At 52.0% G+C, this 57,671-nt stretch carries 42 protein-coding genes (1 of these 42 running past the window's edge); 20 read left to right on the top strand and 22 right to left on the bottom strand.

The genetic code is table 11. The features are described 5' to 3' along the window. The 5 genes from B036_RS32325 to B036_RS30010 all read right to left on the bottom strand — a co-directional run. Nucleotides 1-724, bottom strand: partial view of a DUF481 domain-containing protein gene (locus B036_RS32325; protein ID WP_020570232.1) — the 5' portion only. 41 nt of this gene lie to the left of the window's left edge; the window shows 724 of its 765 coding nt (coding positions 1-724); it begins with the start codon at nt 722-724; the stop codon falls past the left edge of the window. Between the two features lie 176 nt (nt 725-900). After that, the gene (locus B036_RS30015; protein ID WP_020570231.1) at nt 901-1,494 is read right to left on the bottom strand and encodes a DUF6580 family putative transport protein; all 594 of its coding nucleotides are present in this window, start codon (nt 1,492-1,494) and stop codon (nt 901-903) included. Nucleotides 1,495-1,696: 202 nt separating this feature from the next. Continuing rightward, complete coding sequence (locus tag B036_RS0118530) at nt 1,697-3,004, bottom strand: APC family permease (RefSeq protein WP_020570230.1); 1,308 nt, start codon at nt 3,002-3,004, stop codon at nt 1,697-1,699. Between the two features lie 103 nt (nt 3,005-3,107). Further along, complete coding sequence (locus tag B036_RS0118525) at nt 3,108-3,854, bottom strand: phosphatase PAP2 family protein (RefSeq protein ID WP_020570229.1); 747 nt, start codon at nt 3,852-3,854, stop codon at nt 3,108-3,110. Between the two features lie 231 nt (nt 3,855-4,085). Continuing rightward, the gene (locus B036_RS30010; protein ID WP_020570228.1) at nt 4,086-5,030 is read right to left on the bottom strand and encodes a hypothetical protein; all 945 of its coding nucleotides are present in this window, start codon (nt 5,028-5,030) and stop codon (nt 4,086-4,088) included. 577 nt (nt 5,031-5,607) lie between these two features. Here B036_RS30010 and B036_RS0118515 point away from each other — a divergent pair. Further along, nucleotides 5,608-7,647: an OmpA family protein gene (locus B036_RS0118515; protein ID WP_020570227.1), complete on the top strand. Its 2,040-nt coding sequence runs from the start codon at nt 5,608-5,610 to the stop codon at nt 7,645-7,647. A 344-nt stretch (nt 7,648-7,991) separates the two neighbouring features. Here B036_RS0118515 and B036_RS0118510 read toward each other — a convergent pair whose 3' ends face one another. Then, entirely contained in the window at nt 7,992-8,768 is a 777-nt protein-coding gene (locus B036_RS0118510; RefSeq protein ID WP_020570226.1) for an ABC transporter ATP-binding protein, read from the bottom strand. Nucleotides 8,769-8,778: 10 nt separating this feature from the next. Then, nucleotides 8,779-9,525 (bottom strand): MlaE family ABC transporter permease, encoded by a 747-nt coding sequence (locus B036_RS0118505; protein WP_026232111.1) that lies wholly within the window; start codon nt 9,523-9,525, stop codon nt 8,779-8,781. 556 nt (nt 9,526-10,081) lie between these two features. Here B036_RS0118505 and B036_RS0118500 point away from each other — a divergent pair. From B036_RS0118500 to lptE, 4 genes are all read left to right on the top strand, one after another. Further along, complete coding sequence (locus B036_RS0118500; RefSeq protein ID WP_020570224.1) at nt 10,082-11,716, top strand: amidase family protein; 1,635 nt, start codon at nt 10,082-10,084, stop codon at nt 11,714-11,716. Between the two features lie 253 nt (nt 11,717-11,969). Next, nucleotides 11,970-12,524, top strand: a complete 555-nt coding sequence (locus B036_RS0118495; protein WP_020570223.1) for an NUDIX domain-containing protein — start codon at nt 11,970-11,972, stop codon at nt 12,522-12,524. Between the two features lie 314 nt (nt 12,525-12,838). After that, complete coding sequence (locus B036_RS0118490) at nt 12,839-13,531, top strand: Crp/Fnr family transcriptional regulator (protein WP_020570222.1); 693 nt, start codon at nt 12,839-12,841, stop codon at nt 13,529-13,531. A gap of 386 nt (nt 13,532-13,917) precedes the next feature. Then, entirely contained in the window at nt 13,918-14,442 is a 525-nt protein-coding gene (gene lptE / locus B036_RS0118485) for an LPS assembly lipoprotein LptE (protein WP_157472214.1), read from the top strand. 58 nt (nt 14,443-14,500) lie between these two features. On the opposite strand, the gene B036_RS0118480 is transcribed toward lptE, so the two are convergent. Next, nucleotides 14,501-15,403, bottom strand: coding sequence for a winged helix-turn-helix domain-containing protein (locus B036_RS0118480; RefSeq protein ID WP_169435079.1), 903 nt, complete (start codon nt 15,401-15,403; stop codon nt 14,501-14,503). A gap of 121 nt (nt 15,404-15,524) precedes the next feature. On the opposite strand from B036_RS0118480, the gene B036_RS0118475 reads away from it, so the two are divergent. Then, nucleotides 15,525-16,433: a WD40/YVTN/BNR-like repeat-containing protein gene (locus tag B036_RS0118475; RefSeq protein ID WP_020570219.1), complete on the top strand. Its 909-nt coding sequence runs from the start codon at nt 15,525-15,527 to the stop codon at nt 16,431-16,433. Nucleotides 16,434-16,531: 98 nt separating this feature from the next. Continuing rightward, complete coding sequence (locus B036_RS30005; RefSeq protein ID WP_020570218.1) at nt 16,532-17,395, top strand: DUF2911 domain-containing protein; 864 nt, start codon at nt 16,532-16,534, stop codon at nt 17,393-17,395. 168 nt (nt 17,396-17,563) lie between these two features. Here B036_RS30005 and B036_RS0118465 read toward each other — a convergent pair whose 3' ends face one another. Next, on the bottom strand, nt 17,564-20,263 hold the full coding sequence (locus tag B036_RS0118465; protein ID WP_020570217.1) for a valine--tRNA ligase: 2,700 nt from the start codon (nt 20,261-20,263) through the stop codon (nt 17,564-17,566). Between the two features lie 309 nt (nt 20,264-20,572). Between B036_RS0118465 and B036_RS0118455 the strand changes: the two genes are divergently transcribed. Then, complete coding sequence (locus B036_RS0118455; RefSeq protein ID WP_020570215.1) at nt 20,573-21,913, top strand: cytochrome-c peroxidase; 1,341 nt, start codon at nt 20,573-20,575, stop codon at nt 21,911-21,913. Between the two features lie 3 nt (nt 21,914-21,916). On the opposite strand, the gene B036_RS0118450 is transcribed toward B036_RS0118455, so the two are convergent. The 3 genes from B036_RS0118450 to B036_RS0118440 form a co-directional block, all read right to left on the bottom strand. Continuing rightward, nucleotides 21,917-22,156 (bottom strand): hypothetical protein, encoded by a 240-nt coding sequence (locus B036_RS0118450; protein WP_020570214.1) that lies wholly within the window; start codon nt 22,154-22,156, stop codon nt 21,917-21,919. Between the two features lie 390 nt (nt 22,157-22,546). After that, nucleotides 22,547-23,479 carry a UbiA family prenyltransferase gene (locus tag B036_RS0118445; protein WP_020570213.1) on the bottom strand — a complete coding sequence of 311 codons (933 nt, stop codon included), beginning with the start codon at nt 23,477-23,479 and terminating at the stop codon, nt 22,547-22,549. 328 nt (nt 23,480-23,807) lie between these two features. Then, entirely contained in the window at nt 23,808-24,965 is a 1,158-nt protein-coding gene (locus B036_RS0118440; RefSeq protein ID WP_020570212.1) for an acyl-CoA dehydrogenase family protein, read from the bottom strand. Between the two features lie 371 nt (nt 24,966-25,336). Between B036_RS0118440 and B036_RS33305 the strand changes: the two genes are divergently transcribed. Beyond that, on the top strand, nt 25,337-26,203 hold the full coding sequence (locus B036_RS33305; protein WP_020570211.1) for an OmpA family protein: 867 nt from the start codon (nt 25,337-25,339) through the stop codon (nt 26,201-26,203). Between the two features lie 26 nt (nt 26,204-26,229). Here the strand turns inward: B036_RS33305 and B036_RS29995 are convergent, their stop codons facing one another. From B036_RS29995 to B036_RS29990, 3 genes are all read right to left on the bottom strand, one after another. Next, on the bottom strand, nt 26,230-28,557 hold the full coding sequence (locus tag B036_RS29995) for a S9 family peptidase (RefSeq protein WP_020570210.1): 2,328 nt from the start codon (nt 28,555-28,557) through the stop codon (nt 26,230-26,232). Nucleotides 28,558-28,639: 82 nt separating this feature from the next. Next, nucleotides 28,640-28,984 carry a hypothetical protein gene (locus B036_RS0118425; protein ID WP_020570209.1) on the bottom strand — a complete coding sequence of 115 codons (345 nt, stop codon included), beginning with the start codon at nt 28,982-28,984 and terminating at the stop codon, nt 28,640-28,642. Nucleotides 28,985-29,062: 78 nt separating this feature from the next. Then, complete coding sequence (locus tag B036_RS29990; RefSeq protein WP_020570208.1) at nt 29,063-29,596, bottom strand: GNAT family N-acetyltransferase; 534 nt, start codon at nt 29,594-29,596, stop codon at nt 29,063-29,065. A gap of 345 nt (nt 29,597-29,941) precedes the next feature. Between B036_RS29990 and B036_RS0118415 the strand changes: the two genes are divergently transcribed. Together B036_RS0118415 and B036_RS0118410 are read left to right on the top strand one after the other, a co-directional pair. Beyond that, on the top strand, nt 29,942-30,451 hold the full coding sequence (locus B036_RS0118415) for an RNA polymerase sigma factor (RefSeq protein ID WP_020570207.1): 510 nt from the start codon (nt 29,942-29,944) through the stop codon (nt 30,449-30,451). Nucleotides 30,452-30,802: 351 nt separating this feature from the next. Next, nucleotides 30,803-32,458: a glutamine--tRNA ligase/YqeY domain fusion protein gene (locus B036_RS0118410; RefSeq protein ID WP_026232110.1), complete on the top strand. Its 1,656-nt coding sequence runs from the start codon at nt 30,803-30,805 to the stop codon at nt 32,456-32,458. A gap of 147 nt (nt 32,459-32,605) precedes the next feature. On the opposite strand, the gene B036_RS34320 is transcribed toward B036_RS0118410, so the two are convergent. From B036_RS34320 to B036_RS29980, 3 genes are all read right to left on the bottom strand, one after another. Then, nucleotides 32,606-33,025 carry a translation initiation factor gene (locus B036_RS34320; RefSeq protein WP_020570205.1) on the bottom strand — a complete coding sequence of 140 codons (420 nt, stop codon included), beginning with the start codon at nt 33,023-33,025 and terminating at the stop codon, nt 32,606-32,608. Nucleotides 33,026-33,086: 61 nt separating this feature from the next. Then, nucleotides 33,087-36,584 carry a reprolysin-like metallopeptidase gene (locus B036_RS0118400; protein ID WP_020570204.1) on the bottom strand — a complete coding sequence of 1,166 codons (3,498 nt, stop codon included), beginning with the start codon at nt 36,582-36,584 and terminating at the stop codon, nt 33,087-33,089. Between the two features lie 144 nt (nt 36,585-36,728). After that, the gene (locus B036_RS29980) at nt 36,729-37,151 is read right to left on the bottom strand and encodes a DUF983 domain-containing protein (protein ID WP_020570203.1); all 423 of its coding nucleotides are present in this window, start codon (nt 37,149-37,151) and stop codon (nt 36,729-36,731) included. Nucleotides 37,152-37,490: 339 nt separating this feature from the next. Here B036_RS29980 and B036_RS0118390 point away from each other — a divergent pair, with 339 nt between their 5' ends. The 5 genes from B036_RS0118390 (at nt 37,491) to B036_RS0118365 (ending at nt 48,200) form a co-directional block, all read left to right on the top strand. Beyond that, complete coding sequence (locus B036_RS0118390; RefSeq protein WP_020570202.1) at nt 37,491-38,357, top strand: sigma-70 family RNA polymerase sigma factor; 867 nt, start codon at nt 37,491-37,493, stop codon at nt 38,355-38,357. A 488-nt stretch (nt 38,358-38,845) separates the two neighbouring features. After that, nucleotides 38,846-40,408, top strand: coding sequence for a carbon-nitrogen hydrolase family protein (locus B036_RS0118380; protein ID WP_020570200.1), 1,563 nt, complete (start codon nt 38,846-38,848; stop codon nt 40,406-40,408). Between the two features lie 220 nt (nt 40,409-40,628). Then, on the top strand, nt 40,629-43,994 hold the full coding sequence (locus tag B036_RS29975; protein ID WP_169435078.1) for a VCBS repeat-containing protein: 3,366 nt from the start codon (nt 40,629-40,631) through the stop codon (nt 43,992-43,994). Continuing rightward, nucleotides 43,991-44,596, top strand: coding sequence for a hypothetical protein (locus B036_RS0118370; protein ID WP_026232108.1), 606 nt, complete (start codon nt 43,991-43,993; stop codon nt 44,594-44,596). The genes B036_RS29975 and B036_RS0118370 overlap by 4 nt, the downstream gene beginning before the upstream one ends. Before the next feature lie 163 nt (nt 44,597-44,759). Continuing rightward, entirely contained in the window at nt 44,760-48,200 is a 3,441-nt protein-coding gene (locus B036_RS0118365) for a VCBS repeat-containing protein (RefSeq protein WP_211217415.1), read from the top strand. Nucleotides 48,201-48,525: 325 nt separating this feature from the next. On the opposite strand, the gene B036_RS0118360 is transcribed toward B036_RS0118365, so the two are convergent. After that, the gene (locus B036_RS0118360; RefSeq protein WP_020570196.1) at nt 48,526-50,097 is read right to left on the bottom strand and encodes an alanine/glycine:cation symporter family protein; all 1,572 of its coding nucleotides are present in this window, start codon (nt 50,095-50,097) and stop codon (nt 48,526-48,528) included. A gap of 301 nt (nt 50,098-50,398) precedes the next feature. Here B036_RS0118360 and B036_RS0118355 point away from each other — a divergent pair, with 301 nt between their 5' ends. From B036_RS0118355 to B036_RS0118340, 4 genes are all read left to right on the top strand, one after another. Beyond that, entirely contained in the window at nt 50,399-50,965 is a 567-nt protein-coding gene (locus tag B036_RS0118355) for an RNA polymerase sigma-70 factor (protein WP_044103120.1), read from the top strand. Nucleotides 50,966-51,190: 225 nt separating this feature from the next. Beyond that, on the top strand, nt 51,191-51,952 hold the full coding sequence (locus tag B036_RS32315; RefSeq protein ID WP_052333976.1) for a FecR family protein: 762 nt from the start codon (nt 51,191-51,193) through the stop codon (nt 51,950-51,952). A 150-nt stretch (nt 51,953-52,102) separates the two neighbouring features. Beyond that, nucleotides 52,103-54,799 carry a TonB-dependent receptor gene (locus tag B036_RS0118345; RefSeq protein WP_026232105.1) on the top strand — a complete coding sequence of 899 codons (2,697 nt, stop codon included), beginning with the start codon at nt 52,103-52,105 and terminating at the stop codon, nt 54,797-54,799. Nucleotides 54,800-54,909: 110 nt separating this feature from the next. Continuing rightward, complete coding sequence (locus B036_RS0118340) at nt 54,910-55,845, top strand: DUF4249 domain-containing protein (RefSeq protein WP_020570192.1); 936 nt, start codon at nt 54,910-54,912, stop codon at nt 55,843-55,845. Between the two features lie 23 nt (nt 55,846-55,868). Here the strand turns inward: B036_RS0118340 and B036_RS0118335 are convergent, their stop codons facing one another. The 3 genes from B036_RS0118335 to B036_RS0118325 form a co-directional block, all read right to left on the bottom strand. Then, on the bottom strand, nt 55,869-56,255 hold the full coding sequence (locus B036_RS0118335; protein ID WP_020570191.1) for a Rid family detoxifying hydrolase: 387 nt from the start codon (nt 56,253-56,255) through the stop codon (nt 55,869-55,871). Nucleotides 56,256-56,618: 363 nt separating this feature from the next. Then, nucleotides 56,619-56,843 carry a 50S ribosomal protein L32 gene (rpmF, locus tag B036_RS0118330; RefSeq protein WP_026232103.1) on the bottom strand — a complete coding sequence of 75 codons (225 nt, stop codon included), beginning with the start codon at nt 56,841-56,843 and terminating at the stop codon, nt 56,619-56,621. Nucleotides 56,844-56,876: 33 nt separating this feature from the next. Beyond that, complete coding sequence (locus B036_RS0118325) at nt 56,877-57,434, bottom strand: YceD family protein (protein WP_020570189.1); 558 nt, start codon at nt 57,432-57,434, stop codon at nt 56,877-56,879. Nucleotides 57,435-57,671 lie beyond the last annotated feature (237 nt).

The raw sequence follows: 57,671 nt of genomic DNA, 5'->3' as shown, positions 1-57,671 counted from the left end.
TTGCCGGAATGTCTGGCAGGTCGCGCGCGACGCGCGCATCGTGCGTCAGGGAAAAATTGGTGGTAAACCGGAGTCGGTTGGTTACTGCGAGTGCGAGATTAGTGATGGTGGATACCCTGGCGAGGTTAAATTCAGGCAGCCGGGGTTGGTAATAGGTGGTGTTGGCCAACGACAGGTTGTTGGACAACTTGATGTTGAAGGTCAGGTAGCTGCTCATACGGTGATCCCGGTAAAAAATGTCGGAATTTGCGAGCTCATCGTACTCATACATGTACAGGATGCCGAGGTAGGCTCTGGAGCCCTTGTTTTTGTAGAGTCGGCGGCGAATGCCTGCCCCCGACAAAAAGCGAAGAGTCAGCCGTAGTTGCTCATTATACTGCACCTGGGCGAAAGTTTCCCAGCGCCATCGGTCCTTCGGTTCGTAGCCATAACGAATGTGTGCAAATCCCGAATTGAGGGCATTTTTACCACTTACCTGCACGAGCCGGTAGTCGCTCAGGAAGAGTACATTTCCCTTTTTGCCGAGGCGGTCGAGGCGCAGGCCACCACCTGCGGTAACAACGGTATTATTGTTTTTGGTGAGGCTGCCGTTTAGGTCTATCTGACCGAACCAGCCCAGACTGTCGAGGGCTTTTCGTTTGTCTTCTATGTTCACGATTTGGGCGCGGCCGCAGGTGCAAACGACGAATAAAAAGAGCAGGGTCAGTGAGGGGCGGAGTCGCATTTTTAAGTACTCAGGGTTCAGGGGGGCAGGACTCAGAATTTAGGATTCAGTCTCCAGAATTCAGGTTTCAGGGGCCAGTATTCAGGAGTCCGGGAACAGTACTCAGGATTTAGTGGTCAGGACTAAGCACCAGGGACAACTAATACAAAGGGGCAGGGGGCACTACCTCACCGGGTCTAGTGCGCATCGATGGTTTCAGCCTGCAATACATTGGTTGACTGGGGCATAAGAACGCCGGCCCAGCGTGCTGCGCCGAAGAGGAGGCCGCTGAATACTAAGTTGGCGAGCAGGCTATTGAGCAGAAACGGTAAACCGGCTGCGAAAGCGGCCAGTAGCCCAGCGCCGGTTTTGGGGTACAACATACCGCCGGCCCATGTGCCAAAGTTGGTCACGAGGAAGAAGACCAATGTGGCACCTACGGCGGCTCCGCCAACGCGCAGCCAGGAAAACTTAAGGTTACGCAGCAAGCCCATACCCAGCAGAACCATCAGGACGATAGCCCCTACCATCCAGTAAGAAACACCCCAATAGAAACCATCGAAATAAGCAGCGTACAGGGTATTGTTGAGTACGAGGTCACTCAGGTAGAAAGCCAGCACCGGGACGACGATGGCCAGCCAGCGCTTGGGCAGCGCAGCTGCCCCAAACAGTGCCATGGCACCCACGGGAACAAAATTAGAAGGGTGGGGGAGCAAGCGGCTTGCAGCTGCGATCAGGATCAGGCCAACAACCAGAAATAATGATTTGGGAGCAGTGGGGGAGATAGACATTTTGAGAATTTTAATTCTTGACCGCAAAGATAACCGTTCCCGGGGGAATGGATGTAGCGCACCATGTCATCAATTCAACGGCGCTTGTTTCACCCTGCTCCTTTATCCTCAAACTGCACCCTGCGTCCGCGCCACCAGATTCGTCTCCGGTTACAAGAACTGGCGCTCTTTCCAACGATTCTGCCGAATCACCACAGTCATCTTACCCGGATATCTTTGCCTTCGGAACCCGGACATCAAAATAGTACGCCGCTAATCCTGCCACTACATTCAGCAGGCCCAACAAACTTTCTGTTGGCTGTGTCTTCAGCAGATAGGCCAACGACCAGGCGCTGAAAGTCAGGAATATCACTTGCGGAACCGGGTACAAAGGAGAAGAGTAACCCGCGTCTTTGCGCGAACGTAACCGCAGTATGAGAAGCCCGGCTACCGCCAGGAAAGTGAAAAGCTGTAATACAAAACCACTGTACATCAATACCCGCTCGAAGCTGGAGGTGAAAACCAAAAAGAGGCTGATACCTCCCTGTAGCCAGGTTGCCCGGAGGGGGAGTCCATTTTTACTTAGCTCTCCAAAGGTGCGCCACAGCTGGTGGCTGTCTCCCATAGCTCTTACGACCCGGGGACCGATCCAGATCATGGCGGAAATACCGGTCAGCAGTAAAACTCCGATGAGCACGCTGACCAACTGGCCCGCTTGCTCGCCAAACATGGCTCCGGAAGCTATCTGCGCTACATCAATTTGGCCGGTAAGTGCGGCACTGCCGGCTTGCCGCAGAAAGCCATACTGAAGCAGTAGAAATAGCCCGCTGACCACCAGCGTACCCACCACGAGGGCACGCGGCAGGTTCTTGTTAGGCTCACGGATTTCTTCCACGATGTAGGCGGCGGCGTTCCAACCCGAGAAGGCATAGAACACACTGATCATGGCTACGGCTGCACCGGGAGACCAAACGGCTTCCATGGTATTGATAGACCAGTCAACCACCGCACCTTCGGGGGCGGGCAGTAAGGCCCCGGCTAAGCCTAGCGCCAGTACGACCATAAGTTTGATGGCCGTGAGCGTATTCTGCAGAGTACTTGATTGCTTGGTGCCGAAACTGTGCGCGAGCGACAACAGGACAATACTGGCAGCGGCAGTACAGAGCGGGTGCCAGCCCGTCCAGGCCGCCAGGTAATGGCCAACGGCCATTGCACTAAGGGCTACCGCAGCAGCAAAACCTACGGTAAGGCTGACCCATCCGCTAAGGAAGCCGAGTAAGGGGTGGAAAATCTCCGCCAAAAAGTGGGTTTCTCCGCCTGATCGGGGCAGGCGGGTACCCAGTTCTGCGTAGCTAACCGCACCACACCAGGCTACCAGTCCCCCGATGGCCCACAATAGTAAAAGGACAGGACCATTTGAGATCCATTCCAGCTGGAGCCCCAGCGTCGTAAAAGCACCCGTACCGATCATATTGGCCAATACAAGGGCCGCGGCACTGCGCCAACCTATCTTATTGGGTGTGGCTGACATATCAGGGTAAGAAACCGATTAACCGGTAGATTTCTGTTGCCAATGAGAGATGGTAACGTGACTTTAACGTTGCCAGCCAACGAGGTCCCGGGCACGTATTCGTTTATTCTCCTCCCGCGCGGTGCAGAGCGGGCACCGTTAATGCAATCGCGGTGCCGGCAGCAAAGCCAATCAGCACATCGGTAAAAAAGTGTTTCCCCGCCCGCATACGTCCGTAGGCTACTGTGGCGGGGATAAGGGCTGCAGCGGCATAGATGTAGGGCCGGGCTTTACTGTTGGGGTGGAGATCGTTGTATAGCTGTGCCGTAGTGAAGCTGAAGTAGGCTGCAGTGGCCACGTGGCCACTGTAAAAGGAGTAGCGACTTGACTTTCGCAGCTTGATGTCGAGCGGTGCATCGGGGTTATAGTTGTAGGGGCGGGGCCGCCTGGCGGTGGTCTTGGATAAGTTGATCAGGGCAGAATTGAGCATGGCTCCCTGAAAGACGATCATCGCCATATCGTCAAAGTTGTCGCGCCCAGTCTTGTCGAGCAGCAAGAAGAAGGGGCTGGCGAAGCTCGTTAGCAGCAATTTGTCCGTAAACTCATCAGATTCAAAGGATAGGTGGCGCAAAGAAAAACGGTCGATGGGCCATATCTTATTGACGTCCAGATTTTTCACCTCCAACTCAGTCATCGGAGTAACCTTTTTGTCCAGAAACATTGACCCGATGGTGATACTCCCTCCAAGGCCGATCATAATACCGTTGGTCGCTTTACTTGGGTTGTAAGGTTGCAGCCCCTGGGCGGGCAGCGCAGCAGAGAAACATAGCGCGAGCAGGAAGCAAAGGCAGAGGATAAAACGTGAAATCATGTATCGGGAGGTTATTGCTTGGTGTAACGGTGAGGCGGGATTGTGTGTTCAGTACTTCAAGAGGTAGAAATCAGTGGGGCGGGGTTCAAGATTAAGAAATTATACATCAATAATCCGCTACTACGGGACATTTTTGGTTTTCAACTTCGCCTCCCGCCCTCTCCGGTGCGTTTTGCCTAATGCTCAACGGAGAGGGGGCCAAAAATGTCCAGTAGTGTGTCACAATAATCATTACAGTCCGAGATCGGCCCGGAGGGGTTCGTCTTTTACACCGTTTTGGTTCCAGTACGGGGCACGCTTTTGGTGACTGAGGCGTGCCTTAGTGATCAGGCTTTTGCCGCGGCTGGGAGCAGTTTCATCCCAACCCCGAATAATGTAGGGCGAGGAAGCGTCGAAAACAACTTCCAGCTTTCGACCGAGACCGCCATAGTCAATGACGTAGGTTTTCAGGCCGGTCCCGGTGTAATCGTCTCCGGTGTAATCGTTTAGACTGATCGTAGCCCTGGCGGCCTGATAGGGCTGGTGAGTCATCAGCAGGAAATTGGTAGCAGGAATGACGCGGTAGTCACCGGTAGGCAGGTTTTCCCAGCCCGAACGGATACGGTTGAACACTTCATCTTCGAGGAAGTCTGCTGGCAGGCTGAGGTTGGTATCTCCTTCTTTTTCGAAGTAAGAGCGTAGTTGCTGGTCCCAGTTGCCGCCTCCGGCGTAATTGAGTTGGGTGAAGGTTTGCCCGCACCAGTCTTGCAGACTCGTCGTTACCTTCAGTGTATGTGGCTGCTCGTCCGTTTTGGTGGGGGTGAAAACGGAGGTCATTATTGAGTAGTCGTAAATACCGGTCACGAACCGGCGGATCATATTGGTCTTGATGATTGGCGTTGAATTCGGGTTGCTGTAATTGTCGTTCTTGACTTGTTTGTCGGTAAGAAAGTCTTCGGAGACAAATATCATACTGACCTGCCCCTGGCGTAAATCCCCATAACGTGCTTGTTCTAAGTCGTAGGTGTTGATTTCGGCTTTTCCTTCATACCAGTACTCATACAGTCCGCCTTTGAAGTGGCCAGGCACCGACTTTTTTTCTACAGCAGCGGAGGCTTTTTCGGAGGAGTCCTGGACCGCATTACAGGCGGTGAACAGGAGGAAACAAGAAAACGAAAAGAGGAGGAGCTTATGCATATTGGAGAGATTATTAGTACCCGGGAATACACTTAGTGTGGAGGTATTTCGGATAACTACCTTTAGGCGGCGGGTTTATAACGGATATTGTTGGGCTTAGTTTTGTGGGGCGGCGGCGGAAATTCGAATAGGGCACATGTACTTCCGTAGAAGTACGGGGTGGCGGTTTACAACCTTCAAAATCCACAGATGTACTTCCGTAGAAGTACGGGTTGGGTTTTGTCAGGACAATAGGAACCAAAATATTTGTAAACGCATCCTGGGCGCGGTCGCAGGTGCAAAGCAAGTAAGTGGAGCAATGAAAAGCCCCGATCATCTCTGCTCCTTCCCTCCTTTTTCTGCACCTGCGGCCGCGCCCGGAACACGCTCTTAGCCTCAAATTCTGGTCATAAAGCTATCGTTACCAGAGGTTCATGACCACTAACTACACACTTTTTCCAAAAAGTGCTACCTTAGCGGCGATAGTTTACTAATGCACTCATTTTATCTTGCGGCCCCGCCATCGGTGGGGCCCAAGCTTTTTTGAGAGTTCCTCGAGTAAACCCGATCTTGTGGTCATCTCCTTACCCATCACACCATGCTGAGAGCCACCACCACCCTGATTCTGCTGTTTTGCCTGCTGTCCGCCATAATGACGGCTCAAAAAGGAAGTGATTTCGCAGCCGCTAACGCCGCCTTCGATGACGGCGTGAAGGCGCTACTCGATGCCAAACCCAAAAAAGCAAGAAAATCTTTTCAGGAAGCCGTCCAATTAGATACTGGCTACGTTGCCGCACGGCGCTTTCTCGGCGTTTCGGAGGAGTTGCTGGGTAATTTTACGGGAGCAGCCAGAGCGTATCAGCAGGTCTTAAGGCAAGATTCTACCTTCTCTCGTCTCCTCTATTATCAACTTGGGCAGATGTACTACAAGATGTCCAGGCCGAGTCTTGCATTGTATTACTTCGAGAAGTTCGAAGCGTTGCAATCCCGGGACCGCAACGATTTTGGCCGCAACGGTGAAGAAGAAGCTGCGGAAGAACAAAAGGTCCTGAAAAAACTGGCGGGACAAATCAAAGCGGCCAAGATTACCCGAGACAGCACCCAGTTCATCAACGTGACGGAACTTTATAACTTAGGGTTCCCAATCAATACCCGTCAAAACGATTACTTTCCCTTTTTTAGCAATAACATGAACAGCGTGCTTTTTACCCGGCAGGGGGAGTTGGGCGATGAAGATCTGCTGGTTGGGAGAAGAAAGGACAGGGAGTCTGAGTTTGTCACCAGCCGCTTTGGGACGTTCAATACCACCCAGCCTGAAGGCACCTGCTCGTTGGTGCGGGATGGGGAGCGTATTTATTTCACCTTATGTAAGGAAGATAAGGACCAAACTGCCAAGGGTGGACGCCCCGTGCGCGAGTGTGACCTCTACGCCGGCTGGTTGATCAAAGGCCAAATCAGGGACGTAGAGCCCTTGCCCGATTACATCAGTACCCCTGGATACTGGGAAACCCAGGCAACGATTAGCTGCGACGAACAACAATTGTTTTTTGTCTCTAACCGTCCCGGTGGCTTCGGCGGGACAGACATCTACGTCTGTGACCGAGAGGAGGACGGCTCATGGGGAAAACCCCGGAACCTGGGAGAAGGCGTTAATACGCCCGAAGATGAAGAGGCTCCCTTTCTAAGTAATGATGGGCAGACCCTCTATTTCTCAAGTACGGGCCACTACAGTCTGGGGGACGAAGACATTTTCGCCAGCTGGTGGGACTCCAGCCAGCAACGTTTTACCAGTGCGCTGAACCTCGGCCCACCCGTCAACGGCCCGCATCGGGAGTTAGGTTTTCACCTCAGTTCCGACGGCAAAACCGGCTTTGTCGCCAGTGACCGGCCAGGCGGTTGGGGAAAGCTTGATATCTACGGCTTCAAATTGTCCGATCGCCTCAGCTCCAACCCAGTAACCTATGTGTCGGGCTTCATCACCGACAGCCTCACCGGCGAACCGATCATCAATCAGGCCGTCCCGGTTACGGGAGGAAATACCTATTACACGAATTACGAAGGTCGGTTCTTCATCTGCGCACCGGCGCACGCGGCGCTGCCGCTCACCGTTGACCACCCAGACTACCTGCCTTATTCCAGAGATTTTGCCATCCCGGATTGGGATAACCTCGCCCCTTACCGAATAGACCTGTTTATGGCTGCCGAAGCTAAGCCGCCACCGCCGCCGGTCATCGAACCGCCAGCTCCTGAACCTCAGGACACCATTGAACCGGATACTATTCAGCGACGGGCGCGAATAGTCAAGCGTAATTATACCGTTAGATTTAACTTCGAAGATGCAAGTCTGACGCCCAGGGCAATTCAAGGTCTGGAAATCTTTGTCAATGAAATCAAAGACAAAAACATCCAAAGCATCAGTGTTACCGGATTTACGGATGATATCGGTGCGACAGCCCTCAACGTCCGCCTCAGCCAGAACAGAGCAAAAGCAGTAGGCGTACATTTACAAACAGCGGGGGTAAAAGCCACTGAAATCAGTATCAAAGGAATGGGAGAACTTCCAGGAAGCTCAGCGCGCGCCCTGAACCGAAAGGTGGAGGTTACGGTGCGGTATCGGGAATTGGTGGAGATTAAGTAGGTTGCAGAGCGCCTTCGGCGCGTTGCAGGTTGCAGGCACTCACTGCGTTCATTGTTGCAGAGGTCGCTTCGCTCCCGTTGCAGGTTGCAGCTGCCGCACAAGGCAGCCCGCTCAACCCGCAGGTTCTCTTATCAAGCGCTGCAACACCTGCAACCCTTGCAACATGAGCGCAGTGAATCCTGCAACATGAGCGCAGCGAATCCTGCAACATGAGCGCAGCGAATCCCGCAACATGAGCGCAGCGAATCCCGCAACATGAGCGCAGCGAATCCCGCAACATGAGCGCAGCGAATCCCGCAACATGAGCGTTAGCGAATCCTGCAACATGAGCGCAGCGAATCCCCCTACTCCTCCGAGTGCCGCAGCTTAAGCGCATCCGCCCGCAAGCGCCGCAGGAACGGACTGGCAAAAATGAAATCTTCCAGGACCTGGTTATCGCTTTCGAGTACCTGAGTTTTATCTCCCCGCCAGGCTACGTGGCCATCTTTCATCAGGATGATGTTCTCTCCAATACCCATAACGGAATTCATGTCGTGGGTATTGATGACGGTGGTGATGTTATTGCGGGTGGTGAGGTCACAGATCAGTTCATCGATCAGGATGGACGTCTGGGGATCGAGGCCGGAGTTGGGCTCATCACAGAATAGATAGTCTGGTTCCAGTACCATGGAGCGTGCAATGCCTACGCGTTTTTGCATGCCGCCGGAAACCTCTGAAGGATAGCGATCATTAATGCCTTCCATGTTGACCATTTCGAGGCATTCGTCGACCCGCATCGTCTTTTCTTTCAAAGTGCGCCGGGTAAACATATCCATCGGGAAACGGATGTTTTCGCCTACGGTCATGGAATCAAAAAGGGCGTTACCCTGAAAGAGCATCCCGATGCGCATCCGGATGGCCCGGAGTTCCTTTGCTTCGAGGCTGAAGATATCGGTGTCTCCGTAGAACACTTTGCCCGAGTCGGGCTTGAACAAACCGATCAGCAGTTTGAGTAATACCGTTTTCCCTGCACCGGAACTACCGATGATGAGGTTGGGCTTGCCTGCAAAGAACTCAGTGCTGATGCCTTTGAGGACGTAGTTATCCCCGAACGATTTTTCGATGTTTTCGGTACGAATCATGCGAGAGGGATTAAGTAAGCAACAGGGCAATGATGAAGTCGAAGAGCAGGATCAGGACGTTGGAGACAACCACCGCATTGGTGCTGGCCTCACCCAGTTCGATGCTGCCGCCCTTCACATAATAGCCGAGGTAACAGCTGATGGAAGTGAGCAGGAAGGCAAAAACTGCGGCCTTGACGAACATCATGAACACGTAGCGGGGGACGAAGAAAGTCCGTAGCCCCAGCACGTACTCCGTATGGGAAAGGTCTCCAGGTAGCACGGTAGCGACGTAGCCACCGATGATGCTGACGAAGGCCGAGATGGCTACCAGCAGTGGAATAACCACCACTGCGGCCACCAGTTTGGGCATGATCAGGTACGCAGCGGTGTTGACGCCCATGATCTCCATGGCGTCGATGTGTTCCTTTTGGCGCATGCCGCCGATCTCGGCGGCAAGGTTGGAACCTACCTTACCCGCCAGCACCAGACAAGTGATGGTGGGAGCCATCTCGATGATGGTGATGTCCCGAACAATGTAACCAATGTAGTAGGCGGGGATGAAGCTGTCGCCCAACTGGTCGGCAAACTGAACGGCCGTTACCATCCCAATGAAAACGGAGATCAGCAGAACGATGAAGACGGAACCAACGCCAATGGCGTCCATTTGCCGTATCGTTTCCTTGTAATACATTGAGAACCGCTCCGGTTTGGCCACGGCAGATTTGAGCAGCAAGACATATCGCCCAAAATGAAATAAGAATGTATCTATGAGCATGCGTTGCCAGGTCGATTAAGGTTTGGGTCCAGTGCTTTTATAAATGAAGTTCAGCACTACGCTAACAGCATCAAGGTGCTGGAACTTCATTTTGCTAGCGTTAATGCCCTCACTAAGTCGGGTTGTAACGTGACGGAGAGCTATTAGGTTTGACTGTGGGCGAAGATAGTGGATGGTGGGCAACCATTCAGGACATTCCCGCAGAAGCTGGGCGTAAACCAAATCGTCGCGCTTGCACTGGAGTACTTACGCCGGGTCAGTGCGACAATTTGGTTTACGCCCCATAAGCTTCAGCCTCGCTGGTGCGCTTAGTGGCTCCATCTATTGGTCCTATGAAGGAGCGGGCGCGGACGCAGGTGCAGGGAGGGTAGCTCCGGGAGAGAGGGACCGAGGGAGAGGCGACTTTGGGTGCGTAGAGACAAATTCAAACCACCCTGCATCCGATGCATCGAATTGCGTGCCAGACCGCATTTTAAAAGACCATCAAACTTTTGCGCCTGCGCAAGTAAAAGAAGTTTCAGATGAAAGAATGATCTCTTACCATTAAATTTACCCCATGAAATATTCCATCCTGTTTGTGTTCCTGTTCCTTCTGATCAGCTGTCAATCCCAGCGCTCCATTTCCTGGAGTCCATATGACGAGGCTGCAGAATTGGCGGAAAATGCTGATCATCCTTCTTCCCGACTCCGGTACAAGTTGCTGCAGTCCAGGGTAATGGACAAAAACACTTTGTGGAAGAGCATCACTCCACAACTTAAAGGTTTCACAGCTTCGGATTACGAGCAATTAAAACCATTGATATTGGATCAGGATATTTTCACCATGCAGAAGCATGTTGAGGAAGGTAAACTGTCCTACGAGAAACTCACCCAATGGTATTTATACCGTATTTCCTTATTCGAAAATGATAAAGAAAAGTACCTCAATGCCATTATTTCGATAAACCCTGACGCCGTTGCCCGGGCCCGAAAATTGGATGAGACCCGCACCACTTCGAGCCATCCGATATACGGTATGCCCGTATTACTGAAGGATAACGTGAATTTTGCGGGAATACCCACCACTGCCGGTGCGCAGGTATTCCAGAATAACCGGACGGAAGATGCTTTTATCACCAAAAGTATCAAGGAAAAAGGAGGCATTATTCTCGGAAAGACGAACCTGAGTGAATGGGCAAACTACCTTTGCCTGGGTTGCCCCAACGGCTACAGTGCCGTGGGCGGACAAACACTGAATGCCTACGGGCGGAAGCAATTCGATACCGGTGGCTCCAGTTCAGGAAGCGGAGCGGCCATGGCGGCGGGCTACGCCGCCGCTGCGGTGGGAACAGAAACCTCAGGGTCCATTCTGTCCCCTTCCAGCCAAAGCTCTTTAGTGGGACTTAAACCTACTATTGGCGTACTTAGCCAGGATGGCATCGTGCCTATTTCGAGCACGCTGGATACGCCCGGGCCAATGACGCGCAGCGTACTGGACAATGCCATCTTATTGTCGGCCATGAAGGGTAAGAAAGGCGCCGAAACTTCCAACGTTGGCAGCCCTCAGGTAGTAAATTTCTGGGAGGTACTCAAAGAGTCATCGGTAAAAGGCCTTCGGCTGGGGGTCAATAAAAACTACCTGGAAGACGGAGAATACGCAGCGGCCATCGCCAAACTGCGGGCGGCAGGGGCGGAACTCTTCGAGTTTGAGCCCATTGACGTCGACTTCGATGGCTTTGGAAATTTTCTAAGTGCTGACATGGCCAAGGATCTTCCCGCCTACATCAAAAACTTCGGCGACAAAAGCCTTAAGGTCGCCAATGTAGCCGACATCGTTGACTATAACCTGAAGGACACCCTCGTCCGCATCCCCTACGGACAGGGCCGCTTCTCCGGTATCCTCGACCTCGACCTTAGCCCCGAAGAATATACCACCCTGAAAAAACGACTTCACGATGAAGGCAAGCGTTTCCTCGAAGCACCGATGCGGGAATTTAAGCTGGACGCGATCCTCTCCATCAATAATTACGGCGCTGGCGCAGCCGCCGTGGCGCAATATCCTTGCCTGACCGTCCCCATGGGCTATACCGCCGAAGGCGAACCCAAAGGGTTGACGTTTGTCGGCCGGCCATATACCGAAGGACGTTTGTTGGAAATGGGGGCTGCTTTTGAGCGGCTTAATGGAGGTCGGGTTCGGCCGGCCGGGTATTGATAAATTGCTGATTGTGGTCTGGTAGCCCTAAGGCGAAGGGGGTAGTGGGGTTCCGGGGCATATGGCTGGATTGCGGCGATGAGCGTTTTCCCGGGTAAAGCCACTGCTTTGCCCTGCCCGCCTTTAGCGGGGAACAGCCCATGCTCCATTGTCTTTTCTCTGGCACCTGCGTCCGCGCCCAAATAGTCAGCCCCGACACCCAACACCAGGCTAAGAAATCGTATCCCCTAATAGACCAACAGACCAATAAGCCATGAAAAACCCCTGGAAGACCAAAGCTACCTCCGTTCCTTACGAAAACGCGTGGATTCGCATCGAGCACCATGAGGTCATCAATCCAGCGGGAAACCCTGGTATATATGGTCTCGTTAAATTCAAGAACCATGCCATCGGTATTGTTCCAATCGACGACGAAGGCTACACCTGGTTAGTAGGCCAGTACCGTTATGCACTGGAGAGTTACGAGTGGGAAATCCCAGAAGGCGGTTGCCCGGTCGATACGGATCCGCTGGAGACGGCCAAACGGGAATTGAAAGAAGAAACCGGGTTGGTGGCAAGGGAATGGACCCAAATCATGGAGTTCCATCTCAGTAACTCCGTCACCAATGAGTATGGTGTAGCGTATGTGGCTAAAGGCCTGACCCAGGAAGCCGCTGAACCAGAGGATACCGAAGATCTTACCCTTCGCCGCGTCCCGCTTGCCGAGGCCATCGCCATGACGATGGATGGGCGAATCAGGGATGCGCTCAGTATACTGGCTTTGCAACGGGTGGCGTTGGGTCGCTTCGTTCCGGTTGCAGGTCGCTAGCGCTGGTTGCAGGGTTGCTTCGCTCCAGTTGCAGTTGACGGGCTGTTATGCCTGCAACTCCTGCAACTCCTGCAACCAGGAGCGCAGCGACCCTGCAACCAGGAGCGCAGCGACCCTGCAACCAGGAGCGCAGCGACCCTGCAACGAGTTACGGGCGCCCAGCGCCCACCAACTCTTGTCTTAACAAAATAAATTTCCGCCACCTTGGGGGGAGGGCACTTTTTTGGTGTCCCGTTAGTATAAGCGCAAGCGGATGAAGGGTAAATTTGCCAATTCGCCAAACGCATTTTGAACTATCAATAAAAACCTACTTCATGAATCTCGCTGCTAAAATTACGTTGCTTTCCCAGTTTGACCTATTTGATGCCCTCACCGAAACTGAGCGTAACCAGCTCGCTGAGGTGATGGAATGCCGTAAAAAACCCCGGTACTCCGTAATTTACCAGCCTGGAGAAACCAGCGAGCATATTTTTCTTCTAAGTAAGGGTGCCGTCAAGATCAGCACGCACAGCAGTGAAGGTAAGGAGGTGATTAAGCAGTTGATTCACCCAGAGGCCATCTTTGGTGAGTTGGCCCTGGTTGGCGAAGCCAAGCGGACCGAAACGGCCCAATCTTTAAAGGAAGAGGTACACTACTATACTATCCGGACGGTTGATTTTCAGCGCATCCTGGCCAACAACTCCAAGCTTAGCCAGCAGGTACTGTTCCTCTTCGGCCAGCGTATGATGGCGGCAGAGAATAAGTTGGAGAACCTGATCTTTAAGGATGCGCGTAGCCGCATCGTCAATTTCCTCCATGAAGTGGTGACCAAGCGCGGTCGCCAGGTAGGCTATGAGATGTTGCTCAAGCACAGTCTTACTCACCAGGATATTGCCAACATTACCTGTACCAGCCGCCAGACGGTGACGCTGGTCCTCAACGAACTCCGTAAGGAAAACCTGATATACTTCAATCGAGGCCGCATCCTGGTCCGCGATATGGAAACCCTGCGCACCAGCGCAGCCTAAAAGCCTATAGATTTAGATTTTTGTTGAATTTTTTCTCAGCGGATTTACTTCTAACCCTGCGGGTTTTTCCGTCGGATAATGGAGTCCCAAAGAATGAATGTTTGGAGCAACCCTTCTGGTCAAATGATCGGAAGGGTTTTCCTCTTGAGAGTTGCAGGAGCGAAGCGCGCTGGTTGCAGGAGTTACAGAGGTCGCTTTTCTCCCGTTGCAAAGGTTGTGTTGCAGGCAATACAGCCCTCACAACCTGCAAATAAGCCTGAAACTCCTGCAACGGGAGCGTAGCGACCCTGCCTGTTGCTGAAATCCTAAAATTCTCCGACTCCGGCCACGCTTTTCCAGCCAACAGCGTTTAGTTGATACCTTGAGTGCCTAACTTCGCCTTTCCTATGAATATTAGACGTCTTTCCTTGCTTCCCGTCCTATTTTTGCTTGCCGCTCTGTTACCGGGGTGTTACACCCTCAGTGGCATTTCCATCCCGGAGGGCGTCGAGAGAGCTTATGTTCCCTTATTTACGGACAATGCGCTGGGGGCACCACCAACCTTATACATCGATATGACGGAGAGCCTGCGCGATAAAGTGCGGGATGAGGCCCGCCTGCTCATAACGGAGGACAACCCGGACATCGAGATGAAGGGGACGCTGGTGGACTTTCGCGTCTCCGCCGAGGGTGCCAGTCCAGGTAATGAAACGGCCGCCTTCGCTAAACTCAACCGACTGACCATTGTGGTTGCCATCGAATACAAAAACCTGCGTGACCCGGAAGAGGAAGGCTGGAAGCAGAACTTCTCTAATTTCTTCGACTTCCCCGCAACGCAAACACTGGCCTCCGTACAGGATGAAGCCATTGAGGAAATCCTCGATCAGATCAATGAAAATATCTTTAATAAGGCGTTTGCGGAAGATTGGTAACTCGAGTTGTCGAGTTGTTGAGTTTTCGAGTTGTCGGGGGCTACGATTACAATACTTTTCAGGTAGTCCGCAACCGATACCCAATACCGTGCACCGTCTGGATCTCCAGGCCTTTAGCTCCGCTTATCTTTTTCCGTAGCCGGGAAATGAAAACATCAAGACTACGCCCTACCATAATGCCTTCCTCTCCCCAAACGGCATCGTGGATGGTTTCCCGGTCCAGTACCTGGTTGGTGTTAGTAGCCAGAAAACTAAAAAGTTTGGCTTCCCGGTAGGTTAATTCGTGCGAAACGTCCCCAACTTCCAGGGATTGATCCGCGAGGCTGAAAGAGCAATTATTGCCGAGTTTCTGATGGTCCGAAACCGGCATCACTTCTGCTGCCTCCGGGGTAGTCGTTGTGGGCTCGGCCTGGAGGCGTTGCCAGGTAGGGCCAGCGATCATTAACAGGCAACCTAAACCCAAAAGAAGCCAGGGGAGGGGGCCGGACAGGGGAGCAGCTGGTGGAGGAAAGGAGATGCTCAAGCTGGCACATCGGATCGGTTGGTCGCGCTCGGCACAGGCAATTTCCAGGCCGGTAGCTGACAGTTCTAAGCCTTTAGTTCCTTTCCAGAATCCGCCAAGAAATACCTCGCCAGTCTCGCAATCCTCCAAGGAGAGCGTATAACTGTCGGTAATATTGAAGTGGGCGAAGACTTTGGCCGTGATCGCACTGATGGTGTCGTAATCCAGATGACGTTCCAATTGGAGGAATAAACTTCCATCTGGCCGATGGACAACTGCCGGGATCGTGCTGCTATGGTCTCCCAGGCCAGACAGATAATCGTGCCCGATTTGGCGCAGGGCAAGAGAACCTTGTGGATGCCCGCCCACGGGGGCAGTGGGCGCAAGTGTACTGGTCAGTGTTACTAACACCAAAACCAGGCCCAAAGCCGGAGACCACCTTAATAACCAATTTCGCATCACTACAAAAGTACGGTGTAAAACCTGCCTTAGCAGTGGTTTTACGTGGCCTTTACATCCTTTTACATTCATTTTCACTGCTACCTGGCGCTTGCCGGTACCTTGCAGAAAAATAACTGCCATGTACTACATACTCTTCTTTTTAGCCATAATGACTTCTGCACCTGCCGATGTTGTCGTTCCTGCTACTGAAACTTCTACGGTAACCTCCGAAGTGGAAGTTACTGACCCCAAAACGCTGCCTAACCTATACTTAAGTACCGACTGGGGTGCGAATTGGGCTGGTTTTGCCGATGGATTGCCCGATAACACTAATCCACGCACCATCCTTGAGCATGAAGGGGACCTCCTTCTGGCCACAAGTGGGAAGGGCATCTACGTCTTGCCTGCAGGAACAAACACCTGGCAAGCTCGCAACCAAGGGCTGCCCAGTGAGGTTTTCGCCACTTCATTGGCGGCAAAAGGAAAGGTCTTAGTATTGGGGACTTATGAAAAGGGTGTTTACGTGTCCCGGGATGGCGGACTGCACTGGCGGCACCCAATTTTCAACATAAAAGGTGGGGCTGTCCGGGCGCTGTTGTTCCACGAAGGCCAACTCATCGCTGGTACTGATTCGGGCATCTTCCGCTCTGCCGATGGTGGAGAGACCTGGCGCCGAAGCGGAGAAATCACGCAGATCAACGGCCTGGCCCTGCACAACGGTCAACTTTTTGCCGCCCGCCAAAACGGCATGGGTGTACTGAATAATGACGTGCCCACTTGGTCTTCAGTCTACACCGAAAGAACAATTACTCAGTTGATTTCTCACGAAGACTACCTCTACGCCCGCATCATTGGTGGCGGGATGATTCGTAGTAGTGACGGAAAGAACTGGGAGAAACAAATCTTCAAGGTACCCGTGGTCGGATATAAGAGCCTGCCTGAGGCTTTGTGGGGCGGGTACAGCCCGGAACTGCCTTCGGACCTGCCCATCGGCTCCATTATGGAGATATCGCGTGGTTGGGTCGTTGGCTTGCAGTCGGGGTGTTAAATTCTTCCCCCCGCCCAACCACCATAAAATAAGAAGCTTTTGGTGATTCCCACCGGGCCCTTCAACGCTTGATTTACCCTGTTAATAAATCCAATACCATGAAAGCAGTCACGCTACTTTTCTCCCTTTTCCTGTGGGCGGGTACCCAACTCTCTGCCCAATTTACACCCTTCAGCCCACCCGCTCATTTAGAACAGGTCGTGGGAAACACTAAGGTTATCATCGATTACGACCGCCCCGCTTCGCGGGGAAGGAAGATATTTGGTGGCCTTGTTCCCTGGAATGAACGTTGGCAGACCGGGGCATCGGGCACCAGAATTAATTTTAGCCGCGCGGTTTCTTTTGGTGGGCAGGCCGTCCCGGCCGGCACCTACGGATTGTTGGTCGTCCCTGGCCCAAAGGAATGGACCCTGCTGTTGAACACAAACGGAGATGAGTTCGGTTTTGTAGAATACGACGAGACTAAGAATATAGCTGAAGTCAAGGTGCCAGCTGCTAAAGCAGGGCGTTTTTACGACGCTTTTTCCATCGACCTTGACATCAGCCCCGAAAATGCCCGAATGTACCTTTCCTGGACCGATGTTCAGGTCAGTGTCCCGATTGAAACCAGAACGGAGGAATTGGCCATGGCGTACATCGACAGCCTGTTGGCAGCGCCGCTGGTCAAAATTTCTGACCCTTATTTTCAGGCGGCCAGGTACCTGCTTTTTACCCGGCGGGGAGATGAAAAGGCACCGGACATAATCCACCAGCTACAGCGGGTGGATAAGGGGTACTATCCGTACCGGATGCTGATGGAAGCCTACGTACACCTTGGGCAGCAGGTACAGGCTTTGCAAACCATTGAACAAGGCATTGAAGTGACCAAGCGCGAGTTTGCTGCTCGTCCAGAGAGACTACTTTCGATTCTGAAGTATTGGGAGGAAGAGCGGGGGAAGGTAGAGGCCATGTTGAGGCCCTGAATAATAGGAATATACGGGCGACGGCACGCAGGTGCATGGGGAAGGTAGAGGAAGCAGTGCATCTCTATGTATCCTGCTGCGGCCAAGCCTGGCCTGTCCGACTATTTCCTTTAACAGGACTACTTGAAGGTTGATCGGTTGTGTGTGGAGTAACAGCGGCTTCGGCCTCTACCCCAACATGGCCCGCAAACTCTCCACCTTAGCCGTCCAGTCCGCCATCTTCTTCTTCTCCAGCGCCACTACGGCGTCGGGGGCATTGGCGACGAACCGCTCATTGGCCAGCTTTTTGGTCACGCCTTTCAGCTGACCTTCGAGGCGGCTGATCTCTTCGTTGATCTTGGCGTTCTCCGCCTCCACGTCGATGATTTCGTTGAGGACCAGGTAAGCCTTATCGTTACCGATGAGGAAGGGCAGGGCATTGGCCGGTGCTTCCGTCGTCAGTTCAACGGACTTAAGGGCGCCTGCTTTTCTAAGGAATTCCACGGCACCTGCGTTCGCGCCTAAAAGCTGTTCACTTGAAGCGCTTTGGTTCACGTACAAGGCCAACGGCTCCCGCTTCCCGACTTTGCGTTGGTTTCGGATGTCACGGATGCTGGAAACGGTGTCCTGTAAGAGCGTGAAGGATTTGACGATGTCGGCGTTATAAGTAGCAGCCTTCGGCCAGCTGGAAACGACACAGTCTTCGCCTTCCTTACGGTCGCGCAGATCGTGCCAAACTTCCTCCGTAATGAAGGGCATGAAGGGGTGCAGCAGCGTCATCATTCGCTCGAAGGCAGAGATGGTCGCCTCGTAGGTCTGTTGGCTAATGGCCTCGCCTTCCCCGGGCTTAATGGCTTCCAGGTACCAGGAGCAGAAGTCACCCCAGATAAATTTATAGAGCGTCATCATGGCCTCATTAACACGGTACTCAGCGAGCATCCGGTCAACTTCAACGATGGTATGGTTCAGCTTTGCCTCCAGCCACTTAGCGGCCAACATAGCCGTCGGGTTCGGAAGGCTGTCGGTAACCTCAAAGCTCTGGATAAGGCGGTTGGCATTGAATATCTTATTACAGAATTTTTTGCCCTGGTTACATAGTTCGGACTGGTCAAGGACCTTGCCGTCAACCATCGGTGCATCAAAAACGATGTCGTTTCCGGCGGCGGCGCTGGAAAGCATGCCAAAGCGGACGCCGTCGGCACCATAGGTCTTTAGCAATTCGAGCGCGTTGGGACTATTACCCTTGCTCTTCGACATTTTCTGCCGCTTCTCATCACGGACCATGCCCGTGAAGTAGACGTTCTTAAATGGCATCTTGCCATTCTTTTTTACGAAGTCCTCGCCCAGCAGCTCCGGGGCGAACTCATACCCAGCCATAACCATCCGCGCGACCCAGAAGAACATAATGTCCCAGCCCGTAACCAGGTCATTGGTCGGGTAGTAATATTCAAGTTCCTTAGTGTCTTTAAAGCCATCGAAAACGGAGATTGGCCACAGCCAGCTGGAGAACCAGGTGTCGAGCACGTCTTCGTCCTGCTTCAGGTCGGCCAGCGTAAGGTTCTCCAACGGCAACTTGCGCTGGGCCTGTAGCAAAGCCTCCTCTGCGGTTTCGGCAACAAAGACGTTGTCGTTGTAGTACCACGCCGGGATGCGTTGTCCCCACCAAAGCTGGCGACTGATCGGCCAGTCGCGCGCGTTTTCCGGCTTGAGCCAGGACCGATACATGTTGACCATGCTCTCGGGGTGAAACTTAACGTCGCCGGATTCTACGGCGCGGAGCGCCGTGGCCGCCATATCGTCCATCTTCAGGAACCACTGCATTGTCAGGCGAGGTTCAACGACGGCGTTGGTCCGTTCGGAGCGGCCGACGCTGGTGCGGTACTGCTTGGTTTCCAGCAGGTCGCCGGTTTTCTTGAGCAGCTTAACAAACTCGACGCGGGCATCGTCGCGGTCCATTCCGACGAATTCAATGGCGTTTTCGTTGAGGGTACCGTCGGCGTTGAGCAGATCGATAACTTCGAGGCCATACTTCTCGCCCAAAGCGTTGTCGTTCATGTCGTGGGCCGGGGTGATCTTGAGGGCTCCCGTACCGAAATCCAGGGCAACGTAATCATCCGTGATGATCGGAACCTCGCGGTTAGCGATGGGAACGATGACCTTACGACCGTGGTACTTTGCGTAGCGCGGATCATCCGGATGTACCGCCAGGGCAGTATCGGCAGGGATGGTTTCCGGGCGACTGGTCGCAACGGTGATGTACTCATCGTCGGTACCGACAACTTTGTACCGAACGTGGTAGAGGTTTTTATTTTCTTCGGTGTGAATTACTTCCTCGTTGGAGAGTACCGTTTGGGCAGCGGGGTCCCAGTTGGTCATGCGCAGACCACGGTAGAGCTGGCCCTTTTTGTGGAGGTTGACGAAAACCTTAATGACGGCGTCGTACAAAGACGGTTCCATCGTGAAGCGCGTTCGTTCCCAGTCACAGCTGGCGCCGAGTTCCTGCAATTGTTTCAGGATGATACCACCGTATTCTTCCTTCCAGGCGAAGGCGTGCTTCATGAATTCCTCCCGGGTCAGGTCAGATTTCTTGATGCCCTGCTCGCGCAACTTTTTAACAACCTTTGCTTCCGTTGCAATACTGGCGTGGTCGGTGCCGGGTACCCAGCAAGCGTTTTTACCATCCAGCCGCGCTTTACGGATCAGGATATCCTGGATCGTATTATTCAGCATGTGGCCCATGTGCAAAACCCCGGTCACGTTAGGTGGCGGAATCACGATCGTATAGGCTTCACGGTCATCCGGCTCACTGTGGAAATAATTCTTCTCCAACCAGTGGGCGTACCATTTGGACTCAACGTCTTTTGCGGAATAGGTTTTTGTCACTGACATGCTGCTAAATTTCGTGCGAAGATAGTTTATAGTCCTTAGTCCGTAGTCAATAGTTCATAGCCTGACCGCTCATAGCAGGGAGTTTATCGACTATGACCCATTGGCGTATGAACGGACAACTACCGGGGATAACGGATGAGTTGCAGTCGTTTGGCTTTAATTTTCAGGAGCTGCTGTATCAGGAGTTGGGCGGGGCCGCGGGTGCAGGGGGAGGTTGTGAGCATATTTTCAACTACTTACAAATTTTGTACTTTTGTTTATTCCGCAAACGACCTGCGGTAGTGTATTGGTTATTGCAATAAAATTCTCATGAAATTTTTCGAATTTGCCGCAATGGTTGCGGCCTTACTTTTCCTATCTGCCTGTGAAAATATGGATGAGCCATTTGCGCTCAGCGAAGAGCGACAACTGGCGGAACGGATAAATCAGTTAGGTGGCAGGCAATCTTTCCTGTTGCCAGACGAGTCTGACCTGGCGACTATCCCACAGGATCCTCGTAACCCACTCACTCCGGAAAAAGTGGAACTTGGGCGCCTGCTCTTTCACGAAACTGGTATTGCAACGGAGGCGATAACTGCCGGAGGACTCAAGACGTATAGTTGTGCCAGTTGCCATTTTGCTGGCGCGGGTTTTCAAGCGGGTACTTTCCAGGGAATTGGCGATGGGGGAGAAGGGTTTGGTTTCAACGGTGAACGCCGTATGGTAGCGACTTTGTCCAATCCGGATAGTCTGGACGTACAGCCAATACGAACGCCAACGGCAATGAATGGTGCTTACCAGGAAGTTATGCTGTGGAACGGACAATTTGGTGCTACCGGGGTCAATGAAGGAACAGAGGCTTCCTGGCGAGCCGGTACTCCCATCGCGAATAATTTTCTTGGCTTTCAGGGACTGGAAACTCAGGCTATTGCGGGCCTTGGGGTGCATCGTCTCAATATGACGTCAGAGCTGGCTGCTGAATTGGGCTACGAAACACTTTTTGACCTGACCTTTCCTGATATCCCAAGGGAGGTACGCTATAACAAGGTGCACGCAGGCTTGGCCATTGCAGCCTTTGAGCGCACTTTATTGTCTAACCGTGCACCGTTTCAGCTTTGGTTGCGCGGTAATTCTAATGCACTCACGATGGAAGAAATTCGTGGAGCCCTGCTCTTTTTCGGCAAAGCTGATTGCGTAAGTTGTCATTCCGGACCTGCGCTCAATAGTATGACATTTCATGCTCAGGGTATGTCAGATTTGGTCGACTGCCCGGAGCCCACTTTTGGAACTTCGGTAGACAACGGAGAAAATAAGGGTAGGGGTGGCTTTACCGGTAACGCGGAAGATGACTATAAATTCAAGGTGCCCCAGCTTTACAGCTTACGCAGAAGCCCCTTTTATGGGCATGGTGCCAGCTTCCGGAATTTACGGGCGGTGGTCGCTTATAAAAATAATGCCGAGGTTGAAAACCCACGGGTGACGGCGCGTGCAATGCCCGCCAGTTTCGTTCCCCTGGCGTTGACCGAAGCGGAAATTGATGACCTGACAACGTTCCTCAGCAGCGGTCTGGATGACAGTAGTTTGCGCCGATACGAACCTGGTGCATTACTTTCGGGGCAGTGCTTCCCAAATAATGATGCATCTGCCCGCCGGGATATTGGCTGTGACTAACCGTCAGCAAATCCCCTCCAATAACCGGTTCTTCCATCTCGGAAAACCATCCATCACACCGCTTTCCGCTGCCTCGTGAACCACGTACCAAAACTCGTGCTCAAAATGCAGCGCACGCCTATACTGGCTCCGCCCAATCTGGCCGATAGCAGCTATTTCCTTTTCTACGGCGCGGTACTGGTCATCCAGAGATTCCCAAAACTTGGGAATGGACCAGATGTAGGTCGCGTGAGAGTCCAGCAATTCAAGAACAAAATGGTTGGCCTCCCGGCCAATCGCCAGAAAAACACCTCGTTTTCACGGAAGCGAAAGGTGCCATCGGGGAGGTTAGTCGCGGTCCAGGGAATACAGCCACCGTTTCTGTAGTAGATGCCTCCGTTATCGATTTTGCAGGTGATGGATTTCACTCGAGGGATATAGTGGGGTACTTCCGTAGAAGTACGGGTTGGCGATTTGTTGTTGGGTTTTGCCTGGTCAAATGTACTTCCGTAGAAGTACGGGTTAGTGATTTACTGTTGGGTTTTGCCTGGTCAAATGTACTTCCGTAGAAGTACGGGGTAAAAATATCAGGTTCGATCAAATATACTTAAGCAGAAGGACTGGTTGAGTTTTTTCCCATCATTCCATTGGCCCTTAAAAAAAAGCCAACAACCCCAGCCCCCCCAGCAAAAACACTTTCAGCTGTGTACTCAACCGGTGGTAGTCGGTCTGCTCCCTGGCCCTGGCCAGTTGGAACAGAATGTACAGCAAACCAAGTAACAGCACTCCGATACATACCAGCATGGGCGGCTCAAGAAAAGCGGGCCAACCCAGGAATATCGGACTTAGAATGGCAACGATGACCATCAGGCCTAGCAAAATACCAAGTTTTCTGCTTAGGGAGATGCCCCACATTACGGGGATGGTTCTCCGACCTACTTCACGGTCTCCGCGAATGTCTTCGAGGTCTTTTACCAACTCCCGCAGTAGGGTGGCGACAAAGGCGAAAATCATAAACAGGACAGAAACCCTAAGCGCGTTACTGCCTAATTCCGGGTTGGCGGCAATCAACTGCTGTACAGCATTACGCTCGGATAATAGTACGATGCCCGGTACTCCGGCACAGTAGGCCGCAACCAGGGCGTTGCCCAACACCGGTACGCGCTTCATACCAATGCTGTAGATGGCCAGCATACCGGCAGCTAAGGGGAAAATCCACAAGAGATGACGTTCTTCCAGCCGATAGGCCAGTAGCTGACTCACCAGAAAACCTCCGAGCAGGCATACGGCGTAAAACCACATGACGGTCTCCTTTCCGAGTTGTGCCACAGGATTGGTCCCTGGCCGGTTAATGCGGTCGGTATTTACGTCTTGAATGTCGTTGATGAGGTACCCCGAGGCAGTGATAAGGAGGGTTACAGTAATAAGCTCTACCAGTTTCCAGACAGTCAGGGTACTTGAGATGCTTTCCGCTTCAAAAGCAGGCAACAGGATACGGTAACTTATCAGTAGCTGGGTCGCTGCTACCACCAAAAGATTGGGGAAGCGCAGGACACGAAGAACGGCCAAAATTGGGTAGTCTGACATACGGCTGCAAGATACGGAACATGTTGCAGAGGGCGCTTTCGCTTCCGTTACAAGTTGCAGGTTGCAAGTTGCAGGTTGCAAGGTCACTTGCGCTCCCGCCGCGGGTTGCAGCTACCGCATGAGGCAGCCCGCTCCGCTCGTAAGGGCAAAACCATACTGAAAATGTCAATGAAAGCGAAAAGAGTGCGCTGAAAACTTGGTCGATTGGCCTTTGGCCATTTTTTTCCTGCAACCTGCAACCTGCAACCTGCAACCTGCAACCTGCAACCTGCAACCTNCCTGCAACCTGCAACCTGCAACCTGCAACCTGCAACCTGCAACCTGCAACCTACCTCAACAACGACCGGCTTATCACCAGCTTCTGGATTTCAGAAGTTCCTTCACCAATGGTGAGCAACTTGCAATCGCGGTAGAATTTTTCAGCAGGGAATTCTTTGGTGAATCCGTAGCCTCCAAAAATTTGAACACCTTCGTTGGCACAGCGGACGGCCACTTCGCTAGCGAAGAGCTTGGCCATGGCGGATACTTTAGTTACTGGAAGGTGAGCATCTTTTAGTCGTCCGGCTTCGCGGACGAGCAGCTCGGCAGCTTCCAGTTCAGTGGCCATGTCGGCCAATTTGAAAGAAATGGCCTGGAATTTACTGATGGCCTTACCGAATTGTTCCCGCTCTTTGCTGTAATTCAACGCAGCGTTGAAGGCACCTCTGGCAATTCCAAGGCTCAGTGCAGCGATGCTGATGCGACCGCCGTCGAGAATCTTCATGCTTTGAATGAAGCCTTCGCCGACTTCGCCAAGCACCCGGTCAGCGGGGAGATGACAGTCTTCGAAGATCATTTCAGCAGTTTCACTGGCGCGCATACCCAGTTTGCTTTCTTTTTTGCCGCCACGGAACCCTTTGTCCGTTCGCTCAACGATGAAGGCGGTCATCCCGTGGCTGTCAAGCAATTCGCCCGTACGGACAATGACGACGGCAACTTCTCCACTAAGACCGTGGGTGATAAAGTTCTTGGCCCCGTTCAATATCCAGCTGCCATCTGCCTGCTTTTCAGCCACAGTCCGCATGCGGCCAGCATCAGAACCGGTGTTGGGCTCCGTCAACCCCCAGGCACCGATGTGCTCTCCGCTGGCTAATTTAGGTAGGTATTTGGCTTTTTGAGCTTCGCTGCCGAACGTCAGAATATGGTTGGTGCAAAGGCTATTGTGCGCCGCGACGCTCAGGCCGATGGAGCCACATACCTGGGAGATTTCGTCAATAATGGTAATGTACTCTGCGTAGCCGAGCCCCGTACCTCCATATTCATCAGGGACGAGTACGCCCAGGAAACCATAGTCACCCATCTCCGTAAATAGTTCGCGGGGAAAGTGTTCTCTTTCGTCCCAATCCATGAAATCCGGACGGATGCGAGCTTCAGCAAAATCACGGGCACTTTGCCGGATCATCTCCAGTTGTTCCGTATTGGACGTTGTAGAAAGGGTAGAAACCATGGTCTTGATTTTATTATCTAAAGTTGGTAGGATGCCCGGAATTCTTGTGGTGGTGGGCAGTTAAGGCTGAGGTAGTATAATGCTAAAGCACGAAAATTGTTGCTTAGCGGCCGTAATATACGAGTGCTTGGTCTTTGGGTGTACACCTTTGGACGGGTTTCGTCGAAGTGGAGCAATTTTAAGGCGCCTTACCAAGGAATTTGGCGCGGCCGCAGGTGCACAGGACGGTTGATGGCAGCGAGTATTCGGCAACCTTCAGGCTGATGAACACAAAATGAAAAGTTAGCGGGGTGGAAAGGAAATATTTAACGGAGGAGCCAGTTACTAATTGAGACCCTGTTTTCAGAATTTTAACCACCTAATTACCACCAATGGACCGTTGCTCCGCAACCCTGCTCCTAATCCTTTTCTTCTGCACCTGCGGCCGCGCCCAATCCTTCACTGCCTTTACCGGAGACCTGCTAAAACTTCCCGAAAAAACAATTCGGTACGGTTTTCCGGATCGCCCGGTATCTGCTGACAGCATCGTCGGGCAAATCTCTTTTCCACAGCTCAATTTCCTGCCCCGGAATACCGAAGAAAATTTCCCCGGTGTCGGCCTGGTGGACCGCTTCGCCTTCCTCCTCAATTCCCAACTTTCTATCGATACCGCCGGCTGCTACGAATTCAGTTTGGCCAGCGACGACGGTTCCCGCCTGTGGATCAACGATTCGCTGTCGATTGACAATGACCGGCCGCATCAATGGCGGGTGGAGCGTGATACCCAGGCGTTACAACCAGGCACTTATCCAGTCCGGGTATGGTACTACAATGCGTACCAGCCGCTGATGGGCCTGGCGCTGAAGGCACGGTATCTTGGTGAAGTCAATACTTGCGGTCCCACCGAAATCAGTCTGTCCGCCAATGCCCTGTTCGCCTTCGGTCAATCGGACATCCGGAGGGAGGCCTTTAACCGGTTGGATTCCCTAGCCGCCCAACTGAACCTGCTCTCCGGAAGCGTGGTCACCATTACTGGCCATACCGACGACCTAGGAAATGAACAGTATAATGAAAAATTATCGCTTCTTCGGGCTGAAAAAGTCAGGCAGTACCTGGTTGTAAAGCTGACTGGAAAAGCGAAGCTGACCCTGCAATTCAAGGTGGTAGGAGCCGGAGAAGACCAACCCGCTTTTGATAATGCTACGGCCGAAGGACGTGCGGCGAACCGGCGGGTGGTCATCTTGGTGGAATCCCAATAGACCAACAGACCAAAGTACCAATAGTACTAACCCATCCACTTCTCCATCTCCCACAACATGTGCAAGATCGACTCCTCCGCCGCGTAAGAGTGATCCTCATAGGGCAACAAGCACAACCGCGCCGTTTTACCCAACGAGTTCAGCGCCGCGAAGAGGCGCTTTGACTGCACGGGATAAGTGCCAGAATTGGCGTCTTCCTCACCATGAATGAGCAGCAACGGGGCGTTGATTTTGTCGGCATGGACAAAAGGAGACAGCTTTATGTACGTATCCGGTACTTCCCAAAAAGAACGTTCCTCTGCCTGAAAGCCGAAGGGCGTCAAGGTCCGGTTATAGGCGCCGGAGCGAGCAATACCGCCGGCAAACAAATCGGTGTGGGCCAGCAGGTGCGCCGTCATGAAGGCACCGTAACTGTGCCCACCGACGTAGATTCGTTTGGGGTCAGCGACCCCCATTTCAACCAGCCGATCTACCGCTGCTTTCGCGTTCATCTGGACTTGCTCAATAAAGGTCTCGTTCGGCTCTACATCTCCCTCACCAACAATCGGCATGGCAAAGTCATCGAATATGGCCATGCCCGCCGCCAGGAAGGGTAGGGGACTCAGGGGGGATATTCGGGTAAACTGGTGGGGGCTGGAGGTGGTCTGCCCCGCCTTTTCAGCATCTTTGAACTCCTGCGGATAGGCCCACATCAGTACGGGTAAGGGCGCACTTTCGCCAGGGACGAAGTCGTGCGGCATATGCAGGTCGCCAGACAAGTGCACATCATCCTTGCGGCGATACTTCACTTTTTCAAGCTTGGCGTCCCGAAGCTGGGGGTAGGGGTGTTCGAAGTCGGTCAGTTGTATCTCTTCTTCCGTCACCAGATTGCGGAGAAAATAATTTGGCCGTTCCGTTAGCCGCTCCCTGGCTATGATGAACCAGTCTGGATGTTCATCCAGAAAAAATAGCGGCCTTTCGTAACTTGGGGGTGTTGATTGGTACACCCTTTCGGTATCACCTGAAGCGAGGTCATACAAATCGATGAAAGGACGGCTCCCTTCGTCAGCGTGGCCCTGTCCTTGCAACACCAGTTTTGAGCCCTCCGCTCTGGTAAGAAGTACCGTATGGTCATTCCGCATCGTCACGGTGGCAAAGCTGCCAGGGTCGGCATACTCGTCTTCCCAATTATGATCGTGTATAACCTCTGGTGCTCTGGTGAGATCCTCGGGCCACCAACGGCGGGTTACCTGCCGGCGTTCTTTCCAACTCCAGTCAACCACCAGAGCCAGGTCGCCCCGGCACCAGCGAATGGCGCCAAATCTCAGGGGGAGTTGTACGCTGGGCATCGGCTCACCCGTAAATGGGGGTTCCAGGTAAAATAGCTGGTCGCGAACGTCAGCTTTATTCCTTGGGTCGCCGCCGTCCTGTGCCTCCGTCCAGTATACCTGAGCGGGGTGATCGGATCGCCAGGTGAAGCGTCTCCGCTGGGTGATCACGGAGCCGAACGCAGGAGGAAGGTGCTCCATGGCTGGTCGGCTTTCCAGGACAGTGAGGGCTCTTCCGGTTTTGTCCAGCAATACTACCTTGTCAGCAAATTTCTCATAAGGAACACTGAAACTGAAGGGTTCATCGACCACCGTCATCAGGTAATACTCCTTGCTGGGGGAGGAATTGAGACCGGAGATGATGCCGGGCTTACCCCAGGCGGTTTCTTGCCCGGTTGTCCAGTCCGCCAGCCAGAGCTGCGCTTCGGCGTAGTGCCGAAACATGTCTACGTCGTGTTGGCTTTCCAGGAGGTTTGTATACGTCCGGTTGCTGCCTTCTACGCCACTGGTGTCTTGCACGTTAGGGCCGAAGACCGGCGGCTCGTCAGGGGGGCGTACGGCACCTTTAATGCGCCGTTTTACAATCATCCGATGATCGTCAACGAAGTCATAAGGCAAACCACCCAGGCTGTTATTGATGTCTGCTGCTCCCAGGGAAGAACACTCCAGGGTGTCTGCCTGGCAGCTCCAAAGTTGTAAGCCCGTTGGGGTGTCCAGACAAAAGGCAATACGGTTGCCATTGGGCGACCAACTGAAGGAACGGAAAGTAGCGTCCGAAGGGATGCCCGAAAGTGGTCGTACTTCGCCAGTCATCAGGTCTCTAAGCCTGGGGTTGTGGTAGCCCCGATGGCCGTAGGGAGTGTATGACTTGGGGTTGATCTGCCGGCCAGCCAGTTTTAGCTTTGGTTCCCTCAGTTCCTGTATCGAGGGGTAGTTGGGGCGGTCAGCCAAAAGAATTAGATGGCGCTCCGGGCCAAAAAGCATTAGAGGGTCAGGTTTCAGATTGACCAGGGCGGCGATAGCCGGAGAAGGTATTTGGTAGCTCAAGGTTCAGGGGTTAGGAGCAAGAAGCTAGGGAGCCGGGAGCTAGTTCCTAGTTCCCTAGCTTCTAGCGCCCAGCTCCTAATTTCTAATTATCGTCGTATGATTGGTCCACTGTATCGATTACGATATTACTGAAGGAATAGTCAGCGTATTTTTCCAGGTGGGAAAACTCCAACCGATCGGGCCAGTTTTCGTCGGGAATCCATTCCTCAAGAAGTGTTTCCAGAATGGGGATGAAATTTTCTTCCAACCATTCTTCGGCTTCGTCGAGCTCGTCGAATTCAGGAATAAGGTAGACGCTTGATAGGTCCGAGGGATCGTCGATGTCAACTTCCTCAGCCAGGCTAGGCTCTTCACTAATGGCCCATTTTAATAGCGCTTCACTTGGGGAAATGATGAGTGCAATTCGGTTAATATCGTAGAGTTCCATAGAGTTAAACGCTTAAATGTTAGCACAAGATAGTCTTTGCTGCATTGATTTTTACGTTAGTAATATCCAAACAAGCACTTAATCCAACTTGGCGCCTACGGCGAGCGCGGTAAGTTTCCAGGACATCATCAACGCCTCAGTTGTTTGATCACCTGCAAAAGCGTGAATTTCAGTACGCCCGGGCCGTCCACCCATTTTTTCGTAAAAACCGATAGCCGCAGTATTTGATGTCAGCACCCAAAGAAATAATTCTCCGTGATGACCGGTATCGAGCAGCCACCGGGCTGCGTAATACATCATTTTCGTGCCGAGGCCCTGCCCCTGGGAAGAGGAATGGACGTGCAGGTTGTCCAGTAAGTGACCGTCTTCGTCCGAATGATTTGGAAACACGCAAACGAAGGCCACGAGCGCTCCATCTGGGTTTTCGGCAACGGCGATTTGCATGTTCGTATTTGGACGGGCAAATCGATCTGCCCAAACCCGGAGTCGTTCGGTTGGCGCTTCATGATCGAGATAATGATCGGACATGGCTCCGCGGTAGGTAGCTTGCCAGCTTTGGGTGTGAAGGGTGGCGATTGCGGAGGCATCGGCAGGGGTGGCAACACGGAACATCAGCAAAATTTATCGGTCAGTAAGCACTTGATTGGACGATTAGTCAAGGTCCTAATCAAGTACTGAGGAAAGTATTTTTAGGGCGGGGCCGCAGGTGCATAGAAAGGTTTTCTGAAAAGCAATGTGGAAAGCAAAGCAACTTACCAGATTTATTTTGATTGAGACCATAAGCAGGCCGTTAGATTGGTGGCTACTTAGTTCTTATTTGAGGTTTTAATTAAATATAATCAACCGTGTTGAAACAATAATTTATATAAGTATTTGATAATCAATTATTTGCTATTGTGGCACGGTGTTTGTTTAGGAAATGGCACACGCTTTTTTATTTCAGACAATAACGGAATCATGACAAACCAGGAATTTACATTACGGACCAAAGAACTCAATAACCTCCTTTTCGCTTTTGCTTTGCGCCTCACCCGCAGCCGGCAGGATGCGGAAGACCTGATGCAGGAAACAGCCATTAGAGCCTATAAGTACCGCCATAACTTCACGAAAGGTACCAACTTCAAGAGCTGGATTTCTACCATCATGCGGAATACTTTCATCAATATTTACCGTAAAAATAAGACCCGTCGTCACCTTAATCATACCTCCGACGAGATTACGGATAATGTGGAGGTGAAGAATATTGTTGCCAATTCAGGTGAGCAAAACCTTCGCGTTGAGGAGATGACGCGAATGCTCAACAGCATGGGCGACATTTACGCCATCCCTTTCCTGATGTTCTATAAAGGATACGAGTATCAGGAGATCGCCACACAACTCAATATCCCGATTGGGACGGTGAAGAGTCGGATCTTCAGCGCCCGAGTAAAAATGAAGCAGATGCTCGGCGAGCGGGCTGCTGCCTAGAACGCTTATTACATTGATTAATCCCAATAATATGATTTCAGCCCTGCCCGACTCATCGTGGCGGGGCTTTTTTACTTAACGATACCATGTTTAGGTTGACGATGTTTGGGCGTCCCTAACCCTGTTTCTCAAAACCTGCACCTGCACCCGCCCCGATAACTATCGGTGCGCCCTAATTAATAAATGGTAAGTAGTCTGTAGTACGTAATCGGTCAGCATCGACCACCTGAAGACCGCTGCCCACTATTTACTACGAACCATAGACTATGAACTACCGCCTGCAACTCTTGCATTACACCACCTGTTTGTACCTTTGCGCTCCACCCCATGGGCATTACAAAGAAAGACCGAATGAATAAGCCGGAAGCAGACAATTTTATTGAAGAATTCATCGTCGAAGACCTGAATAACGGCAAGCATGCCGGCAGGATTCATACTCGGTTTCCGCCGGAGCCTAATGGTTATCTCCACATTGGCCACGCCAAAGCGATTGTGATCAATTTCGAGATTGGTAAGAAATTCGGCGGGAAGACCAATCTTCGGATGGATGACACTAACCCGTCAACTGAAGAGACGCACTTCGTCACAGCCATCGAAAACGACATCAAATGGTTGGGCTATGAGTGGGAAGGAGAGACACGGTATTCCTCGGACTACTTCGACGAACTTTATGCATTAGCCCTGAAGTTGATTGATAAAGGACTGGCCTTTGTGGACGACTCCACCGTAGAAGAGATTGCTGAACAGAAAGGGGATATCGACGAGCCGGGCTCCAACAGCCCTTACCGTGATCGGCCCATTGCGGAAAACCGGGACTTGTTCGAGCGCATGAAAGCGGGTGAATTCCCCGACGGCAGCAGAGTGCTCCGGGCTAAAATAGACATGGCTCACCCCAACCTGTTACTGCGCGACCCGGTGCTTTACCGGATTAAGCACGAGGCCCACCACCGGACGGGAGATGACTGGTGTATCTATCCACTGTACGACTTTGCCCACGGTCAGAGTGACTCGATTGAAGAAATTACTCATTCGCTTTGTAGCCTGGAATTCCGGCACCACCGCGACCTCTATAACTGGCTTATTGAGGCGCTGGAAATATTCCCCAGCCGGCAAATTGAATTTGCACGGATGAACGTTGATTACCTCGTGACTTCCAAACGTCGGCTCAAGAAACTCGTCGAGGAAGGTGTCGTTTCCGGATGGGATGATCCCCGGATGGGCACCTTAGCCGGTATGCGCCGCAAAGGTTACCCGGCCGAAGCCCTCAGGAATTTCTGTATGCGTACGGGGGTAACCAAACGAGACAACCAGCAGGAATTCAACTTCCTGGAACATTGCGTCCGTGAGGTGCTGAACGAAAAAGCTGACCGGTACATGGCAGTGCTCGACCCCGTCAAGCTGGTGATTACCAACTACCCCGAAACGACCGAAATCCTCACCTCGGAGAACAATCCAGAAGAGGAGGCTCGCGGCACCCGCGAAATCCCCTTCAGCCGTGAGCTGTGGGTGGAACGCGAAGACTACCGCAAAGAGCCCCAAAACCGGAAGTACTTCCGGATGGCACCGGAAAAGGACGTTCGTTTGAAAGCAGCCTACATCCTTCACATCGATGGACATGAGGAAGATAATGACGGCAACGTCACCCAAATCAACGCAACGTACTACCCGGAGAGCCGTTCCGGCAATGATACTTCCGGCATCAAAGCCAAAGGCACCCTGCACTGGGTGGATGCTGCTACCGCCATCGATATTGAAGTGCGCAACTACGACAAACTCTTTACCGATCCGACGCCGATGGATCATGAGGACAAAGACTTCATGGACTTCATTAACCCGGAAAGCCTGGAAGTCATCGCTGCCAAAGGAGAACCTGCCCTGGCTAACGCTAAGGCCGGAGATACTTTCCAGTTCCTGCGTAAGGGATATTACACTGTCGACGAAGACGCTACTTCAGAGAAAATGGTCTTTAACCTGACTTGTGGGTTGAAGAGTAGCTGGAAGGGGTAGGTTGGTATTTTGGACTATCAGACTATCAGACTATCAGACTATCGGGGCGTTGGCCCCGGACTACGGTTTATCATGAAGTCGCCATCGGGTGATTTTAGCTAATCATGGCCCTTCACTCCAAATTTTCAAAAAGTTGGAGTGAAAGAGTTATCCCCCGCTTTTTTTAGCCCCGCTATACCCCTCACTCAGCAATAGTTCCATCACTTTTTCCCGCTTGTTACCCTGGATGATAATCTCTCCGTTTTTGGCGGAGCCACCGACACCACATTTGGTTTTTAGCAGTTTTTCCAGTGCCTTTAGTTGCTCCTCCGGCCCGCTAAAGCCGGTGATGATGGTAGCTTCTTTACCACGACGATACTTTCGGTCAAGGTGTACCCGCAGTGGCATCCCTGCTTTTTCGTCTCCACTCATTGCACCTGCGGCTGCGCCCAAATTGCCTTGATCGGGAAGGTTGTCCGGAGCGGGAGGGAGCTCAGCGCCTAATCCGGCCAAAGCCGCAAACGGGTTGTCGGAGGCATCGCCCTCAGTGGAGAAATTGAAACCTTGCTTGTTTTTCTTTTTTGCCATGTGGAGGAGTTGCAATAGTTGCAAGGTAGTACATATTCAATTTTAGTTCGTCCCGCCCTGCCTAAAACCTTGCCACCCGCAGCACATCCATTCCAGGAACCCGCAGGAAGTAGATACCCGACGGTAGGTCATCGAGACCTACGGATCCTCCGGAGGGCTGGAGATGTCCTTTAATTACCAAGCTGCCCCGTGCGTCGGTAAGCTGAAATTCTACGGCATCCTGAGTTGTATTATCCTGAACCCAGCGGTAGGAGAGCCGCCCATTAGTGGGGTTGGGGTAAACCTGTAATGCATTTGCTCCACCACCAATGCGTGCAGATCGGATGTCACTGTAAGTTACCTGGCCATCGTGATCGGTCTGCCTCAGGCGATACAAGTAATCCGTTGCAGGCCGAAGGGTGGCATCAATAAACCGGTAGGACATTCCGGCCGCCACAAAACCCAGATCGACCCAGGTTTCGGGCGTAGATGCGGGAGTTCTTTCGACATAAAAGCCTGCATTATTTTCCGCTGTTTCTGTTGCCCAATCAAGCAACACATCGTTTTTGCGTCCAACGGCTTCAAAGGATAGAAATAGTACGGGAAGTACCGAACTTTCAATGCAGGTCTTAAGCGCGAAGCCATTGATTTGACCACCGTCCTGGTTAGCATTGTCGGTCACCCGGAGGATCCAATTGCCCAGTATCTCCTCCTCGTCGAAGGTACTTAACGGCAGGTCCGGCGTTCTAACAAAGGCCGTGGGGTCAACCGGTGGGCAGTCGAAGGTAATACGGGCGGCCTCGTCGTCGAAGGTCATCAGAATATCGTCATTGCCACCACAGCTGCGGTCGAAAATGGGAACAATACTTCCTCCCGGACTTTCCAGTTCAACCTGTATATCGTTGAGGTAAGAGTGCTCAACATCAAGCAATACCAAATCAAGATCGTTCAGCACGCCTTCCTCCCTGATTTCAATGGACATCTCCGCAATTTGTGGAGGCGCACCGGTGGAGATTTCAACAGCGGGGGAGGAACTGACATGAACCGGGCAACTGCCGGTGGTGAAATTCTTGTCGTTCCAAAGCGAAATGCCACAACCTCCACCTTCCTCCAGGCTGCGAATGCGCCAGTAGTAGCGGGTATTAGGAGACAGGTAGGACGGAAGCGTGTAACTGGGTATCGCACTCGTGCGGTCATACAGCATGTTCGTAAACGAGGCGTCGGTCGCTAACTGGATTTGGAATTGATCCGCCCCATTGTCTTCCGCTGACAGCGTCGGGCGAATGTCCTCTAAATAGCCAGTTGGTACCATACCGTCCGGCCCTGCTCTGGGAGCAACCCCGACCTTATTGACGGTGATTGATTTTCTGACGGTTCCGTAGGTGCCTTCATAGACGACTTCTCCCGTATGCTCTCCTTGCGGTAGTGCGGTAAGGCCTGCGAGCGTGACGGTAAACATACCGCCAGGGCGTGGTTCCGCCGGGTTGAAACTTGCCGTTACACCTTCAGGCATACCGGTTAGTACAAATTGTAAACTGTCGGTCGCTCCACTTGAACTGCGGGTCATGAAACTGAAGCTTGCCTCGTCAGAGGTCGAAAAGCAGTCCGTAATATTGTTGATGCTGGTGGAAACAAGGTCAATGGTGGGCGTACCGACGGAATCCACTATCGAGAAATTAAGTTTACTGAGATTGTAGAAAACGTTATCGGTACTTCTCACCATTATTCTGGCGGTATTCGAAACAACATCGGGAACGATAATTTCGGCGAATCCGTCGTTTGGGACGCCAGTAGCCAGTGGGGTGAAAGTGCTCCCACCATCAGCAGACAATAGTATATCTACCGTAGGAGAAGCAAATTCGGGCGCATCTGTGCCGGCTTTGTCCCACTGCACCTGAGCTATTTGTCCGCTGCTCCATTGATTGGAATTGCTGGGGTCGGTAACGGCAAAGGGGCCGTGCTCTCCGTCTACCTCAATGCGTGAATTCTGCTCCCCCGTACAGCCGTAGGCGGCAATATTATTTCTTACCGTCAGCCGGAAATTCATGCTACGGGCAACTTCAGGAAGCACTTCCCACTCCTGGATCCTGTTATTAAGTACCACATCGAACTTTGGGAAAAAACGTTCTCCTGATTCAGTAGGGGCATAGCTACGGAACAAAGGCCCCGTTTCGCTGGTCGAGACTGGTGGCATCACGGCCTGTTCGGCGTCGAACTGTTCCCAAGTGTAAGTGATAGCTCCACTGCCGGTGGCCTGGCCAGTTAACTTGAAAGGTGTTCCGTGGGGGATCTGGTAGTCGTCAACGGGAGAGACAATTGGGTTAAACAATGAATTGTCGATGATCGTAGCACAGCGTCCCCCGGTGAACACGTTTTCAACGTATTTGGTGATCTCTTCAATGCTGCGGCCGTGGAAGTAATCGTCACTTCTCTCCTGAATATTTGGGGAACAGATGCCGGCGTAGCCCATTATGGTACTACCGCTGCCTGGCTCCATGCCTGAAACCGGACTGTAGTTGCATCCGTTATTTTGGGTGTGGTTGGCTCCAAGTTGATGCCCTATTTCATGAGCAACGTAGTCGACATCAAACGGATCTCCTTCCGGAGCAATCAGGCTGGTGGCACCGCCACCTTTGAGGTCTGGGTCACATCCGGATTGGAGAAATCCCCTGCCGTTATTCTCCCCCTGGGTGAAAACGTGGCCGATGTCAAAGTTTTCATTGCCGATACGGTCCCGTTGCAGGTCAATGTTTTCGCTCACCAGTACGCTTACGGCATTGTCGGAATACGGATTGCTGGCTTCACTGTAAAAGTACAGGGTGTCATTGTTGGGAATAAGCTGGAGGCGGACGGACAGTTCACGGGCGTATATCTGGTTGACGCGGTTTAGCGTAGTCACAATAGCAGAATGTACCAAGCCGGCTTGCTCGGCTGATGTGGCACCATGAAAATTGCTGTAGGGGGCCGTTGCGGAAATAGCTATCCGGTACTGGCGTAATACGCAATCACCGGACGACACCCGATCATCCGTACCATCTGGTGCTGCCAACGCATCCGGAATGGTTTCACAAATGAATTCCTCGTTTGCTTTATCGAAGGTCACTTCCGGAAAGTAGGAGACATACAATGATGGGTTGCCAGCCTGAACCGGATCGATGAAGTAGGGCCGGTCCGCTCCCCGGACGGCAGCGTGAAAACCTCGTTCGGTCCAATCTAAAAAGATCGTCTGCCGGGGATCTTGTTCATTCACCCCGTACCACGTCCGGATGTGTGGAAAGCGATGCTGTCCCTCCGTTCCGGTAATCTGGTAGCCGACAATGCGAAAAATAGAATTGACTTCAGCATTGGGGGTGGGAACGGTTAACCTGAGGGGGCTTTCCGCTGCTTTTACCTCCGTTTCCCCGGGGGCGGAAAAAAGCAAATGCTGTAGTTCAAGAACGTTCGTTTTTAAGCTGCGTGCGTTGTGTTGTTCATAGTCGTCTTTTGTGAATGCCTGGAAAGTATCCATATCGGTCCAATGCTGACCTGATAGCGGGAGAGCGAAAGCCATAATGGCTGCCGCAATAAGTAAATACCGCATGAAAAAACCGGTGTAAGCTGTCTTGAAAGGAAACTCAAAAATCTTTCAAAACGGTGTGATTGTTCGTAGTGTCAAATAATGCTGGTGTAAAAATAGCGGAAACATATGGGATTGTGCGGTACGGTCTTTGGTTCGGTGGGTGATCTAATTCTTACTGGTTGCTTCGGGTGCCGGAACGTTAAGTTCTCCATTCTCAACGGCTTGTGAAACCTTGGGGTCGTACTTCGCTACCAGATGGAAGTAAGCACAACGAGAAAACCGGAACCACCAGACGAACAGCAGCCCGCCTACCGCTAACAATGCCGCAAAGGCGCCTCCAAGCGACCAGTCTAAAACCCAGTGTAGAAGCATCACAAAACCCAAGCAGAAAAAGGCAGACCCTATGTAAGAGATAAACATTGCGCCGTAGTAGAAACCGGGCTCTGGAAAAAAGTCGCGCCCACACTTCGGGCAGTGCTCCCACTGCATAAAAGGCTTGTCAAAGGAGAAGGAGCTGGTGGGGAAAAGATCCCCACGCCGACAGGTTGGGCATTTCAGGCCGAAGAAAGAAGAAAAGAAAGAAGGCATAAACTTGGGGTATTTGAGCTTGTGTTAGGCTATCCAGGGTGCTTTATGAAGCGGATCTTTACATCACATTCATTCGGCGCGACCAATCAGGTCAGCTGGCAGTTTTGGGCGCCGGAGCGCAGGTGCAAAGAAAGGATATTAAAAGCAATGAACGAGATTGAGCTTTGGTTGCAACTCCTGGCCCGATGAATCGTTCTTTGAGATGGAGGAATGACTGGCCACCTAAATTGGCTAGTTGAGAATCCATTAAAAATGTTAGCTTGTGGTTCCACGGCGAAACTTTTAGTATATTAGGACATATTTGAGATAAACCCATCAGGCTTGTAAAGGATCATACCAATGCGTCAATTAAAGATCAGCAATAAAATAACCTCACGCGAGAGCATCGCGTTGGAAAAATATTTGTCGGACATCGGCAAAATTGACTTGTTGACACCAGAGGACGAAGCACAACTAGCCGCCAAAATACGGGCGGGAGATGAGCTGGCTCTCGAGCGCCTCACCAAGGCTAACCTCCGCTTCGTTGTTTCTGTTGCTAAGCAATACCAAAACCAGGGGCTCAGCCTCGCTGATCTGATCAACGAAGGAAACGTGGGCCTGATCAAAGCAGCAAAACGGTTCGATGAAACCCGCGGCTTCAAGTTTATTTCCTATGCCGTTTGGTGGATCCGCCAAAGCATCATGCAGGCCATCGTTGAATACAGCCGCCTGGTTCGGATGCCAAACAACAAAGCCGCCGGTTATACCAAGGTGACCCAGGCCATCGCTGCTTTCCAGCAGGAGTTTGAACGGGACCCGGAACCTGAAGAACTGGCCGAAGCAATGGATGTGTCCCTTTCGGATGTCGAACGCGCCCTGCGCGGCAGGATGCGTCACCTCTCTTTTGACGCTCCCGTTGCCGGTGACGACTCCGACATAACTATGCTGGATACCCTCTCCTCCGATGGTATGAGTAACCCCGATGTGAAGATCATGGGGGAGTCTCTGGCCAAAGAGATAGTGTCTAATCTCAATATGCTTGCCCCGCGCGAACGTACCGTGCTGGCGTGCTACTTCGGCCTCGATGGGGAGGAACAGCTCAACCTCGAAGAAATCGGTGAACGCTTTGACCTCACCCGGGAGCGTGTCCGCCAAATCAAGGAACGCGCCATCCGACGGCTGCGGCGCAGCCGCAACAAGCACCTGCTACGCAGTTACCTCGGGTAAAAGGTTGGCTTTCAGCGATGATGAGTATTTAGAATTTAATCCACAGGCGCTTAGAACAACAGCAACCATTTGATTAGCCCGGACTCTACACCATGACCCTGAAAAGGGGGCTTCTTAGTACGTTACACGCTTCAGAAAACTGCTTCGCCCTCCCTGCTTTACACCTTCCTCTGCACCGGCGGCCGCGCCCTTCCCAAACTTATTGTCTGGATTCCCTTGGGAATTTGCGTCAGCGTCGTGCCCACCATGTTCGCGCTGTGTCTGCTAAGGTGATGAATCGGGTGGTCCCTCAAATGGAAGGTTGGCTGGTAACCAACTGTAAGTGCCGCCACCTTTACAGGCTCGCTGATAATGATTTCAGCGTAGGCGCGCTCCCCGCCAAATCCTCCGATCAATACTATAATGTGGTGTAGCGGCAAAAAATAGCTGAAATGTAGTCCTGATTTCATCACACAAAAGCCTCTCTAAGGTGTTATGTCCGTAATCAAATGATATTCATGCCTTCTATTTCCGACCCGATTACTGCTGACCAGATTGAGAAAATTGAACTGAAGTACCTCCGTATTCAGGAATACAAACAGCTCAAAGCACTTATGGAAGAGGCTTATTCCATCTTGCCTGATTCAGCTTGGGAACGCCATGAAATCCAGAAATTAATCGATGTTTTCCCCGCCGGGCAAATCGCCATCCTGATCAACGGAGAGCTGGCGGGCTGCGCCCTTAGCATCATTGTGGACTATACCAAGTTCAAAGATCAGCACACCTACCAGGAAATCACCGGGGACTATACGTTCAATACCCACGGTGAAACGGGTAATATGCTCTACGGTATTGACGTCTTCGTAGCCCCTCAATTCAGAGGACTTCGCCTCGGACGACGGATGTACGATTACCGAAAGGAACTCTGCGAAGAGTTGAACCTGGAGGGCATCATCTTCGGTGGTCGTTTACCGCAGTACCACAAGTATGCCGATGAGATGACGCCGAGACAGTACATCGAAAGGGTGAAAAGTCGGGAAATTCACGATCCGGTACTCAACTTTCAGTTTGCCAACGATTTTGTCGTAAAACGGGTCATTCGGAATTACCTCGAAGGAGATTCAGCCAGCAGGGAATACGCGGCACTTTTACAGTGGAACAACGTATTGCATACTGCGGTAACCAAAAAACTGTCGACTACTAAGAGCGTCGTTCGGTTGGGGTTGATCCAGTGGCAAATGCGTCCTTACCGTACGTTCAATGAGTTGATTGAGCAGATGGAATACTTCGTTCAGGCCGTCAGCAATTACCGATCCGATTTTGCCCTGTTTCCTGAATTCTTTAACGCTCCGCTGATGGCGGCCTACAACGAGCTCTCCGAGCCGGACGCCATCCGTAAACTTGCTGATTTCACGGAACCTATCGTCAAGAAGATGTCGGAATTCAGCATCCAATACAACATTAACATCATCACCGGATCCATGCCATCCGTTGAAGATGGCGATTTGTACAACGTTGGCTACCTCTGTAAGCGGGACGGTACTACGGAGAAGTTCTACAAACTACACGTTACCCCCGACGAGGCTAAACTCTGGGGGATGACCGGAGGGGACTACCTGAAAACCTTCGATACGGACTGCGGTAAGATCGGTATCTTAATCTGCTACGACGTCGAATTTCCGGAATTACCCCGTCTGCTGGCAAAAGAAGGTATGAACATCTTGTTTGTCCCTTTCCTGACCGATACGCAGAACGGCTACAGCCGCGTTCGGCATTGCGCCCAGGCGCGCGCTATAGAAAACGAATGTTACGTCGCTATTGCCGGCTCCGTCGGCAACTTGCCGAAAGTGCACAATATGGACATTCAGTACGCCCAGTCCATGGTCTTTACTCCCTGCGACTTCGCTTTCCCAAGCAACGGTGTAAAGGCCGAAGCAACCCCGAACACTGAGATGATCCTCGTCGCTGACGTTGATCTTGACCTACTCAAGGAGCTTCATGAACACGGCTCCGTTCATAATCTCCGCGATCGTCGGACAGATCTTTATCGGTTGGAACTGATCAAGAAGTAGGTAGTAGTGGCCTAAGCGCGAACGGCCCACCAGGCTCCCCAAGTGGATAGGGCCGCTGTGTTCCCTTACGCGACTCGGGCTAAAAGTCCACGTGTAATAAATTACAGGTGCTGACGCTGGTAGAAGACCTGACGTGGTATTAGTCTGACGAACTCCTATGTTCGGGCGAAACCGGGCAGCGGTTCTTCCTACGGTTTTGGAAGAACCGATACTTTGTTTTGTGCACAAAGTCCACGACCTGGAGGCCAGACAAAACGCAAAGCAGTATCTTCGCGCCATACTCGATATGCAAAGTAGATTAACCCAAGTAACCGTAGCCATCCTACTGCTACTCTGTACCGCCTGTACGGAAGACTCCTTTATTGATACGCCCGCCTGCCAGGCGGATGAAACCAAGCCATTCACGCAGATGGCCTGTGACCCGGCTACCGGGATCACTTTCAACAATGCGCTTCACTATACCGAGGCCCTCAATCCTTACACGTACCGCAATTTCTACAATGGCGGTGGTGTAGGCATTGCCGATTTCAACGGGGATGGATTAGCTGACGTCTTTTTTTCGGGTAACCTGGTGGACAACCAGCTGTACCTCAATCAGGGAGATTGGCGATTTGAAGACGTTACGGAACGGGCGGGCGTTGCCTGCCCCGGCAGTTGGTCGACCGGCGTGGCCATTATGGACATTGACGCTGACGGAGATCAGGACATCTACGTATGTAAAGCCGGCCCTCCGGCCGGGGAGGAGATTCCTGGCATGGATGGCGTCCGCCACAACGAGCTTTTTCTGAACAACGGCGATGCTACTTTCCGCGAAGCAGCCAAAGAATTCGGCCTCGACGTGGTTGGCCTTTCCGTCCACGCCGCCTTCTTCGATTATGATCAGGACGGTGACCTGGATGCCTACCTCCTCAATAACTCCACCCGCTCCACTACCGGATATAACGCCAAGGCGGGCCTGCGGGAAATACCAGACCCCACCGGAGGCAACAAACTGCTGCGCAACGATGGCGGCACTTTTACCGACGTCACCGCTGAAGCCAATATCTACTCCTCTGCTATCGGATTTGGCCTGGGCGTCACCGTTGGTGACGTCAACGAAGATGGCCTCCCGGACCTCTTCGTTAGCAACGACTATTTCGAACGCGATTACCTCTACTTCAACCAGGGAGACGGCACTTTCAAAGAACAATTGACGGACTACCTGCCGGAAATCAGCAAGGGGAGCATGGGGGCAGATTTTGCCGACCTGACCGGGGATGGCCTGCCGGAACTCTTCGTCACCGAAATGCTGCCCCGAACCGAAAAGCGGCGCAAAACCAAAGCGGCTTTTGACGACTGGAACCGTTACCAACTCTACCGCGACGAGGGTTACCACCAGCAGTTCAGCCGCAACGTGCTGCAGCATAACCTTGGTGGCGGACGTTTCAGTGAAGTGGGCCGCATGGCCGGGGTCGCCGCTACGGATTGGAGCTGGGGGGCTTTGCTCTTCGATATGGACAATGACGGTCGGCGGGACATCTTTGTAGCTAATGGGGTAGGGAAAGACTTGCTGGACCAGGATTACATCAACTTCGACGCTAACCAGGCGTCCATCCGGCAGATGATAAATGAGGAAGGGAAAACGATCACCGACATTATCGACTTGATTCCCAGCGAAGCCCTGGTAAATGGTGTATTCCGTAATGACGGAGCGCTCAGCTTTACTGACGTTTCGGGGGAGTGGGGCTTTGAGCAAAAGACCTTCTCCAACGGCTCGGCTTATGGCGATCTGGACAACGACGGTGACCTCGATCTGGTGGTCAATAACATCGACGGGCTGGCGGGCGTATATCGCAACAACACGACCTTGCCAGGACTCACTTTGCACCTGCGCGCGCGCCAGAAAAATAATCCTGATGGCATTGGTAGTCAACTTTTTGCCCGCCAGGACGACCGCTTTACTTACGCCGAATTACACCCCATGCGCGGCTTCGAGAGCACGGTCGATAAGCGTCTCAATGTTGCGGGTTCCCCGGATTCAGTGTTGGTCCGTTGGCCAGATGGTAACTGGGAAACCTTCACGAGTTTGCCGACCAAAGGCCTCGCAACTTTAACGCAGGGAGCAGGTCAGGCGCGGACGCAGGGGGCAAAAAATGGTTTCTTGAGCAAGGTAGCGGGCTCCCCCCGAATAAGCCAGCGAGAACTGCCGGCACTAACCCACCAGGAAGATCGCTTTAGTGACTTCGACCGCGACCCACTGCTTTTTTGGGGGCTGAGCAACGAGGGCCCGGCCCTCGCCTTCGACCGCCACCAGCGCCTCGGTTACTTAGGCGGATCGGTCGGCCAACCTGGTAAACTCCTAAGCGGGACTACCGTTATTCGGGAGCTCACCGGGGACAAGGAAGGGGAGAACGTTGACGCTATCTGGTTTGATGCGAACGGCGATGGCATCGATGACCTGTACGTCGTTAACGGCAGCAACCAATTCTCGGCCAGCTCCACCGCCTTGCTCGACAAACTCTACTTCGGCACGCGTAGTGGCAACCTGCAGCCCTCCGACCAACTCTTGCCATTGAGCAATAAGCTGGTAGCAGGCTCCTGCGCCCGGAGCTACGACGTTGACGGTGATGGCGACCAGGACCTCTTCGTTGGTGGCCGCCTTCGCCCCGGACTATACGGCGTCCCCGCCGATAGCTACCTGTTGCTCAACGACGGTAAAGGCAACTTCTCCGATGCGCGTATCCCTGATCTCCAGCGGTTAGGCCTGGTCACCGATGCAATTTGGGCAGAGACCGACGGTGACCCAGAACCCGAACTTGTAGTTGCTCGTGAATGGGGTGCTGTCTCCGTTTTGCATTGGAAAGACGGGGAAGTAGTGGAAGTGGAAATCCTGCCCCTGAAAAATGGCCTTTGGCACAAGTTGGCGGTTGCCGACCTGAATGGCGACGGAAAAGAGGACATCGTTGCCGGGAATTACGGCACAAACACGAGCTTGAGGGCTTCAGATGAAGTACCAATTGAACTGCACGTCAACGACTTTGACGGTAATGGCCGGGCAGAGCAGCTGATTACTCAGGGCGATGTCTTCGACGGGCGCTCCCGCCCCATCAATCTTCGGAATGATCTGGTGAAGCAAATGCCAGCTTTGCGCAAAAGTGTTCAGCGCTACTCCGACTATGCGGATAAAACACTGGAAGACCTGTTTTCTCCAAAGGTATTAGCCAGGTCAGAAATCGGTAGCGTACACATGTTGATCTCAGCGGTGGCACTTAGCGGGCCGGATGGCTGGACCGTGGCTCCTCTTCCTGCAGAAGCCCAGCGCGCGCCGATCTATGCTCTGTGTATTGCCGACTTAAACGGCGACGGCCACCCAGACATCATTACCGGCGGAAACCAAACGGTGGCAAAACCTGAGTTCGGCACCAACGCTGCTGGTTTTGGTAACATCCTCATTAATGATGGCGCTGGCCACTTTTCCGCCTTTGGCCCTGCTGCTACCGGTATGGTCCTCAGCGGCGATGTTCGGGCCATCGTACCTAAGAGCAAACACTCATTCCTTGTCGCCCGCTCCAACGGAGCTGCGATTGAATTAACCATTGAACAATGATCAGACTATCGACCTTCTCACTGGCGTTTCTGGGGATGCTTTTCCTCAGTTCCTGCTCCGCTGATGATCTTTCCACTCCCGCTGGCCGCTACAAGGCGGCGCTGAAGGCCGGGCTTTCCAGTTCCACTGTAACCAATGATCTCTTCCTCGGCCTCCAATTGGCGGAGACAGACAAGGAGTTTTATGACCGCTGTACCGAATTAAACGGAAAGCAATTGATTGAGATGGGCTCCGGCGGCAACCGCGTTAACCACAAACTCGACGATGAATTGGCCCGGCCTGCGGTGCTTACCTTCTACCCGGACTTTAGCGATGACCGTCCCCGTATTATTAAGGCGATGGACTTAGAAATCGCTTATGTCGACTGGTCACCCTGGAATAAAGCTGCCTACGCCGGCCCTTTGCTTGAAGATATCGGTAAAGGATGGGCATCCCAGGTTTTTGGGGAAGGCTTCGAAATCGTCTCCCATGCACGCCACGGCAAAGTGCTGGTACAAGTAAAGAATAATCGTCGTACGGCCTTCTGGGTTGCGGACGATCGCATCGTTCGGGGAAGGGTTACTGATCTGCGGGCCTTGCCGGATGAGCCGCTGATTCCGTAGGAGTCTTCGCTGAGTAACCCCGGATGCCGGCCGCTGACCCCGTAGAGACTGACCCTCACTTATCCCGGATGCAGGTCGCTCAGCGACCGGACCGCCGCAGGCAGCAGCGTAGCTCAGCCAGGTTACAACAATGAGGCCCAGACCCTGCAGAATAATCTGGGCTATGTATAAAGTAATAACACTCCAATCGCCACCAAATATGCGCAAACCTTCAACAGTGGATTACCTGACAAATACCGGAACCTTACTGCTCTGCGCTGTACTTGTCTCCCTCACCGCCTGTACTCCCGATGCATCTACTCCTGGTGCTGATTACCCCACCTGGGATGGTCAGACCCTCTTTGAACCCATTTCACCGACAGCGACCGGTATCGACTTCGCCAACACCCTGGCCTATGACGAAGAGTTCAACATCTACAAGTACCGCAATTTCTACAATGGTGGCGGCGTGGCTATCGGTGATGTGAATAAGGACGGCCTGAGCGATATCTACTTCAGCGGCAACCGGGTCAGTAACCGACTTTACCTCAACCGGGGAGATTTCAATTTCGAAGACGCAACGGAAGTGGCCGGCGTAGCCGGTAAAGCCTCCTGGAGCACTGGTGTAACCATGGCGGATGTGAACGGCGACGGCTGGCTCGATATTTACCTGTGTAACTCCGGAGACATCGCCGGAGACAATAAGCGCAACGAGCTTTACCTCAATAATCAGGACGGTACCTTCACCGAAGCCGCCGAACGATTTGGCCTGGCCAACGAAGGCCTCAGTACTCACGCCGTTTTCTTCGATTACGATCGTGACGGCGACCTGGATTGCTACCTGCTCAACAATTCCTACCAGGCCATTGGCTCCTTTAACCTGGAGCGTAACGAACGCCCAAAACGCGATGAAAAGGGAGGAGATGTCCTTTATCGAAACGACGATGGTAAGTTTACCGACGTCTCCGTCGCAGCCAACATCTATGGCTCCATCATCGGCTTCGGCCTGGGTGTTACCGTCGGCGACGTAGACCGCGATGGCTGGCCCGACATCTACGTCTCTAATGATTTCTTTGAACGCGACTACCTCTACCATAATGAGGGCGACGGCACCTTTAAGGAAATCCTTACCGAATCCATGAATTCCATCAGTGCCGCCAGCATGGGCGCGGATATGGCGGACATTAATAATGACGGCTACGGCGAAATTTTCGTCACCGAAATGTTGCCCGCCACCAACGCCCGCCTGAAAACGGCTACGACCTTTGAAAACTGGAACAAATACCAATTTAACCTGGAGAACGGCTATTATCAGCAGTTTACCCGAAACATGTTGCAACGCAACAACGGTGACGGTACATACACCGAAGTTGGGCGAATGAACGGCGTGGAGGCTACCGACTGGAGTTGGGGCGCCCTGATCTTTGACATGGAAAACGATGGATATAAGGACCTCTTCGTCGCCAATGGTATCTACCAGGACTTAACTAACCGGGACTTCCTGGACTACATCGCCGCCGATGAATTCAAGAAGGAAGTAACCGCCGGTGGAAAGGTGGATTTCAAAAAATTGGTGGATGCCATCCCGTCAAATCCGGTCCCAAACGCTGCCTTCAGGAACCTTGGTCCGGAGGGGGATTATGGCTTTGAGGATATTGCGACAGCCTACGGACTTGACCTTCTGGGGTTCTCCAACGGCTCTGCCTATGGCGATCTTGACAATGACGGCGACCTTGATCTGGTGGTGAATAACGTCAACCGCACGGCCGTGATCTATCGGAATCATACGGATGCACAGCAACAGAACAACTGGTTGCAATTGACCCCGGAACAGGAAGGCAGTAATCCTTTTGCTGTAGGCACCAAGGCCACCGTGTTTACCGGCGGGCAACAGCAGTACCTGGAACACATGCCGATGCGTGGCTTTCAGAGTAGCATGGATTACCGGATGCAATTCGGGCTGGGAGCTTACGAGAAAGCAGACTCTATTTTGCTGGAATGGCCAAATGGAGATCAGGAGATAATGCGTAGTATTCCTGCGAATAAGGCTTACCCGGTACGCAAAGGGGAGGCTGGAAAATCATCGAATTTAATCGTGGGATCGGAGAGGAAGGAGGAACCCGTATTTGGTCAATATCCTGAAGCCTTTGACCTGTACAAAAATAACGTACACCGGGAGAATCGGTACAGCGATTTTGATCGCGATCCGCTGCTTTACCACATGCTCAGCGCCGAAGGGCCGGCACTTTGTGCGGGCGACTTTAGTGGCAACGGAGAACTGGGGTTTTACCTGGGGGGAGCCCGCGACCAGCCGGGAAATTTAAACATTGCTGATCGTAAGCAATTTAATATGCTTGCTGAGGAAGTATTGGAGGTGGATAAGGTGAGTGAAGACGTAGCCTGTGCCTGTTTTGACGCAAACGGTGATGGTCAGGATGACCTTTACGTAGTGAGCGGCAGTAGCGAATTTGGTGCGGCCTCTACCGCACTGCTGGACCGGCTTTACCTGGTCAAGGGGCGCAATGTTTTGAAAAGCGAACAGATTCTGCCCAATGGCCGCCGTCCTGCAGTAGGGAGTGTCGCTAAAAATTACGATGTGGACGGCGACGGTGATGAAGACCTTTTTGTGGGCAGTCGAATGCGCCCGGGCGTGTATGGGGCACCGGCGGACAGCTACTTACTTTTGAATGACGGCAAGGGGAACTTTACGGATACCGAAGAAGAAGTCCTCAAAGAATTAGGTATGGTGACGGATGCCCGCTGGGCGGATGTGGCCGGAGACGACCGCAAAGAGCTCATTGTGGTGGGGGAGTGGATGGCCCCACGGGTATTTGCTTTTGAAGAGGGGAAATTGGTGGAGACGAGCATTACTTTTCAGGCGGGGCCGCAGGTGCCCGGAACGGATGAAGGAGCAATGCTGGAACTTACCGGCTGGTACAACGCTCTGGAAACTGCGGACCTTAATGGAGATGGCCGGATGGATATTATTCTGGGAAACCACGGGTTGAACTCCCGCTTCCGCGCTTCGTCTGAAGAACCAGTGATCCTACACGTCAATGATTTTGACCAGAACGGCAAAGCCGAGCCAATCATCTCCACCTGGGAAGATGGCAAAGCCTACCCAATGCCCCTTCTGCATGACCTGGTAAAGCAAATGCCCGGTTTGCGCAAGCGTTATTTGAAGTACAGTTCCTTCGGGGACCAGACGATGGAAGACATCTTTTCTGCCGAAGTGCTTGAACGCTCCGTTCGCCTGCAGGCCACGGAATTCCGGAGCCTGGTCGCCTTCAACGAAGGCAACGGAAAATTCCGCGTGGCGGCCCTGCCGGCAGCCGCACAGGAAACCCCCGTCTTCGCCCTACTGGCCGATGACGTGGACGGTGACGGTGATCAGGACATCCTGCTGGGTGGGAATTTCTACTACGCCAAACCAGAAACCGGCCGCTACGACGCTGGCCGTGGCCTGCTGCTGCTCAACGACGGTACCGGAAACCTTCGGGCCTTATCCGCCGAAGAAAGCGGCATCAACATCCCCGGAGAAATCCGTGATATTGTTGGGTTGGGTCAGGGCCGTTACCTGTTTGGCCGGAATAACCTTGCTCCGGTTATTCTGGTGCGGGAATAGAGAGCTGGTGACTGCGATTTGTAATCGCGTTTGGACCCAAGGCACTATGTGCCGTTGGGATTACCGCATGTAGATCACTTTGGGACCCTTTCCTGAACCCCTGTCCTATGAATCAGGTTGTCCTCAGGAATTCCGACGGGTTCATAGAACCCTTGGTCCAATCGCGATTACAAATCGCGGAGACCCGGCTAGCTTATCCAGTCTTATTTCATATCGACTCTTTTACGACGGAAACCAAAAGTCCCCCTTCCGAACCAATGCCGGAAGGGGGACTTAGCTTGCACCTGCGGCCCCGCCCAAAAAAGGAGCGACCGGGAGGCGTCAATTATTTAGTGCGGGCGATCTCTCCACTCTTAACGCGGGCCATATAGTCCCTTAACGCACGTCGGACGTTAGGCATAAGGAAGTAAAGCCCCAGTACGTTGGGGAAACACATCGCAAAGATCATGGCGTCTCCGAAATCGAATACTGCCTGGGCAGAAATGCCGGAGCCGATGACTACGAAGATACAGAAGATGACCTTGTAGATGTTTTCGTTTCGCTTGCTTTCACCAAACAGGTAAGTCCAACATTTAAGGCCGTAGTAAGACCAGCTGATCATGGTAGACAAGGCGAAGAGAATAACGGCGATGCCAAGTACTAACGGGAACCAACTGATTACTGATTCAAAGGCTCTGCTGGTTACGTCTATTTGGGCAATGGGGTCTAAGCTACCGGAGACCAAACCTGCGTTGGCCCATTCGGCACTGCCACCTACGGCAGCACCGTAGCCGGTGATGACGATGACCAGGGCAGTCATGGTACAAATAACTACGGTATCGATGAACGGCTCAAGAAGAGCAACAATGCCTTCACTGATCGGCTCATCCGTCTTTGCAGCGGAGTGGGCGATGGAGGCAGAACCTACACCAGCCTCGTTACTGAAGGCTGCTCGCTTGAAGCCTTGAATGAGGACACCGACCACACCTCCATAAAGAGCTTCCGGGTTGAAGGCGCCGCTAAAGATCTGCCCAAAGGCATTGGGGATATCGGTAAAGTGGTAGCCCAGAACAACGAGTGCGCCAACGACGTAGATGCCTACCATAAAGGGTACGATCCGCTCCGTAACTTTTGCAATACTCTTGATACCGCCGATAATGATCAGACCAATAACTGCCGCCATAATGAGGCCGAAGATCCAGCCGCGACCGTAAAGGAAAGATTCGGTACCGCCGGTGACGGTCACCAACTGGCTGGTGGCAGCGTTGATCTGAACCATGTTGCCACCGCCAAAAGAACCGCCGATACAGAAAATGGCGAAAAGTGCTGCCAGCACTTTGCCTAGCTTGCCGACTAAGCCGCCTTTTTCGCCCATACCCTTGCTGAGGTAGTACATCGGACCACCAGACACACTGCCGTCGCTGTTGACGTTACGGTACATCAGACCAAGGGAGACTTCTACAAACTTCGAACTCATTCCCAGCAAACCAGCAATGATCATCCAGAAGGTAGCACCCGGGCCGCCAAGGCTGACGGCAAGGGCCACACCAGCGATATTACCTACACCCACCGTGCCCGAAAGTGCGGCGGTAAGGGCTTGAAAGTGAGAGACTTCACCATCGTCATTGGGGTCGTCGTAACGACCGCGCACTACGTCGAGTGCATGCTTGAATCCACTAATGTTGATGAATCCCATGTAAATGGTGAAGACGGTTGCACCGATGATCAGCCAGGGGAGGACAAAGGGGATGGAATAACCCGCGATGGAGACCTCAAAGAATATAATGGCGTTCACAAAATCTGTAACTGGTTCAAAGAACCTTTGCAGAAAGCCGTCAATGCCGGTCGCATTATCTTGTGCAAAGGCAAAAATAGGGGCCAGCAGACCGACTAAAATCAGGGTGTACTTTTTCAACATGAATGTGGGGTTATTAATTTACGGTGGGTGAAGGTAGCAAACTTTCACTCGTTTGCCCAAAGCCTTGGCGCTTGTTAAGGAAACTGGTTCCTGACGGGGCGGGAGTAGTCTTTGATATGGTTAAGGTAAGAAAATGGGCTGATAGCAGGTTATTAGTTTGGTTTTATGGAAGCAGGCGAAGTACAAGAATACTGCTCGCAGGTTGGAAGCATAATTCCTGATAGGGTTTAAGTATAAAGAAACCTCAGAATAATTACGGTATATCTCTGAAAACGCTACCTTGAGGCCCGCAATGGGGAATATGGCAGCGGTATCAGATAAGGATCTCATCATCCGGTTGCGTGCGGGCGAAAGCGCCACGCTGGACGAACTTTTTCGACGTTACTACGTCGATCTTTGCCGCACGGCCTTACGCTTTGTCAATGACGAGCAGGAGGCGGAAGACATTGTTCAGAACCTTTTCATAGCACTTTGGGAGAAACGCGCTGGTCAACAAGAGGCGCTGGGGGCAGTAGGCCCCTACTTGCGAAGGGCTGTCCGCAACCGAAGTCTGAATTACCTGAGGGATCGAAAACGGATTCCTGTTGACGATGGCGATATTCCGGAAACGCTGGCGGCAAAAGACCTGGCCGACGATGAGCTTAACCAGGATGAATTACGAGACCGGATTCACAGTGCCATTGATTCCTTGCCCGAACGCTGCCGGCTCGTCTTCGTTATGAGTAAGCTGGAAGACATGACGCACAAGGAAATTGCCGAAGCTTTGGAAATTTCGCCCAAAACTGTTGAAAATCAAATGACCCGTGCTTACCGGTTTTTACGAGAATGGCTGAGCCTGTTTTTGTTAATAGCCGGTACATTTTATTGACGATACGGTAGCTGAGGTCTGCTAAATGACCAAACGATCCCAAAAAATAGGCGTCATGTTAGGGGTAGGGCGTACTTTTGGTGTCACACCGATAAGAACCCACTCCTAGTTTTACTGGCAATAATGAACACATCAGATATTAAAGGTTTCGATCAGCATGTCTCCTCGTACAAAGAGGGCTTTACCCCGGATTCGACGGGTGCGTTAGCTCGGTTGCATGCCCAAATGGAAAAATCTACCATTAAGACTGATAGCGTGGTTCGTCCGATAAACAGATTTCGATGGCTTTCCGCAGCAGCGGTAGTGCTGCTACTTGTTACTGCGGGATATTTCCTGCTTGCCGGTGAAGGGGGGACTGAGTATAATAATACCTCTGATGCGCCCATGGCAGTTGCACTGCCTGACGGAACTAAAGTGTTGCTTCAGGAAGGCTCAACGCTAAGCTATCCGGTAGATTATAATGATACTGAACGACACGTAGATCTATCGGGCCAAGCCTTTTTTGAGGTGCATAAAGACAAAGACCGACCATTCCTGGTCAATACTTCGGAAACGGAACTTCGGGTAACGGGCACCGCTTTTAATCTGCGTATTAATGGGGAGGAAATGGAGGTTGAAGTTTCAGAAGGAAGTGTAGAGTTGCACCGTCAAGGCCATATTACTCCTGTAAAAGCGCGGCAATGCGGTATCGCTGTTCCCGGTAAGAAATGTACCCGCATGGAAGCTACAAACCTGAACCGGCATGCGTGGAGGACGGGAACGCTCACCTTCGATAGTATGCCGCTCAGCCTTGCGCTCAAGACGATCAGTAACAACTTTGGCTTGGAAATTAAGGTGCCAACTACCTGTGATTTTCCCCTGACGGGAAATTTCGATGGAAAAAACCCAATTGCTGTGTTAGAGACAATTGCTGCAATGGATGGCGGTAATTTGAAGCAGCTTGCCGTTGACCGTTACCAGCTATCGGACATGGTTTGTGGCAAATAGGTTGCAGGTATAGCCGTTGGTGATTTTCTTTAATAGAAACTCCAGGCGCGTAAACCGGTAGAGTAATTGCGCTTACCATTGCAAGGCAACGCTTCCTCATTCTTTTCCGTTACTTCAAAGTAGTGTCGATACACTATCTAAAATAGAAGCATGCGACGTCTCGCCTTTTTGTTAACGCTCTTAATCCTCCTGTTAAGTAACACATTGGAGGGGCAACGGGGCTTAGGTAAAGAGAGGCGGTTTCCACTTCCAAACCGGCAGATGCCACTGGAGAAAGCATTGATGAAATTAACGGAAGCTGGCGCACCGCTTAGCTACCGACCAGACCAACTGCCTAAAATTGTGATTAACGCGCCAGGGGGCAGAAAAACATTGGTAGGGTGGCTTTCCTTCTTGTTGAAAAATACGGAATTGGTTTACCAGCAAGGACCTGCAGGTTATTTCATTGTACCGGACCTGGATCTGTTTAACCGGGATTTTACGATCCACGGTCTTATTTCGGATGCTTCAAGTGGTGAGCGCTTGATTGGTGCAGCCATTCAGGATATTGATAACCTGGGAGGTGTTCTGGCCAATGAGTACGGATTTTATTCGCTGGAAACAAAAGGAGGACGCAAGCGCCTTCGCCTCAGCTACACTGGGTACGCATCCAAAGAATTGGATTTTGTGCTTCGTAGTGATACAACGCTGCAAATAGGGCTTGAGCCGGCTGGCTATTTACCTCAGATTGAGGTTCGGGCGTCGGTGGACTCTTCGCGTTCGCTCTACCTGATGGAAAGTGAGCGGACGATGAGCAGAACAGAGGTAGGACTGCTGAACGGACCTGGGGGAGAGGCCTCTATTCTGAGTCTTGCCCGGATGTTGCCAGGCGTAACTTCCGGTGCCGATGGGGTAGGGGGCTTATCTATTCGCGGAAGTAACAGCGGTCATAACCTTGTCCTGTTCGATGGTGTACCTGTGTACAACCTTAACCACGCGGCGGGTCTTTTCAGCATCTTCAATACCTCGGCTATCCGCCGGGCGGACCTATACAAAGATGGAATACCTGCCCGTTTTGGTGGGCGTATCGGAGGCGTACTGGACGTGCATACCCGAGACGGGAATCTCTATCACCCTGAAGTCAGTATCGGCAGTTCGTTGCTGTCCTCTACTGTTACTGCGGAGGGGCCTTTGAAACCAGGTAAGAGTTCCTTTTTGGTTTCCGGGCGATACTTCTGGGGAGGGGACCTGCTGCGATCTTTTAGTAAACGACAAAAGCAACTTTATGGCCGAAGCGGAGAGATTGACTACGCGGTGTATGATCTTAATCTCAAAGTTAACCAGCAAGTAGGGGAGAAAGGAAGGGTGTACCTGAGTCTTTATCGTGGTCTTGACCATTACGGCAACGGATCAGAGAAAAAGGAAGACGTTACGGTACTGGAACCTGGAGGTACCGTACTTTTTTATACGGCTACCCAAAACAGGGCCGAGGAGATCCGTTGGGGTAACACGGTTGGCGCGTTAAGGTATAATCACCTTTTTAACGACCGCTTTTTTGGGAACTTCAGGCTGTCTTACTCGGACTTGCTCGTTCGGGCAAGTTTTGAGCGATCTGATAGTCTATACGAGGCGAGCAATCAGTCACTTAGCTCAGACATATCAAGCGGTAGGTTCGGATCGGCAATTAAGCAGGTTGGGACGGCTTTCGATGGTCAGTATAATTTGACCCGCACGACTAACATTCGTTTTGGTATAGCTATTGATGCACACCGCTTTTTGCCGCAGATCAGATCAGGACGGGTGCCCCTCACCCAGCATCCTGTATTGCAGTCCCTGGAGGAGGGAGATGCCCTCCGTTCCGTCCAACTTGCAGCCTACGGCAGTATTAACGGTCGTTGGAAAGGGCTGCATTATCGCGCCGGACTTCGGGGGCAGATTTGGCACAATGGGGTCAGCTACTTCAACTTGTCGCCCCGTCTTATGCTGGCGGCGGGGTTAGGGAAACATGGTCGATGGAGAATTACCTATGATCAAATGGTGCAGCCGATCCATTTAGTAAGCAGTACCGTAATCGGTCTGCCAACGGACCTCTGGGTGCCATCCACTCCCGAGATAGCGCCTTCTACTGTTCGACAGGTGGGGTTTCGGTATAACCACGACCTGACTAAAAAGTGGCAACTTGAAGTAGAGCTCTATCATCGCGATCTGCGCCACCTGGTTGATTATACCCAGAGTGGCCAGAATAATAAATGGCTGGATAACCTCAGCGTAGGTAAAGGGTTTGCAAATGGTGCAGAATTTTCCCTCCACTACTCAGGACGCAAACTCAGGGGATGGCTAAGTTATACACTGGCGGAAAGCAGACGGCAATTCGACGAGGCAATCAATCGTGGACGACCCTTCCCATTTCAATTTGATCGACGTCATGGGGTGAAACTACTGGCTACCTATAGCATTAAGCCTACCATAAACCTAACGGCTACCTGGCGATATGGCTCCGGTGCATTTTACAGCCTAAGCCTGGAAAATTTCCTCTTGGCGGACCCCAGTATTCTGGAGAGTGACGACGACCCGCAGGTAATCCCATTGGTTGAAAACAAGAACGGCTTTAACCTGCCTGCCAATCATCGTCTTGACATAAATGCCCAGTTCCTGTTCAGGAGTCAGGAGAAAAAACGCTTTCAACATACTTTAAACTTCGGTGTGTATAACCTCTATGGCCGGCACAACCCGATTTTTTATGATCTGCGAACTAGTTTCTTCTCCCGTGGGTCAGACTTGATCAAGGATCAGCAGTTTGTGCAGGTATTTTTTGGTGGTATTCAACCAACATTATCCTATCAATTGACCTTCAGTGGGAAAAGATGAGCCCAAAGTTTGTACGTTGCTTGACATTTGCTTAATTTTGGTTGTCTATGGAGGTGTGTTTTTATTCAACACTTATCCAATAACTAGGTAGACTATCAAGATTCAATAATTTGTTGATATTACAATGGTTCCTGCGGCTATTCACGATCACCACCTTGGTGTCGCTGTTTATTGCGTGCGAGGAACCTGTCGACCTTGGCTTTGAAGTCGTTGAATCCCAGTTAGTCGTTTCCTCTACTTTTTTTCCGGACGATGTGGTAAAAGTTTTTCTTACCGCCACTCAACCGACTGTTGGAGAGCAATCCATCAATGAAATCACCGATGCCACGGTCACAATTCTTGAGGGTAACGAAGTAAAGGAATTACTTCATTACGTAGCCGGCCAGAATGGTCGGCGTGGAAGCTATCAAAGTAATAACTTCAGACCAAAGGTCGGGCGCACCTACACGCTGTTTGCTACGAAAAGCGGATTTAAGCCAATTGATGCTTCCAGCTCGATCCCCGAGCCGGTACAAATCGTTGATCTGGAGGTTCTTGATGATGTTTCCAGAATGACGGTGGAGGGTTTAGAGATTTTTACCTTCACGCTGAAGATCAATTACGATGATCCTGAGTTTATAGATAACTTCTACGACATCCGCATCAGCCAAATGGTTATGCCTTATTTCGTCAAATCTAATGGAGATACCGTAAAGATGGGAACAAAGGCAAAAGTTGTACAGCCTCCCATAGAAAACTACGAAGAGAATACTGTTACTGGTGAAGCCAGCATTTTGGTAAGGGACCGACCCGCTGAAGATGGACTAACCATCAAGCTGCAAAGTCGATTTGATCCAAAAACAGAACTGTTAGGCGACCTGCAGGCAGAACTACGCACCGTTTCTGAACCCTACTTTGATTATCAGCTGACCATCCAGCGGGAAGGGCAGGCACTCCCTATCGGAGTCGGTGACCCGAGGGTCAGCTCCTTCGGAAATGTTCAACAAGGGGTTGGTGTATTTGCCGGATATAACCGCGTTTTCCGAACGTTTAGCTTAGATGACTAAACTCTCCTGACCAGCGCCAGGCACTAATCTACGGCTGCAATGCAGCTGATCTCCACATTCACATATTTCGGTAGGTTCGCCACTTCGACCAGTGCGCGTGCCGGAGCTGTCGCCTCGTTGAAGTAGGTGCCATAGACGGTATTTATCCGGCCAAAGTTTTCGATGTCACTAACGAAAACACTGCATTTAAGGATGTTTTCGAAATTGGTGCCGGCAGCTTCCAGAATAGCGCCCAGGTTATCAAGTACCCGACGAGTTTCCGTTTCGATGTCTCCCGTAAGCAATTCACCAGTCTTTGGGTCAAGGGCTATTTGGCCACTTACGTATAGAACGCCATTGTGCAGGGTTGCCTGGTTGTAGGCCCCGACCGGAGCAGGCGCGTTGGGGGTATTGATAATATGTTTGGACATGGGGTCTGATTACAGGTTACAGATAGTAATTTCAAGATGTATCGCTCGCTGGTTTTCTTATAAGCCAACCACGAACAAACTTTCAACGCTGCGCAAGGTAAATCTAAATTTGGTATCCCAAAGTACATAGTTATGGAATTCAGGCATCCCTACTTTTTGACCGGTAACCAGGCCTAGTAGAGACTTCTTTTACAATCCAATCGACTTATTGTTCCTTGACTCACGCTTGCACGATAGTGTAATAACTAGGCACACATTTGTTTGAGGTTACAATTAGCTACTTGTAACGACTACAACAACCAGTAGCCCGTCAGCATTGCTGACGGGCTACCAATTTCCTTCTGTGAAGAAGTTAAGTTGTCCTTACTCGGCGTCGTCTCCGCTCTCTTCTTCGAGGGCAGCTTCAGGAGCCTTTACCAGCATATTGCCGTTGTAGAACATGTTGCCTTCATCGTCGAAGTACGCACGGTGCGGCATGTGAGATTCGCCGGTTGTCTGACAAACAGTGATGGATGGAGCCGTAGCCTTATAGTGGGTACGACGCTTGCGCTTACGCTGCTTGGAGATCCGACTCTTAGGATGTGCCATTGCCTTATGTAAATTTTATACTTGTAGTAACTGTTATTTTAAGTCTTTGAGGGCGTCCCACGGGCTGGGTTTTTCATCATCGTCGTCGTCGCGCGATGCGTCGATGTCTGAAGATTCATCGACGGAGTCGTCGATACGATCCAGCATTTCTTCGTCGCACGGATAAGGTGGCTCATCACTCCTGCAATCGAAAGTTCGGATCATTGGTAAAGCCAGGATCACGATTTCGTAGGCGTAGGGCGCAACGTTGAATAGACTGGTATCCGGGTGCAGGTAAACGAGTTCTCCTTCTTCTTCCAGGTGTTCGGCTTCGGTGCTGAACTTGGCGATCAGCTGTTCCTGACCTTCCACCGGAAAATCGACGCCAGCAAGGCAACGATCACATTCCGTACGGATGGTTCCTGAAAATTCGAAATCCAAAATCAACTGACGCTGTTGCCGATCAACCCTAAGGTGTAGCGCAACGTTGCCGCGTTGAATTGGTGCATCCGGGAAGGAAGCAAAGAATTCGTCATCTACCGTAAGGTCGTATTGATAAATCCCCTGACTAAGCCCGCTGAGGGGTAAGATGAATGGCGATTGTACTGACATAACCTAACGTTTTATCCCGTAAAAAATACCCATTGGTACTTAAGGACGTTTCAAAGTGGGCGCAAAGATACGTGTTTTGCTTTAATGGTCAAAGGTTATGTGGTAAATGTTTAAAAGTAAGGTATTCCGCCTGATGGAGAATTATTAGGGCGATCTCTTTTACCCTTGGAACCTTCAGCACTATTGGTCGCTCCGCTCCGGTTGCAGGGGTTGCAGGGTCGCTCTGCTCCGGTTGCA

This window comes from Neolewinella persica DSM 23188 (assembly GCF_000373105.1).
GTDB lineage: Bacteria > Bacteroidota > Bacteroidia > Chitinophagales > Saprospiraceae > Neolewinella > Neolewinella persica.
Note: the sequence above shows the minus strand (reverse complement) of the source record. Positions and strands in the feature narration are given on the sequence as shown.

Bases quoted from the DNA above. Each gene is read 5' to 3' on its own strand.
- B036_RS30015 (WP_020570231.1), bottom strand. From the start codon at position 1,494: ATGTCTATCTCCCCCACTGCTCCCAAATCATTATTTCTGGTTGTTGGC.
- B036_RS0118530 (WP_020570230.1), bottom strand. From the start codon at position 3,004: ATGTCAGCCACACCCAATAAGATAGGTTGGCGCAGTGCCGCGGCCCTT.
- B036_RS0118525 (WP_020570229.1), bottom strand. From the start codon at position 3,854: ATGATTTCACGTTTTATCCTCTGCCTTTGCTTCCTGCTCGCGCTATGT.
- B036_RS30010 (WP_020570228.1), bottom strand. From the start codon at position 5,030: ATGCATAAGCTCCTCCTCTTTTCGTTTTCTTGTTTCCTCCTGTTCACC.
- B036_RS0118515 (WP_020570227.1), top strand. From the start codon at position 5,608: ATGCTGAGAGCCACCACCACCCTGATTCTGCTGTTTTGCCTGCTGTCC.
- B036_RS0118510 (WP_020570226.1), bottom strand. From the start codon at position 8,768: ATGATTCGTACCGAAAACATCGAAAAATCGTTCGGGGATAACTACGTC.
- B036_RS0118505 (WP_026232111.1), bottom strand. From the start codon at position 9,525: ATGCTCATAGATACATTCTTATTTCATTTTGGGCGATATGTCTTGCTG.
- B036_RS0118500 (WP_020570224.1), top strand. From the start codon at position 10,082: ATGAAATATTCCATCCTGTTTGTGTTCCTGTTCCTTCTGATCAGCTGT.
- B036_RS0118495 (WP_020570223.1), top strand. From the start codon at position 11,970: ATGAAAAACCCCTGGAAGACCAAAGCTACCTCCGTTCCTTACGAAAAC.
- B036_RS0118490 (WP_020570222.1), top strand. From the start codon at position 12,839: ATGAATCTCGCTGCTAAAATTACGTTGCTTTCCCAGTTTGACCTATTT.
- lptE (WP_157472214.1), top strand. From the start codon at position 13,918: ATGAATATTAGACGTCTTTCCTTGCTTCCCGTCCTATTTTTGCTTGCC.
- B036_RS0118480 (WP_169435079.1), bottom strand. From the start codon at position 15,403: ATGCGAAATTGGTTATTAAGGTGGTCTCCGGCTTTGGGCCTGGTTTTG.
- B036_RS0118475 (WP_020570219.1), top strand. From the start codon at position 15,525: ATGTACTACATACTCTTCTTTTTAGCCATAATGACTTCTGCACCTGCC.
- B036_RS30005 (WP_020570218.1), top strand. From the start codon at position 16,532: ATGAAAGCAGTCACGCTACTTTTCTCCCTTTTCCTGTGGGCGGGTACC.
- B036_RS0118465 (WP_020570217.1), bottom strand. From the start codon at position 20,263: ATGTCAGTGACAAAAACCTATTCCGCAAAAGACGTTGAGTCCAAATGG.
- B036_RS0118455 (WP_020570215.1), top strand. From the start codon at position 20,573: ATGAAATTTTTCGAATTTGCCGCAATGGTTGCGGCCTTACTTTTCCTA.
- B036_RS0118445 (WP_020570213.1), bottom strand. From the start codon at position 23,479: ATGTCAGACTACCCAATTTTGGCCGTTCTTCGTGTCCTGCGCTTCCCC.
- B036_RS0118440 (WP_020570212.1), bottom strand. From the start codon at position 24,965: ATGGTTTCTACCCTTTCTACAACGTCCAATACGGAACAACTGGAGATG.
- B036_RS33305 (WP_020570211.1), top strand. From the start codon at position 25,337: ATGGACCGTTGCTCCGCAACCCTGCTCCTAATCCTTTTCTTCTGCACC.
- B036_RS0118425 (WP_020570209.1), bottom strand. From the start codon at position 28,984: ATGGAACTCTACGATATTAACCGAATTGCACTCATCATTTCCCCAAGT.
- B036_RS29990 (WP_020570208.1), bottom strand. From the start codon at position 29,596: ATGTTCCGTGTTGCCACCCCTGCCGATGCCTCCGCAATCGCCACCCTT.
- B036_RS0118415 (WP_020570207.1), top strand. From the start codon at position 29,942: ATGACAAACCAGGAATTTACATTACGGACCAAAGAACTCAATAACCTC.
- B036_RS0118410 (WP_026232110.1), top strand. From the start codon at position 30,803: ATGAATAAGCCGGAAGCAGACAATTTTATTGAAGAATTCATCGTCGAA.
- B036_RS34320 (WP_020570205.1), bottom strand. From the start codon at position 33,025: ATGGCAAAAAAGAAAAACAAGCAAGGTTTCAATTTCTCCACTGAGGGC.
- B036_RS0118400 (WP_020570204.1), bottom strand. From the start codon at position 36,584: ATGCGGTATTTACTTATTGCGGCAGCCATTATGGCTTTCGCTCTCCCG.
- B036_RS29980 (WP_020570203.1), bottom strand. From the start codon at position 37,151: ATGCCTTCTTTCTTTTCTTCTTTCTTCGGCCTGAAATGCCCAACCTGT.
- B036_RS0118390 (WP_020570202.1), top strand. From the start codon at position 37,491: ATGCGTCAATTAAAGATCAGCAATAAAATAACCTCACGCGAGAGCATC.
- B036_RS0118380 (WP_020570200.1), top strand. From the start codon at position 38,846: ATGATATTCATGCCTTCTATTTCCGACCCGATTACTGCTGACCAGATT.
- B036_RS0118370 (WP_026232108.1), top strand. From the start codon at position 43,991: ATGATCAGACTATCGACCTTCTCACTGGCGTTTCTGGGGATGCTTTTC.
- B036_RS0118365 (WP_211217415.1), top strand. From the start codon at position 44,760: ATGTATAAAGTAATAACACTCCAATCGCCACCAAATATGCGCAAACCT.
- B036_RS0118360 (WP_020570196.1), bottom strand. From the start codon at position 50,097: ATGTTGAAAAAGTACACCCTGATTTTAGTCGGTCTGCTGGCCCCTATT.
- B036_RS0118355 (WP_044103120.1), top strand. From the start codon at position 50,399: ATGGCAGCGGTATCAGATAAGGATCTCATCATCCGGTTGCGTGCGGGC.
- B036_RS32315 (WP_052333976.1), top strand. From the start codon at position 51,191: ATGGAAAAATCTACCATTAAGACTGATAGCGTGGTTCGTCCGATAAAC.
- B036_RS0118345 (WP_026232105.1), top strand. From the start codon at position 52,103: ATGCGACGTCTCGCCTTTTTGTTAACGCTCTTAATCCTCCTGTTAAGT.
- B036_RS0118335 (WP_020570191.1), bottom strand. From the start codon at position 56,255: ATGTCCAAACATATTATCAATACCCCCAACGCGCCTGCTCCGGTCGGG.
- rpmF (WP_026232103.1), bottom strand. From the start codon at position 56,843: ATGGCACATCCTAAGAGTCGGATCTCCAAGCAGCGTAAGCGCAAGCGT.
- B036_RS0118325 (WP_020570189.1), bottom strand. From the start codon at position 57,434: ATGTCAGTACAATCGCCATTCATCTTACCCCTCAGCGGGCTTAGTCAG.